General features: G+C 61.1%; 52 protein-coding genes, 2 tRNA genes and 1 pseudogene (2 of these 55 only partly in view). 28 read left to right on the plus strand and 27 right to left on the minus strand.

The genetic code is table 11. The annotated features are described in order from the left end of the window. A protein-coding gene (locus RLEG4DRAFT_RS18105) for an Lrp/AsnC family transcriptional regulator (protein WP_003578798.1) crosses the window boundary here: on the minus strand, positions 1–420 show its 5' portion. Its footprint begins 42 nt before the window's first position; 420 of the gene's 462 nt are visible here — the first part of the coding sequence; it begins with the start codon at positions 418–420; the stop codon falls past the left edge of the window. A gap of 156 nt (positions 421–576) precedes the next feature. Here RLEG4DRAFT_RS18105 and ald point away from each other — a divergent pair, with 156 nt between their 5' ends. Next, entirely contained in the window at positions 577–1,695 is a 1,119-nt protein-coding gene (ald, locus tag RLEG4DRAFT_RS18110; protein ID WP_003578799.1) for an alanine dehydrogenase, read from the plus strand. A 10-nt stretch (positions 1,696–1,705) separates the two neighbouring features. Here the strand turns inward: ald and RLEG4DRAFT_RS18115 are convergent, their stop codons facing one another. Then, a complete protein-coding gene (locus RLEG4DRAFT_RS18115) occupies positions 1,706–2,221 on the minus strand; it encodes a DUF1203 domain-containing protein (protein WP_003578800.1) in 516 nt (171 codons plus the stop codon). Between the two features lie 98 nt (positions 2,222–2,319). On the opposite strand from RLEG4DRAFT_RS18115, the pseudogene RLEG4DRAFT_RS40910 reads away from it, so the two are divergent. Beyond that, a pseudogene (locus RLEG4DRAFT_RS40910) lies at positions 2,320–2,513 on the plus strand (hypothetical protein). A gap of 29 nt (positions 2,514–2,542) precedes the next feature. Here the strand turns inward: RLEG4DRAFT_RS40910 and RLEG4DRAFT_RS18125 are convergent. The 4 genes from RLEG4DRAFT_RS18125 to RLEG4DRAFT_RS18140 are packed head-to-tail and all read right to left on the minus strand — an operon-like array spanning position 2,543 to position 5,778. Continuing rightward, on the minus strand, positions 2,543–3,103 hold the full coding sequence (locus tag RLEG4DRAFT_RS18125) for a GNAT family N-acetyltransferase (protein WP_003578801.1): 561 nt from the start codon (positions 3,101–3,103) through the stop codon (positions 2,543–2,545). A gap of 5 nt (positions 3,104–3,108) precedes the next feature. Beyond that, entirely contained in the window at positions 3,109–3,978 is an 870-nt protein-coding gene (sseA, locus tag RLEG4DRAFT_RS18130; protein ID WP_003578802.1) for a 3-mercaptopyruvate sulfurtransferase, read from the minus strand. Positions 3,979–3,996: 18 nt separating this feature from the next. Beyond that, a complete protein-coding gene (locus tag RLEG4DRAFT_RS18135) occupies positions 3,997–4,734 on the minus strand; it encodes an alanyl-tRNA editing protein (protein ID WP_003578804.1) in 738 nt (245 codons plus the stop codon). A 6-nt stretch (positions 4,735–4,740) separates the two neighbouring features. Continuing rightward, the gene (locus RLEG4DRAFT_RS18140; RefSeq protein WP_003578806.1) at positions 4,741–5,778 is read right to left on the minus strand and encodes a cysteine synthase A; all 1,038 of its coding nucleotides are present in this window, start codon (positions 5,776–5,778) and stop codon (positions 4,741–4,743) included. Between the two features lie 225 nt (positions 5,779–6,003). Here RLEG4DRAFT_RS18140 and RLEG4DRAFT_RS18145 point away from each other — a divergent pair, with 225 nt between their 5' ends. Together RLEG4DRAFT_RS18145 and RLEG4DRAFT_RS18150 are read left to right on the plus strand one after the other, a co-directional pair. Next, a complete protein-coding gene (locus RLEG4DRAFT_RS18145; protein ID WP_171898220.1) occupies positions 6,004–6,663 on the plus strand; it encodes a ChrR family anti-sigma-E factor in 660 nt (219 codons plus the stop codon). Between the two features lie 100 nt (positions 6,664–6,763). Further along, positions 6,764–7,597: an SDR family NAD(P)-dependent oxidoreductase gene (locus tag RLEG4DRAFT_RS18150; protein ID WP_003578809.1), complete on the plus strand. Its 834-nt coding sequence runs from the start codon at positions 6,764–6,766 to the stop codon at positions 7,595–7,597. On the opposite strand, the gene RLEG4DRAFT_RS18155 is transcribed toward RLEG4DRAFT_RS18150, so the two are convergent. From RLEG4DRAFT_RS18155 to RLEG4DRAFT_RS18165, 3 genes are all read right to left on the minus strand, one after another. Continuing rightward, positions 7,598–8,857 carry an SAM-dependent methyltransferase gene (locus tag RLEG4DRAFT_RS18155; protein WP_003578810.1) on the minus strand — a complete coding sequence of 420 codons (1,260 nt, stop codon included), beginning with the start codon at positions 8,855–8,857 and terminating at the stop codon, positions 7,598–7,600. A gap of 206 nt (positions 8,858–9,063) precedes the next feature. Beyond that, the gene (locus RLEG4DRAFT_RS18160; protein ID WP_003578811.1) at positions 9,064–10,512 is read right to left on the minus strand and encodes a cryptochrome/photolyase family protein; all 1,449 of its coding nucleotides are present in this window, start codon (positions 10,510–10,512) and stop codon (positions 9,064–9,066) included. Positions 10,513–10,668: 156 nt separating this feature from the next. Beyond that, entirely contained in the window at positions 10,669–10,995 is a 327-nt protein-coding gene (locus RLEG4DRAFT_RS18165; RefSeq protein WP_003578812.1) for a hypothetical protein, read from the minus strand. Between the two features lie 200 nt (positions 10,996–11,195). Here RLEG4DRAFT_RS18165 and RLEG4DRAFT_RS18170 point away from each other — a divergent pair, with 200 nt between their 5' ends. Continuing rightward, on the plus strand, positions 11,196–11,513 hold the full coding sequence (locus RLEG4DRAFT_RS18170) for a hypothetical protein (protein ID WP_003578813.1): 318 nt from the start codon (positions 11,196–11,198) through the stop codon (positions 11,511–11,513). Positions 11,514–11,732: 219 nt separating this feature from the next. Continuing rightward, a complete protein-coding gene (locus RLEG4DRAFT_RS18175) occupies positions 11,733–12,410 on the plus strand; it encodes an HAD family hydrolase (RefSeq protein WP_003578814.1) in 678 nt (225 codons plus the stop codon). Positions 12,411–12,434: 24 nt separating this feature from the next. On the opposite strand, the gene RLEG4DRAFT_RS18180 is transcribed toward RLEG4DRAFT_RS18175, so the two are convergent. The 6 genes from RLEG4DRAFT_RS18180 to RLEG4DRAFT_RS18205 form a co-directional block, all read right to left on the minus strand. After that, positions 12,435–15,092, minus strand: a complete 2,658-nt coding sequence (locus tag RLEG4DRAFT_RS18180) for a nitrate reductase (protein WP_037094665.1) — start codon at positions 15,090–15,092, stop codon at positions 12,435–12,437. Then, positions 15,092–15,427 (minus strand): nitrite reductase small subunit NirD, encoded by a 336-nt coding sequence (gene nirD / locus RLEG4DRAFT_RS18185; protein WP_085061911.1) that lies wholly within the window; start codon positions 15,425–15,427, stop codon positions 15,092–15,094. Before nirD ends, RLEG4DRAFT_RS18180 begins: the two co-directional genes overlap by 1 nt. Positions 15,428–15,431: 4 nt before the next feature. Further along, the gene (gene nirB / locus RLEG4DRAFT_RS18190; protein ID WP_003578818.1) at positions 15,432–17,882 is read right to left on the minus strand and encodes a nitrite reductase large subunit NirB; all 2,451 of its coding nucleotides are present in this window, start codon (positions 17,880–17,882) and stop codon (positions 15,432–15,434) included. 17 nt (positions 17,883–17,899) lie between these two features. After that, positions 17,900–19,141: an MFS transporter gene (locus RLEG4DRAFT_RS18195; protein ID WP_003578820.1), complete on the minus strand. Its 1,242-nt coding sequence runs from the start codon at positions 19,139–19,141 to the stop codon at positions 17,900–17,902. Positions 19,142–19,532: 391 nt separating this feature from the next. After that, on the minus strand, positions 19,533–20,816 hold the full coding sequence (locus RLEG4DRAFT_RS18200) for a CmpA/NrtA family ABC transporter substrate-binding protein (RefSeq protein ID WP_171898221.1): 1,284 nt from the start codon (positions 20,814–20,816) through the stop codon (positions 19,533–19,535). Between the two features lie 34 nt (positions 20,817–20,850). Beyond that, positions 20,851–21,438, minus strand: a complete 588-nt coding sequence (locus RLEG4DRAFT_RS18205; protein WP_037093838.1) for an ANTAR domain-containing response regulator — start codon at positions 21,436–21,438, stop codon at positions 20,851–20,853. Positions 21,439–21,693: 255 nt separating this feature from the next. Between RLEG4DRAFT_RS18205 and RLEG4DRAFT_RS18210 the strand changes: the two genes are divergently transcribed. The 3 genes from RLEG4DRAFT_RS18210 to RLEG4DRAFT_RS18220 all read left to right on the plus strand — a co-directional run bounded on the left by RLEG4DRAFT_RS18210 (position 21,694) and on the right by RLEG4DRAFT_RS18220 (position 25,486). Next, complete coding sequence (locus RLEG4DRAFT_RS18210; protein WP_003578826.1) at positions 21,694–23,520, plus strand: TRAP transporter large permease subunit; 1,827 nt, start codon at positions 21,694–21,696, stop codon at positions 23,518–23,520. 16 nt (positions 23,521–23,536) lie between these two features. Then, a complete protein-coding gene (locus RLEG4DRAFT_RS18215; protein WP_003578828.1) occupies positions 23,537–24,535 on the plus strand; it encodes a TRAP transporter substrate-binding protein in 999 nt (332 codons plus the stop codon). A 291-nt stretch (positions 24,536–24,826) separates the two neighbouring features. Next, complete coding sequence (locus tag RLEG4DRAFT_RS18220; protein WP_003578830.1) at positions 24,827–25,486, plus strand: peroxiredoxin; 660 nt, start codon at positions 24,827–24,829, stop codon at positions 25,484–25,486. Positions 25,487–25,643: 157 nt separating this feature from the next. Here RLEG4DRAFT_RS18220 and RLEG4DRAFT_RS18225 read toward each other — a convergent pair whose 3' ends face one another. Further along, positions 25,644–26,366 (minus strand): glutathione binding-like protein, encoded by a 723-nt coding sequence (locus RLEG4DRAFT_RS18225; protein ID WP_003578832.1) that lies wholly within the window; start codon positions 26,364–26,366, stop codon positions 25,644–25,646. 220 nt (positions 26,367–26,586) lie between these two features. Between RLEG4DRAFT_RS18225 and RLEG4DRAFT_RS18230 the strand changes: the two genes are divergently transcribed. Both RLEG4DRAFT_RS18230 and RLEG4DRAFT_RS18235 read left to right on the plus strand, forming a co-directional pair. After that, complete coding sequence (locus RLEG4DRAFT_RS18230; protein WP_003578834.1) at positions 26,587–27,543, plus strand: lytic transglycosylase domain-containing protein; 957 nt, start codon at positions 26,587–26,589, stop codon at positions 27,541–27,543. 100 nt (positions 27,544–27,643) lie between these two features. After that, positions 27,644–28,597 carry an NAD-dependent epimerase/dehydratase family protein gene (locus RLEG4DRAFT_RS18235; protein ID WP_003578836.1) on the plus strand — a complete coding sequence of 318 codons (954 nt, stop codon included), beginning with the start codon at positions 27,644–27,646 and terminating at the stop codon, positions 28,595–28,597. Between the two features lie 20 nt (positions 28,598–28,617). Here the strand turns inward: RLEG4DRAFT_RS18235 and RLEG4DRAFT_RS18240 are convergent, their stop codons facing one another. Next, on the minus strand, positions 28,618–29,883 hold the full coding sequence (locus RLEG4DRAFT_RS18240; RefSeq protein ID WP_003578839.1) for a glycerate kinase type-2 family protein: 1,266 nt from the start codon (positions 29,881–29,883) through the stop codon (positions 28,618–28,620). A gap of 198 nt (positions 29,884–30,081) precedes the next feature. Here RLEG4DRAFT_RS18240 and RLEG4DRAFT_RS18245 point away from each other — a divergent pair, with 198 nt between their 5' ends. Further along, positions 30,082–30,381, plus strand: coding sequence for a DUF6074 family protein (locus RLEG4DRAFT_RS18245; protein WP_003578841.1), 300 nt, complete (start codon positions 30,082–30,084; stop codon positions 30,379–30,381). A 58-nt stretch (positions 30,382–30,439) separates the two neighbouring features. Here RLEG4DRAFT_RS18245 and RLEG4DRAFT_RS18250 read toward each other — a convergent pair whose 3' ends face one another. Continuing rightward, a complete protein-coding gene (locus tag RLEG4DRAFT_RS18250) occupies positions 30,440–31,531 on the minus strand; it encodes an extracellular catalytic domain type 1 short-chain-length polyhydroxyalkanoate depolymerase (RefSeq protein WP_003578842.1) in 1,092 nt (363 codons plus the stop codon). Between the two features lie 256 nt (positions 31,532–31,787). On the opposite strand from RLEG4DRAFT_RS18250, the gene RLEG4DRAFT_RS18255 reads away from it, so the two are divergent. The 3 genes from RLEG4DRAFT_RS18255 (at position 31,788) to RLEG4DRAFT_RS18265 (ending at position 33,375) form a co-directional block, all read left to right on the plus strand. Next, a complete protein-coding gene (locus RLEG4DRAFT_RS18255; RefSeq protein WP_003578844.1) occupies positions 31,788–32,102 on the plus strand; it encodes a PepSY domain-containing protein in 315 nt (104 codons plus the stop codon). Positions 32,103–32,141: 39 nt separating this feature from the next. Continuing rightward, a complete protein-coding gene (locus tag RLEG4DRAFT_RS18260) occupies positions 32,142–32,753 on the plus strand; it encodes a general stress protein (protein WP_003578846.1) in 612 nt (203 codons plus the stop codon). Between the two features lie 214 nt (positions 32,754–32,967). Beyond that, entirely contained in the window at positions 32,968–33,375 is a 408-nt protein-coding gene (locus RLEG4DRAFT_RS18265; protein WP_003578848.1) for a low affinity iron permease family protein, read from the plus strand. Between the two features lie 26 nt (positions 33,376–33,401). Here the strand turns inward: RLEG4DRAFT_RS18265 and RLEG4DRAFT_RS18270 are convergent, their stop codons facing one another. From RLEG4DRAFT_RS18270 to RLEG4DRAFT_RS64445, 5 genes are all read right to left on the minus strand, one after another. After that, on the minus strand, positions 33,402–33,761 hold the full coding sequence (locus tag RLEG4DRAFT_RS18270; protein WP_003578849.1) for a low affinity iron permease family protein: 360 nt from the start codon (positions 33,759–33,761) through the stop codon (positions 33,402–33,404). A 157-nt stretch (positions 33,762–33,918) separates the two neighbouring features. Further along, positions 33,919–36,033, minus strand: coding sequence for a catalase (locus RLEG4DRAFT_RS18275; protein ID WP_003578851.1), 2,115 nt, complete (start codon positions 36,031–36,033; stop codon positions 33,919–33,921). A 175-nt stretch (positions 36,034–36,208) separates the two neighbouring features. After that, the gene (locus tag RLEG4DRAFT_RS18280) at positions 36,209–37,108 is read right to left on the minus strand and encodes a hypothetical protein (protein ID WP_003578853.1); all 900 of its coding nucleotides are present in this window, start codon (positions 37,106–37,108) and stop codon (positions 36,209–36,211) included. Positions 37,109–37,322: 214 nt separating this feature from the next. Then, positions 37,323–37,592, minus strand: coding sequence for a hypothetical protein (locus RLEG4DRAFT_RS18285; RefSeq protein WP_003578855.1), 270 nt, complete (start codon positions 37,590–37,592; stop codon positions 37,323–37,325). Continuing rightward, complete coding sequence (locus RLEG4DRAFT_RS64445) at positions 37,589–38,116, minus strand: hypothetical protein (protein ID WP_432416832.1); 528 nt, start codon at positions 38,114–38,116, stop codon at positions 37,589–37,591. Before RLEG4DRAFT_RS64445 ends, RLEG4DRAFT_RS18285 begins: the two co-directional genes overlap by 4 nt. Between RLEG4DRAFT_RS64445 and RLEG4DRAFT_RS47090 the strand changes: the two genes are divergently transcribed. Further along, a complete protein-coding gene (locus RLEG4DRAFT_RS47090) occupies positions 38,064–38,243 on the plus strand; it encodes a hypothetical protein (protein WP_085061912.1) in 180 nt (59 codons plus the stop codon). The genes RLEG4DRAFT_RS64445 and RLEG4DRAFT_RS47090 overlap by 53 nt on opposite strands. A 425-nt stretch (positions 38,244–38,668) precedes the next feature. Next, on the plus strand, positions 38,669–38,983 hold the full coding sequence (locus RLEG4DRAFT_RS38945; RefSeq protein ID WP_003578857.1) for a hypothetical protein: 315 nt from the start codon (positions 38,669–38,671) through the stop codon (positions 38,981–38,983). A gap of 534 nt (positions 38,984–39,517) precedes the next feature. Here RLEG4DRAFT_RS38945 and RLEG4DRAFT_RS18295 read toward each other — a convergent pair. Then, a tRNA-Asn gene (locus RLEG4DRAFT_RS18295) sits at positions 39,518–39,592 on the minus strand. Between the two features lie 117 nt (positions 39,593–39,709). Here RLEG4DRAFT_RS18295 and RLEG4DRAFT_RS18300 point away from each other — a divergent pair. Both RLEG4DRAFT_RS18300 and RLEG4DRAFT_RS18305 read left to right on the plus strand, forming a co-directional pair. Beyond that, positions 39,710–40,027: a hypothetical protein gene (locus RLEG4DRAFT_RS18300; RefSeq protein WP_003578858.1), complete on the plus strand. Its 318-nt coding sequence runs from the start codon at positions 39,710–39,712 to the stop codon at positions 40,025–40,027. A gap of 101 nt (positions 40,028–40,128) precedes the next feature. Beyond that, positions 40,129–40,425 (plus strand): hypothetical protein, encoded by a 297-nt coding sequence (locus RLEG4DRAFT_RS18305; protein ID WP_003578860.1) that lies wholly within the window; start codon positions 40,129–40,131, stop codon positions 40,423–40,425. 16 nt (positions 40,426–40,441) lie between these two features. Here the strand turns inward: RLEG4DRAFT_RS18305 and RLEG4DRAFT_RS18310 are convergent, their stop codons facing one another. After that, complete coding sequence (locus RLEG4DRAFT_RS18310; protein WP_003578862.1) at positions 40,442–40,777, minus strand: KTSC domain-containing protein; 336 nt, start codon at positions 40,775–40,777, stop codon at positions 40,442–40,444. A 257-nt stretch (positions 40,778–41,034) separates the two neighbouring features. Between RLEG4DRAFT_RS18310 and RLEG4DRAFT_RS18315 the strand changes: the two genes are divergently transcribed. The 6 genes from RLEG4DRAFT_RS18315 to exoR all read left to right on the plus strand — a co-directional run bounded on the left by RLEG4DRAFT_RS18315 (position 41,035) and on the right by exoR (position 49,507). Then, positions 41,035–41,108: transfer RNA gene (locus tag RLEG4DRAFT_RS18315), tRNA-Cys, on the plus strand. A 481-nt stretch (positions 41,109–41,589) separates the two neighbouring features. Next, the gene (locus tag RLEG4DRAFT_RS18320; RefSeq protein WP_171898222.1) at positions 41,590–42,255 is read left to right on the plus strand and encodes a protein-L-isoaspartate O-methyltransferase family protein; all 666 of its coding nucleotides are present in this window, start codon (positions 41,590–41,592) and stop codon (positions 42,253–42,255) included. Between the two features lie 255 nt (positions 42,256–42,510). Next, positions 42,511–43,380 (plus strand): PopZ family protein, encoded by an 870-nt coding sequence (locus RLEG4DRAFT_RS18325; protein WP_003578869.1) that lies wholly within the window; start codon positions 42,511–42,513, stop codon positions 43,378–43,380. 116 nt (positions 43,381–43,496) lie between these two features. After that, on the plus strand, positions 43,497–46,340 hold the full coding sequence (locus RLEG4DRAFT_RS18330; protein WP_003578870.1) for a valine--tRNA ligase: 2,844 nt from the start codon (positions 43,497–43,499) through the stop codon (positions 46,338–46,340). 399 nt (positions 46,341–46,739) lie between these two features. After that, positions 46,740–47,984 carry an OmpP1/FadL family transporter gene (locus tag RLEG4DRAFT_RS18335; protein ID WP_003578872.1) on the plus strand — a complete coding sequence of 415 codons (1,245 nt, stop codon included), beginning with the start codon at positions 46,740–46,742 and terminating at the stop codon, positions 47,982–47,984. 719 nt (positions 47,985–48,703) lie between these two features. Next, positions 48,704–49,507: an exopolysaccharide production regulator ExoR gene (exoR, locus tag RLEG4DRAFT_RS18345; RefSeq protein ID WP_003578874.1), complete on the plus strand. Its 804-nt coding sequence runs from the start codon at positions 48,704–48,706 to the stop codon at positions 49,505–49,507. A gap of 3 nt (positions 49,508–49,510) precedes the next feature. Here the strand turns inward: exoR and xth are convergent, their stop codons facing one another. Both xth and erpA read right to left on the minus strand, forming a co-directional pair. Then, positions 49,511–50,302, minus strand: a complete 792-nt coding sequence (gene xth, locus RLEG4DRAFT_RS18350) for an exodeoxyribonuclease III (RefSeq protein WP_003578876.1) — start codon at positions 50,300–50,302, stop codon at positions 49,511–49,513. Positions 50,303–50,585: 283 nt separating this feature from the next. Further along, on the minus strand, positions 50,586–50,918 hold the full coding sequence (gene erpA / locus RLEG4DRAFT_RS18355; protein WP_003578878.1) for an iron-sulfur cluster insertion protein ErpA: 333 nt from the start codon (positions 50,916–50,918) through the stop codon (positions 50,586–50,588). A gap of 222 nt (positions 50,919–51,140) precedes the next feature. Between erpA and RLEG4DRAFT_RS18360 the strand changes: the two genes are divergently transcribed. From RLEG4DRAFT_RS18360 to RLEG4DRAFT_RS18370, 3 genes are all read left to right on the plus strand, one after another. Further along, on the plus strand, positions 51,141–52,358 hold the full coding sequence (locus tag RLEG4DRAFT_RS18360; RefSeq protein ID WP_003578879.1) for a deoxyguanosinetriphosphate triphosphohydrolase: 1,218 nt from the start codon (positions 51,141–51,143) through the stop codon (positions 52,356–52,358). Between the two features lie 65 nt (positions 52,359–52,423). Further along, positions 52,424–54,181: an arginine--tRNA ligase gene (gene argS / locus RLEG4DRAFT_RS18365; RefSeq protein ID WP_003578880.1), complete on the plus strand. Its 1,758-nt coding sequence runs from the start codon at positions 52,424–52,426 to the stop codon at positions 54,179–54,181. 61 nt (positions 54,182–54,242) lie between these two features. Beyond that, a protein-coding gene (locus RLEG4DRAFT_RS18370) for an SPOR domain-containing protein (RefSeq protein WP_003578881.1) crosses the window boundary here: on the plus strand, positions 54,243–55,758 show its 5' end (the start). The gene runs 1,769 nt beyond the window's last position; only the first 1,516 of its 3,285 coding nucleotides appear in the window; the start codon lies at positions 54,243–54,245; its stop codon lies beyond the right edge, outside the window.

The raw sequence follows: 55,758 nt of genomic DNA on the forward strand, positions 1-55,758 counted from the left end.
AAAGCTCGAATTAATCTTGACGACGTGGGGCAGGGCGGACAGCCAGTCGCGGTGGATGCGCTCATAGTCTTCGAGATCACGGGCGGCGACCCTGAGGATATAGTCGTATTCGCCCGACATCAGGTAGCAGACGAGCACGTTCGGGCAGAGCTTCACCGCCGCCTCGAATTCCGCCAGCGTTTTGGCGAACTGGCCGGAGAGCGAGATATGCACGATGGCGATCATCTTGTAGTCGAGCGCCTTGTGCGAAAGCCGCGCATGATAACCGTCGATGACGCCGCTTCTCTCCAGAATGTCGAGCCGGCGCGAACAGGCCGAAGGCGATAACCCGATCTTCTCGGCAAGCTCGGCATTGGTGATGCGGGCATTGGCCTGCAATGCCTTGAGAATAGCAAGATCGATGGTATCGAGATCGGCCATTCGAAGAACTTTCGAAGAAAGGGGGAACGAGCACAATAATCGCCGAAAAATCGCGTCTTCGCAAATCGTCTTTGCAAGGACATTTCGCGGCCTTGGTGGTTGGATTCAGTGTCTGAGGAGATCCGCAATTGCGGAGATGACATGAGAGGAACGCCAATGCGTGTCGGTTGCCCGAAGGAAATCAAGAATCATGAATATCGCGTCGGCCTGACGCCGGCTTCGGTGCGCGAATACGTCGCCCATGGCCACGAGGTCTGGGTGGAGACCAAGGCGGGCGCTGGCATCGGCGCCGATGACGCCGCCTATGCCGCGGCTGGCGCGAAGATCGCCGCCTCCGCCAAGGATATCTTCGAAAAATGCGACATGATCGTCAAGGTGAAGGAGCCGCAGCCTTCCGAATGGGCGCAGCTGCGCGACGGTCAGCTTCTCTATACCTATCTGCATCTGGCGCCCGATCCCGAACAGACCAAAGGTCTGATCGCCTCCGGCGTCACCGCGATCGCTTATGAAACGGTGACCGACGAGCGCGGTGGCCTGCCGCTGCTGGCGCCGATGTCGGAGGTCGCCGGCCGCCTGTCGATCCAGGCGGGCGCGACTGCCCTGCAGAAGGCCAATGGCGGCCTCGGCGTCCTGCTCGGTGGCGTGCCGGGCGTGCTGCCAGGCAAGGTCGCGGTCATCGGCGGCGGCGTCGTCGGCCTGCATGCGGCCAGAATGGCCGCCGGCCTCGGCGCCGATGTCAGCATCCTCGACAGGTCGCTGCCACGTCTTCGTCAGCTCGACGACATCTTCGCTGGCCGCGTCCACACGCGTTATTCCAGCATCCAGGCATTGGAAGAGGAGGTCTTTTCGGCCGATCTCATCATCGGCGCCGTGCTGATCCCCGGTGCTGCCGCGCCGAAGCTGGTCACCCGCGAGATGCTGTCCGGCATGAAGAAGGGCTCCGTCATCGTCGACGTCGCCATCGACCAGGGCGGCTGCTTCGAGACCTCCCATGCAACGACCCATTCCGATCCGACCTACGAAGTCGACGGCGTGGTGCATTATTGCGTCGCCAACATGCCGGGCGCCGTGCCGGTCACCTCGGCGCACGCGCTGAACAATGCGACGCTGGTCCATGGTCTGGCGCTTGCCGATCGCGGCCTGCGCGCCATCGCCGAAGACAAGCATCTGAGGAACGGCCTCAATGTGCATAAGGGCCGTATCACCAACAAGCCGGTCGCCGAGGCGCTCGGCTACGAGGCCTTCGCGCCGGAGAGCGTGCTGAACGTAGCGTAAGTTGCCTCACTCAAGGTGAGGTGAGGGCGCCGGTCTCCGCAAAGGCCGGCGCCTTTACCTTGTCGATCCGGCATTGGAAGCAGTTGTTGCGTGCCGAGCGCACATGGACATAAGCGATCTCCGGCCGTGCCAGCAGTGTCCCGGCATAGGTCGGAATATCGGCGATCTCGGCCACCGCACCGGTGCCATAGACGATGCGATTGCTCTCGCTGTAACCGCGGACGATGAAATCGGGGCTCATCGCCAGCATCGGCGGCTGGATCTCTTCGGCGGCATAACGCCGGCAGGGCTGTTTGTGCAGGAAAATCGGACCGGTTTCGGCGTAGGGCTGCAGCGCGGGGAACGGCCGGTAGGCGAAAACCAGGAACTCCTCACCTTCTTCGATATTCCTCAAGCAGTGGCGGCAAGGGTTGCCGTCACCGTCGGAAACCACCATCTCCGGCAGATTGTCATAGGCGTCGCGGCCGCCGTTCCAGAGGGCTTCAGCATCGGCAGTCGGCATGGCGATAAAACGAATGGCGGTCATGGCAAATCTCCTTGATGATCGCCATGAAGTTGCACCTGGACCATCGCCCAAGCCACCCGTTTCTTGCGTCTGGGAAATCCGCGGCTATTCTTCGTGAGATGCTGCTTGGCGAAAGGAGAAGCCCCTTGGCCGAAGTCGACCTCGCGCTGTTGGCGCAACAGAATGCAGAAATACTGGAAGAGCTGAGAGCCTTGCGCCGGGAGGTGGCGGAGTTGAAGGAGCAGTCGGGCCGCCGCTCGATTTCGAGCGCCGCAACGATCCGCGCCGCCCGAACAGTCTGACGCAGCGTTAGCCGTTCCATCCACGTCGGACGAGAATCCGTCAACCTTTCCGCGCCAGCTCCAACAGTTCCTTGTCGCTCAGCGGCCGGACGATGCCGGTGCCTGTGGACACCGGGGAGAAGCCGAACATCTGGTAGAGCTGCAGCGCGCGCGGATGGTCGAGATTGTTGGTGGTGGTGACCACCCGCTTCGGATTGAGCGTCCAGATGGCGTAGAGCGCCTGCAGCAGGAACCATTTGCCGATGCCAAGGCCGAGCGCATGTTCGATCAGGCCGAAATGGCTGAGCTCGATCATATCCTCGTCCTCGCAGAAATATTCGTAGAAGCCGGCGGGCGCGCCGTTGACATAGAGGACGCTGATATTGTTGCGCTTGTCGTTCAGCGTCTGGCTAAGCTGCTCGTCGCTCATCCGCAGCCGATCCACCCATTGCCAGCGCGCGCCGACCTGCCGGTAGAGGTAGCGATAGAAGGGCAGCGGGATCGCAGGCGCGCGCATGATCGCCGTCTGGATATTGACCGGCACCGGCATGCTCGCCTTCGGCGCCGCCGTCATTTCGAGCCGCGTGATGTGAGCTTTCAAAGAAGCGGGTGTCTTCCCCATGGCGATCAGGCTTTAACCGGTGTCGGCGGACCAGTGACGATGGGCGTATCGTCACGGCTGCCCCATTCGCTCCACGAACCGTCATAGAGTTTGTTGTCGTGATGGCCGAGCGATTCCAGCGCCAGCGTGATGATCGCGGCTGTTATGCCTGAGCCGCACGAGGTGACGACGGGCTTGGAAAGATCGATGCCGGCGTCTTCGATCGTCTGGCGCAGTTCGGGCAGCGACTTGAACCGGCCCTGGTTGGCGAAGGTGCCGGAGGGCAGGCTGCGGGCGCCGGGCATATGGCCGGAGCGCATGCCGGCGCGCGGCTCGGGCTCGGCGGCGGCGAAGCGGCCAGCGCTGCGGGCGTCGGCGATCTGCATCGCGCCGCTGGAGACGATGTCGCGCATCGTATCGAGCGTCACCACGCGGCTCTCGTCGAAGTCAGGCCTAAAGGTCGCCGGCGCAGGGTTGGGGGTCGTGGTTTCAAGTGGACGGCCTTCAGCCTTCCAGCCGTCGAGACCGCCGTCGAGCACGAAGACGTTCTTTGCGCCCATCACCCGGAACAGCCACCAGACGCGCGGCGAGGCGAACACACCGATGCCGTCATAGACGACGATCCGATCGTTCTCGCTGATGCCGAGCCGGCCGACTTCGGCGGCGAAATAATCGGGCGAGGGGATCGTGTGCGGCAGCGATGTCGAATGGTCGGCGATCTTGTCCTGGTCGAAACGGATGGCGCCGGGAATATGGCCGGCCGCATATTCGGCATCGGCATCGCGCTTTTGCGCAGGCAAATAGAAGGAGGCGTCCAGCACCCGCAGATCGGGCTTGCCGAGCTCGGCCTGCAGCCAGTCGGCCGAGACGACGAAACGGCTCTTGGTCTCACTCATGATGATCTCCCTTGATGGTCAGGCTTCGTCGCCGGGCGTGCCGAAACGGATGCGGAAGCGCCGGTTCTCCTTGCCCTTCTTTTCGATTTTGGCGATGTGAATCTGGCCGACTTCCTGTGTTTCGGAGACATGTGTGCCGCCGCAGGGCTGGCTGTCAATCGACGAGTTCTCGCCGATGCAGACGAGGCTGACGCGCCCGAGCCCGATCGGCGGGCGCACATTCTTCGATTTGACGATATCGGGGTTGGCTTCAAGTTCCTCGTCGGTGATCCACTGCAGATAGACCGGATGGTTCTGACCGACCAGCTCCATCAGCCTGGCGGTGACCGCGTCCTTGTCGATCGTCTCGGTCATGTCGAAGTCGACGCGGCTTTCCTCCTCGCCGACAGCAGCGCCGGTGATCGGATAGGAGCAAACGACGGAGAGCAGATGGCAGGCCGTGTGCATGCGCATCAGCCTGTAACGGCGCTGCCAGTCGACATGCAGCACCAACGTCTCGCCGACCACAGGCCGCGGCTCGTTTTCGAGCGGCACATGGATGACGATATCCTTGCTCGGACCATGCTTCGTCTGGCCGAGCGTGATCTTAGTGCCATCGGCGCGTTCAAGCTCGCCGGTATCGCCAGGCTGGCCGCCTGACGTCGCATAGAAGCAGGTTTGGTTGAGTTCAATGCCCCCGTCGTCATGAACGGCGGTGACGACCGCCTCGCATGTCGAGAGATAGAAATCGTCACGATAAAGCGCATTGACGGGCATGGGGTCTCACGCGGGTTCGTAGGGAACGTCGATCTCGGGCGACCTAGCCATCCAGCCCGGAACGGGCAGCCCCTTCGACGTCAGGAAATCCGGGTTGAAGAGTTTTGACTGGTAGCGGTTGCCGTAGTCGCAGAGGATCGTCACCACCGTGTGGCCGGGGCCGAGATCCCGGGCGAGTTTGACTGCGCCGGCAATGTTGATCGCCGTCGAGCCGCCGAGGCAAAGCCCCTCGTTCTCGACGAGATCGAAGAGATAGGGTAGCGATTCGGCATCGGAGACCCGATAGGAGAAATCGGGTGTGAAGCCTTCGAGATTGGCGGTGATGCGGCCCTGGCCGATGCCCTCGGTGATCGACGATCCCTCGGATTTCAGCGCGCCATTCTGGTAGAATTCGTAAAGTGCCGCGCCATCGGGATCGGCAATGCCGATCTTGATGTCCTTATTGAAAGCCTTGAGGCCAGCGGCGACGCCGGCCAGTGTACCGCCGGAACCGACGGAGCAGATGAAACCGTCGACCTTGCCGTCGGTATCGTTCCAGATTTCTTTTGCCGTCGTCTCGATATGCGCCTGCCGGTTAGCGACGTTGTCGAACTGGTTTGCCCAAATCGCCCCGTTCGGCTCAGTCTTCGCCAACTGCTCGGCGAGCCGCCCGGAGACCTTCACATAATTGTTCGGGTTCTTGTAGGGAACGGCGGGCACTTCGACCAACTCGGCGCCGAGCAGTTTCAGCGCGTCCTTCTTTTCCTGGCTCTGCGTTTCCGGGATGACGATGACGGTGCGGTAGCCGAGCGCTTTCGCGACCAGCGTCAGCCCGATGCCGGTATTGCCGGCCGTGCCTTCGACGATAACGCCGCCGGGCCGAAGCAGCCCTTTCCGTTCCGCGTCGCGGATGATGTAGAGCGCGGCACGATCCTTCACCGACTGGCCGGGGTTGAGGAACTCCGCCTTGCCGAGGATGGTGCAGCCGGTCGCCGCTGAGGCGCCCTTGAGTTTGATCAAGGGCGTATTGCCGATGGCTTCGAGGACGGAAGGGTGGAAGGTCATGGAATCTGCCTCTATTCGAACTCTTACTTTAGGAACGGTCTTTTCCCTTCACAAGGCTGAGTTGGCAAGAAATGCTATTCCACGCCGCTGTCGGGCACGATAAAATTTGGCCTTAGTCCCCCGAAATGACGCATCGCCCGCAATCCCGCCATGCGTGGGTGATCCGAAGATTGACTTTCCCCGTACGGATGACGACAAAGCGACAACGGAGCGCGGCAACAGGGCGTGACCGAAACCGGCATGATTCACGAGCAGATCGACACGATCGATGCATTGATGGCGCATTATGTCGCCGGCTCCTTGCCCGAGCCGGCGCGGGTGCTCGTACGATCCCATCTTGAAATGAAGCCCGACAATCGCAGCCTGGTGGCCAGCCTCGAATTGCTGGCCGGGGAGGCGCTTGAAAGCGCGCCTGAAACCGCCATTGAGAACCGCGACCGGCGGCTTCAGGCAATCTTTTCCTCTGCCGCGCCGGTCTCGGCGTCACGGGCGGCCGCGCGGCCGGAAAACACGCTGTTTCCCCAGGCGTTGCGCGATTTCGTCGGCTTCGAGGTTGAGGACGTGCCCTGGCGCAAACGGTTGCCGGGCTTCAAGGACTATTGCCTCGATATCGACGGCTGCGAGGTCAACCTGATGTGGATCCGCCCTGGCCGCGCGCTGCCGGCGCACACCCACAAAGGCATGGAACTGATCCTCATTCTCGACGGCGCCTTCAACGATGAGCGCGGCCGTTTCGGCCCCGGCGACATCTCCATTGCCGACGAGACGATCGACCACCGGCCGGTCGCCGAAGAGGACCGGCCCTGCATCGCCTTTGCCGTTTCGGACGGGCCGGTGAAGCTGACCGGATCCCTTCGCCAGATGATCGGCGACCTGATCGGCTGAAAGCAGCCACAATGGTGTGATAGAGCCATAAATCCGGGAGAGGTAGAGGAACTTCCGGACCTGTTTTCGTGTTGGTCAGGCAGACCCGGAGGAACATGTCATGCGTGATTTCATCGCCCGTCCCGAACATGGGATCGTCTGGATCACCGGGGCGAGTTCCGGTATCGGCCGGGCGCTTGCGCTGAAGCTTGCCGGCGAGGGATACAAGGTCGCCGTCACCGCCAGAAGCCATGAAAAGCTGGTCGAGCTGCAGTCCGAGGCAAGCGGCCTTTCCGGCAGCATTGTCGTTCTCGACGGCGACGTCACCGATGCCGAGGACATGGAACATGTCATGGCCTCCATCGAATATGAACATGGCACGCTTGCCATGGCGATCCTCAATGCCGGCGTTTACCTGCCTGTTCATGCCGAGGATCTGAACCGCTCCGATTTCGACAGAAGCTTTGCCGTCAATCTTTCCGGCGTCGTCAACTGTCTGCTGCCGGCGGTCAATCATATGAAGGCGAAAGGGCAGGGGCAGATTGCCATCGTCTCCTGCGTCACCGGCTATGGCGGCCTGCCGACGGGTGCTGCCTATGGCGCCACCAAGGCGGCGCTGATCAATATGGCCGAAAGCCTGAAATTCGATCTCGACAAGATAGGCATCCGCATCCAGCTGGTCAGCCCGGGTTTTCTCGATACGCCGGCGACTGGGAAAAACGCCTTTCCGATGTCAGCCTTGGTGTCGGTCGAGGAGGCCGCCCGGCAGATTGCCGCCGGGCTGAAATCGCAGGCTTTCGAGATCGCGTTCCCGAAGCGCGTCGCCACCATGCTGAAGCTGGCGCGCCTGCTGCCCTATGGCGCTTATTTTCCGCTGGTGAACCGCGTCACCGGCTGGCGGGAGCGGCCGCCATCGGCGGGTCACCATCCGGTGACGCCGCATCTGGCGGAATGATCACCGGCGCGAGAACACCACCTGGCGTACATCGATATTGCGGGCGCGGAAACCGGCCTCGCAATAGAACAGATAGAACTCCCAGAGCCGCTTAAAACGCTCGTCGAAACCCATCGGGCGGATGCGTTCCCAGACCGACCAGAAGCGCTCGCGCCATTCGGCAAGCGTTCGGGCATAGTCGAGCCCGAACCCGAAATCCTTGACCAGTGACAGATCGACCTTGCCGGCGAGTTCGGCCAAGTGATTGCGCGTCGGCAGCATGCCGCCGGGAAAGACATATTTCTGAATGAAGTCGGGATTGCCGCGATACTGGTCAAAGGATTCCGGACTGATGGTGATGATCTGCAGGCCGGCCTTGCCGCCCGGCTTCAGACATTGCCTGAGTTTGGCGAAATAGGACGGCCAGTATTTCTCACCGACGGCTTCGAACATTTCGATCGAGACGATCCGGTCATAGAGCCCGGTCTCGTCGCGGTAATCCTGGAAGCGGAATTCGACGCGGTCGTCGAGGCCGGCGTTGCGGATGCGCTCCTGCGCAAAGGCGAGCTGCTCGCGGCTGATCGTCAGTCCCGTCACCTTGCAGTTCAGCTCGCCTGCTGCGAATTCGGCAAAACCGCCCCAGCCGCATCCGATCTCCAGAACGTGATCGCCTGGCCCGATGCCGGTCGCCTCGGCGAGAGCGCGGTATTTGGCGTTCTGGGCCGATTGCAGATCATTGGCCCCGGTGGAATAGAGGGCCGAGGAATAGGTCATGCTCGGATCCAGCCATTGCCTGTAGAAATCGTTGCCGAGATCGTAATGGGCGGAAATGTTGCGCTTCGAGCCCGTCTTGGTATTGGCGTTCATCCAATGGCGGACGCGCTCGACGAGGCGGCCAAGGCCGCCCTTGCCATGCGCATAGCTGAAGGCTGCCTCGCCGTTGACGAGAAAGAGCTCGAGGAAGGCGGCGATGTCAGGGCTGTCCCAGTCGCCGTCCATATAGGTTTCGGCAACCCCGATCGTGCCGCTTGTCAGCGCCCGATAGGCGAGGTTCCAGTTGTGAAGGCTCAGTGCTGCCTTTGGCCCGGCCATCTTGCCTTCGACCAACAGTCTGCGGCCGTCGGGCAGGGTCACGGCGAGCGACCCGTGTTGCATGTGCAGAAGGCCGCGCAGAGCGAGCTTTGCCTTGAAGGGAAGCCCCTTCACCATGCGGGACATGTTTTCGGCCGTCAGCGTCACCGCATCACGAGCCAGCAGATTCCAGTCCTGCGCCTTGCCCATCTCTCCTCCTCCAGCATTTTCTTGCCGGTTTGGGACGACGAAGCCCTGTAATATACGTGCGGCCGCCCCCCGGCGATTACATCGAAGGCTACTGTATAATTGCTCAAATCGGAACTGATTTAAGATAAGATTATAACTGCGGTTCACTCTATTTCAGCGCCTTTACGCGTCCAAAAGGACGGGCGTAGCGGGACGGACGCGCGCATTCATGCAACATCCTTTGTGGCCTTGTAAGCAGCGAGCGCCCGGTTGCGCGCGCTCGCGTGGTCGACGATCGGTCTCGGATAGGTTTGACCAAGCGTGATGCCTGCCTCGTCGAGCATGCTCTTCGGTGCCTCGAACGGCCGATGGATGTATTTTGCCGCGAGTTCTCGAAGCTCCGGCACATGCGCTCTGACATAATCGCCGTCCGGATCGAAGGTCTGGCCTTGCAGCACCGGATTGAAGATCCGGAAGAACGGCGAGGCGTCGGCTCCCGAGCCCGCCACCCACTGCCAGCTGGCCGCATTGTTGGCGGGATCGGCATCAACAAGCGTGTCGCGGAACCAGGCCTCGCCGCGGCGCCAGTCGACCATCAGATCCTTGATGAGGAAAGAGGCGACGATCATGCGCACCCGGTTGTGCATCCAGCCATGGCGCCAGAGCTGGCGCATGCCGGCATCGACGATGGGGTAGCCGGTCAGCCCCCGGCACCACGCCTCGAAATCCTCATCGGCATTGCGCCATTCAAAGCCGTCGAAACGATCGTTCCAGTTGCTGGAGGCAAGGCGAGGGAAATGGAAAAGCAGGTGATAGGAGAATTCGCGCCAGGCGATCTCCTTGCGGAAATGCACGATATCGGCCGCCGGCACCCGTTTCGACAGACCGCGTGTCGCATCCCAGATGCGGGCAGGGGAGATCTCGCCGAGCGCCAGGTGCGGCGACAGCATCGATGTTGCCTGCTTCGCCGGATAGTCGCGGTTTTCCCTATAGCCGTCGAGCGTGTCCTCGACGAAGGCACGGAGCTTATCCCGGCCGCCTTGCTCGCCTGGCGTCCAGAGATCACCAAAATCCCTCGCCCAGTCCGGCTTCGTCGGCAGCAGTTTCCAGCTCTCCAGCCTTTCCGATTTCGGAAGCTGCGCTGCCAGCTGCAGTTTCACCGGCGCCTCCAGCGGTAGCGCTAGTTCGCCCGCGCCCTCCAGCGCCCGCCAGAATGGCGTATAGACGCGATAGGGTGTGCCGCTGCCGGTCATCAGCCGGGAAGGTTCGTGCAGCAGTTGGCCGCCGAAGCTTCTCACCTCGATCGCCTGCTTTTTCAATTCGTGCTTGATGCGTATGTCGATAGTTGTGCAGGAGGGATCATAGCGCCGGTTCCAGAAGACCGCTGCGGCACCGCTCTCGCTGATGAAAGCGCGAAGCACCTCGAGCGCCTCGCCGCTTGCCAGCACCAGCTGTCCCTGACGCTTGCGCAGCGCCCTGTCGAGCGCTTCCAGCGAATGATGCAGCCACCAGGCCTGCGCGGCACCGAGCGGACCGGCACCTGCGGCGGGCTCGCTGATATAGAGGGGGATGACCGGCCGCCCCGAGAGATGAGCGGCGTTGAGAGCCTGGTTGTCGTCAAGGCGCAAATCCTTGCGAAACCAGAGAATGACCGGATTTGCCGCCCTCTTTGCCAATAAGACCGTCCCTTCAGTTCTTTCAAGCTGCTACGGATGTACGCAACGTCCGGATCAAAAGTTTCATCGGCTGCCGTGACATGAAAAAGGCCGGGATGAACCGGCCTTTTCCAGTGGCGCGCTTTGCGCGACATGTTTTGAAGTCAACACTGCCTGTCAGTTGTCGTATTCACGGCAGGCTTCGCTGATCGAGGCGCCGCTCTGGCCGCCACGCGTATCGACGCCGGACATTTGCTGCGGCATGCCGGGGCAATCCAAGGTTTGCGGCTGGCCGATGCTCTGTGTCGTCGTCGGGTCGACTGGCGAAACCGCCATCGGGTGGATGCCGTTGTCACTATTGGTGTAATCGGATGAATAGTTACCCGAATTCGGATCGGTCGAACCGCCATTGGTCGGCCCGACAGGATCGGGGTTCGACTGGGCAAAGGCCGACGATGCCATGCTGAGCGCCAGCAGCGAAGCGGCAATAAGGGATTTTGTCATGAGAATCCTCCTTTGATTTTCATCTTGGATGACCCCGGTGTAACCACCTGCGGGAATCATTGTTCCGAAATTCGCGAAAAACTTGCACGCGGGCATTGCATGGTTACGCATAAACCTTAACGGCCGAAGCCGCTGGATCGCCGCCGCTGCCTGCCTTAGTGGCATGATGAAAGGCTAAAATTCAGCAGCATGAGGCCGCTATGTTCGTTTCCCCTCGCGAGGCCGCCGATCTCGGTCTGCAGATTGCGCTTGCACTCGTTTTGACGGCAAGCGGCATGGCAATCGCGTCCTCTGCCGTGGGCAGCGAAAAGACCGGTATATCGGCGATTGACGTCAGCCGCCCCTCGTTGTGGACCGCTGTCCCAATGCGCGTCGATCCGACAACACAGGCCTATCTGCGTGCCGACGCCCCGGCCGCACTGGTGCTTGCCGACGGCGCCGATGAACTGTGCCATGACCAGATCGGTCTTCGCCTCTCCTGCGATCTGATGGCCACTTCCGGCACAGCGGCGTTCTAGGACGGCAGCTTTGGAGGCGTAACCTCATCTCCCGAAGCTTGCAAAAGGCAGTGATTTGCCGTTTCATCGGGCGATAATGCCTGTCGTCCGGAAGTGTGCAGCGGTTCCGGGATAACGACATGCATGCTAACAACGAGCTGAAGCGCGTCGCACGAACCAAATTTGATGTCACACGCTTTACCGACAACCATCCGATGCTCTTCCTTAAAGGATCCGCCTTTGTCCCTGCCGATGCCCCGCGGCTTCGAGAAGCCTTATGCCGCCTTCCTGTTCGATATGGACGGCACCATCCTCAATTCGATCCGTGCCGCCGAGCGTGTATGGGGCGATTGGGCAAGGCGTCAGGGGCTGGATGTCGCCGACTTTTTGCCGAAGATGCATGGATCGCGCGGCATCGACACGATCGCCCGCCTGAACCTGCCCGGCGTCGATCCCGAACATGAAGCCAAGCTGGTGACCGAGGCGGAAATTGCCGATGTCGGCGATGTCGTTGCCATTTCAGGCGCTGCGGCATTTCTGAGTGCGCTGCCGCCGGATCGCTGGGCGATCGTCACCTCATCGCCGCTGCGTCTTGCCCATCGGCGGCTGGAGGCGGCAGGTCTGCCGCTGCCGAGATTCATGGTGACGGCCGAGGACGTCAAGGTCGGTAAACCCGATCCGCAATGTTATATCTTGGGCGCCGAACGCCTCGGCGTCAGCACGCACGACTGCCTGGTGTTCGAGGATGTCGCCGCCGGCATCACCGCCGGCGAGGCGGCGGGCGCCGATGTCATGGTCGTGACGGCAACCCATCACCAGAAGATGGAGACGACGCATCCGACCCTTTCGTCCTATGACGAGATCTCGGTCCGCATCTCAGCCGACCATAAGATGTTTATCGTCCCCAAAGCGGCCTGACACCGGCCAGTCCGCCTTGCGCATTCACTCCGCGGCTGCGGCAAGACAGCGATCGATGATCCTGCCGATTTCGCCGCGACAGGAGCCGCAATTGGTTCCGGCGCTCGTTTCCTTGCCGACCGCCTCGACGCTGTGGCATCCGCCGCGCACGGCGGCCGCGATCTGATTGACCCCGACGCTGAAGCACGAGCAGACGGTGGCGCCCGGATCCGGTCTGCCGGCCCCCGGACGACCTGCAACCAGCGCAAAGCGTTTCCTCAAATCGCCGTGGGCGGCAGAGAGCTGGGAGATCGCCCAGTTGCGTGCGACGGCGACCGGCTCGCGGGCGAGGAACAGCGCGGCGAGCAGCACCTCGCCGTCGAAGAAGGCGAGCCTGAGGTCGCCGGATTGCCGGTCGGCATAACCGAGCGGCTCGATCTCATCAGGAATGGCGAAGGTCGCGCGGCACCAGGCCGTCCAGTCTTCGACGGCCTCGGTGAAGGCAAGCTCCAGCCGCCAGCCGCCGTCAGCTTTCGCCAGCGCCCAATAGGCTGCGTCAGGCGCCGCGGGTTTTGCCGCCGAGACGGCGAAACCGTAATGCGTCGCCCGGAAGGGCCGGACGGCGACGGCAACGTTCTTCGATGCCGGCTGACCGGAAACGGGGTCGGTTATCGGTGCGACCACGGCGTCGATCCGCGCTTTTGCCGCAAACTGGTCGTTCCAGTGCATCGGCGCAAAGATGCCGCCGCGCGCCTGGCGATCGGTCACCAGCGCCCGGACGATGGCTTTGCCATGCGGACTGTCGATCTCGACGAGGCCGGCGCTTGATATGCCGGTCTCGATCGCATCGCGCGGATGGATCTCCGCAAAGGGCTCGGCAATATGGGCAGACAGCCGCGCGCTCTTTCCGGTTCGCGTCATCGTGTGCCACTGGTCGCGAATGCGCCCGGTATTCAGCGTGAAGGGGAAATCGGCATTGGTGCGATCGGTAGCCGGCGCTTCCACCGCGACGAAGCGCGCCTTGCCATCGGGATGGTAGAAACCGCCATCGGCAAAGAAGCGGGTGACGCCAGGGGCGGTCCCTGCAGCCTGCGGCCACTGAAAGGGCGACAGCGCGTCATAGAGGTCGTCGGTCATGCCGGCGCGGGCGCCGATGTCGAAATCGCGGCTGCCGCTATTTTCGAAGGCGGAGAGGGCAGCATGTTCGGCGAAGATTTCCGCCGGCGCATCGAAATCGAAGCCGGCGGCAAAACCCATGCGGCGTCCGACCTCGGCAAGCTGCCACCAGTCGGCCCTGGCATCGCCGGGGAGCTCGAGAAACGGCCGCTGCCTGGAAATGCGCCGTTCGGAATTGGTGACGGTGCCGTCCTTTTCGCCCCAGCCGAGCGAGGGCAGAAGCACCTGTGCGTGCCGGGCCGTATCCGTCTCTCTCAGAATATCGGAGACGACGACGAACGGACAGGCGGCGATGGCGCTTTCGACGCTGTCGGCGTCCGGCATCGACACGACGGGATTGGTGGCCATGATCCAGAGCGCCTTGATGCGCCCGTCGGCCACAGCGCGGAACATATCGACGGCCTTCAGGCCGGGTTTTGCGGCGATGACCGGCGATTTCCAGAAGCGCTGCACACGGTCGCGGTCATCGGCATTTTCGATCGCCATATGGGCGGCAAGCATATTGGCGAGACCGCCGACTTCGCGTCCACCCATGGCGTTTGGCTGGCCGGTCAGCGAAAACGGTCCCATGCCTGGGCGGCCGATGCGGCCGGTCGCCAAGTGGCAGTTGAGGATGGCATTGACCTTGTCGGTGCCGGAGGAGGATTGGTTGACGCCCTGGCTGTAGCAGGTCACGACTTTCGGCGTCGTTTCGAACAGCCGGAAGAATTCGCGGATCTGCATGGCCGGCAGGCCGGTCCGTTCCAGCAAATCGTTGATATCGAGTGCTGCGGCTGAAGCAAAGGCGCCGGCGAAACCTTCGGTGTGGGAGGCGATATAATTCTGGTCGATTGACGAGCTTGTGGCGAGATGGGCAAGCAGTCCCATAAACAGCGCGACGTCGCCGTCGGGGCGGATGGCCAGATGCAGGTCGGCAATGTCGCATGTCATCGTCCGGCGCGGATCGATGACGACGATCCGCATGCTGGGCCGCGCTGCCTTTGCAGCGGCCAGCCGCTGGTAGATGACGGGGTGACACCAGGCGAGGTTGGAGCCGGTGAGCACCACCAGATCCGCGAGTTCGATATCCTCATAGGTCCCCGGCACCGTATCGGCGCCGAAGGCGCGGCGATGCCCGGCGACCGACGAGGACATGCAGAGCCGTGAATTGGTGTCGATATTGGCCGAGCCGATGAAGCCCTTCATCAGCTTGTTGGCGAGATAATAATCCTCGGTCAGCAACTGGCCGGAGACATAGAAGGCAACGGAATCAGGCCCGTGTTCGGCAATCGTTTCGGAAAAACGTCGGGCGACCAGATCGAGCGCCTCATCCCAGCCGCTGCGTTGACCGGCGATTTCGGGATAAAGCAGCCGGCCGTCGAGATCGATGGTTTCGGCAAGCGCCGACCCCTTCGAGCAGAGCCGGCCGAAATTCGACGGATGCTCGGGATCTCCCTTGACGCTGACGGCGCCTGCGTCGTCGACCGTGGCGATCACGCCGCAGCCGACGCCGCAATAGGGGCAGGTGGTCTTGACCTCAGCCGCCATCATTCAGCCGCCATCAGGAGGCTTTCCAGGGCGATGAAGAGGGCGCCGTCCTCGTTGCGGACGGGTATGGTCCGCACCTCGCCCTGGTCGGCACCGAGCGCCTTGCCGGTTTCGAGAGAGATCACCCAATTGTGCAGCGGGCAGGTGACCGCCTTGGCATGGACGATGCCCTGCGAGAGCGGGCCGCCCTTGTGTGGGCAGTGATCTTCGATGGCGAAAACTTCGTTTTCGGCGGTGCGGAAGACGGCGATCTTGCCCTGCGGCGTCTTCACGCAGCGTGCACCGCGCAAGGGGATTTCGGAGATGTCACCGATTGAGATCCAGTTCATGTCCATTTCCTTACTCAGCTGCCTGCGGATAGCCGATCGTCGCCATCGGCTTGAACTCATGCTTGTCCTTGCCGGAGACACGCTCCGACCAGGGATCGACCTGGGCAAATTTCTGGCTGAAGACGAAGCGCTCGTAATAGGCTTTGCGCTTTTCGGCATCACCCATGATCTGGCGGCGGATTTCGTCAAGGCCGACGCGCTTGGCCCATTTGTAGATGCGCTCGAGGTAGCGGGCCTGCTCGCGATACATTTGCGTCAGTGCCACGATGTGCTCCAGCGCCTCGTCCTCGGTCTTCACGAGGCCGAGCACCTCGGTGCCCTTGATGTCGAGACCGGCGGCACCGGCGAAATGGATCTCGAAACCGGAATCCACGCAGATCACGCCGATATCCTTGCAGGTGGCTTCGGCGCAGTTGCGCGGGCAGCCGGAGACGGCCATCTTCAGCTTGGCCGGCGTCCAGGAGCCCCACATGAATCTTTCGATGCGTATGCCGAGGCCGGTGGAATCCTGCGTGCCGAAACGGCACCAGTCCGAGCCGACGCAGGTCTTCACCGTGCGCAGACCCTTGGCATAGGCCTGGCCGGAGACGAAGCCGGCCTTGCCGAGATCGGCCCAGACGGCAGGCAGGTCTTCCTTCTCGATGCCGAGCAGGTCGATGCGCTGGCCGCCGGTCACCTTGACCATCGGGATCTCGAACTTGTCGACGACATCGGCAATGGCGCGCAACTCGTTCGAGTTGGTGACGCCGCCCCACATGCGCGGAACGACGGAATAGGTGCCGTCCTTCTGGATGTTGGCGTGGACGCGCTCATTGATGAAACGCGACTGGTAGTCGTCGGCATATTCATCCGGCCAATCGCAGACGAGGTAATAATTGAGCGCCGGCCGACACTTGGCGCAGCCGCAGGAGGTCTTCCATTCCAATTCCTGCATGACGGCAGGGATGCTCTTCAGACCCTTGGCCTTGATCAGCCGGCGAACATCGTCATGGCCGAGTTCGGTGCAGGTACACATCGGCTGTACGGCAGCCGGATTGTAGCTGTCGCCGAGCGTCAGCGCCATCAGTTGCTCGACGAGGCCGGTGCAGGAGCCGCACGAGGCGGATGCCTTGGTATGGGCGCGCACGTCGTCGAGCGACGTCAGCCCCTTGCCTGATATCGTCGAAGTGATCTTTCCCTTGCATACGCCGTTGCAGCCACAAATCTCCGCGTCATCCGGCAAGGCTGCAACGGCCGCCATAGGGTCCAGCGGCGACCCTCCCTGATAGGCCTGTCCGAAGATCAGCGTCTCGCGCATCTCCGAAATATCGGTCGCTTTTTTCTTCAGGTCATTGAACCAGGCGCCGTCGGCGGTCTCGCCGTAAAGCACGGTGCCGATGATCTTGTTGTCCTTCAGCACCAGGCGCTTGTAGACGCCGGCGCTGGCATCGCGCAGCACGATCTCCTCGCGATCGTCGCCATCGGCGAAATCGCCGAGTGAATAAAGCTCGATGCCGGTGACCTTCAGCTTGGTCGGCGTATCGGCGTGAACGAAAGCCGGCGAGCGATCGCCGGAAAGATGGGCTGCGGCAATGCGGGCCATCTCGTAAAGCGGCGCGACGAGACCGTAGACCATGCCGCCGACCTCGGCGCATTCGCCGAGCGCAAAGATATCACCGTCCGAGGTCTGCATGCCGGCATCGACGACAATGCCGCGATTGACCGCAAGGCCGGCATCCTTGGCCAGGCCGACACTCGGACGAATGCCGACGGCCATGACGACGAGCGTTGCCGGGATGATGCGGCCGTCGTCAAGCTCAATACCCTCGACCTTGCCGTTGCCGATAATTGCCTTGGTATTGGCCTTGCAGATGACCTTGATGCCGCGTTCCTCGACCGCCTTTTGCAAGAGGTAGCCGGCGGCGGGATCGAGCTGGCGCTCCATCAGCGTCGGCATGACATGCAGCACGGTGACGTCCATCCCGCGCTGGGCAAGGCCGGCCGCCGCTTCGAGGCCAAGCAGGCCGCCGCCGATGACGACGGCCTTTTCGCGCGACTGGGCGGCAAGCAGCATCGCCTGCACGTCGTCGAGATCGCGATAGGTGATGACACCAGGCAGATCCTTGCCCGGAACCGGAATGATGAAGGGAACCGAACCGGTGGCGATCACCAGCTTGTCGTAGCTTTCGGTGACGCCATGATCGGAGGTGACCGTCTTGGCTTCACGATCGATGTTGACGATCTTGTGGCCCTTGTAGAGCATGATGCCGTGCTTGATGTACCAGCCGTCACCGTGAATGATGATCTGCTCGTAGTCCTTTTCCCCGGAGAGAACCGGCGACAGCATGATGCGGTCGTAATTGACGCGCGGCTCGGCATTGAAGATCGTGACTTCATAGCGTCCGGGGGCGTGCTCGAACAGGTGCTCCAGCATGCGCCCGGGCGCCATGCCATTGCCGATGATAACGAGTTTTTCGGTCATATTTACAGGTCCTTGGATCAGGTTGCAGCCACAGGCGCCGAGTGCCCCTGGCGCGACAATTGCTTTACGGACAGGTGCATCCAGATCATCGAGATCGCGACGATCGCGAAGAGCAGCAGGAAGCAGCTGGACCAAAGGCCGGTCATGTCCTTGAGGAGGCCGAAAGCGATCGGCAGGATGAAACCGCCGAGACCGCCCATCATGCCGACGATGCCGCCGACGGCGCCGACGCTTTCGGGATAGTAGGCTGGAATGTGCTTGTAGACGGCAGCCTTGCCGAGGCTCATGAAGAAGCCGAGCACGAAGATGACGGCGATGAAGATCACCGGTGTGATGGTCGCAGACGGCAACGACAGGATGAGGGTGGCCACGGCCGACACGGCAAACATCGCATACATGACGCTGCGTGCACCCTTCTTGTCCGACAGCACGCCGCCGAAGGCCCGGAAGATGCTGCCCGGGATGGAGTAGGCGGCCGCGACCATGCCGGCAGTTTCCAGGTTGAAGCCGTAGACGCCGACCAGATAACGCGGCAGCCACAAGGACAGGGCGACGAAGCCGCCGAAGGCGAAGAAATAGTAGAGCGAGAAGCGCCAGACCTGAACGTTCTGCAGCGGCGCGAATTCCTGAGCGAGGCTCTTGGAGGCGGTGCCACGCTCACGGCGAAGGCGGAAGGCCGGATCATCAGTGGTGGTGAACCAGAAGACGATCGCCATCAGCGCCAGACAGACGGCCCAGATCTCGGCAACCGCCTGCCAGCCCCAGGCGAGCAGCACGAAGGGAGCGGCGAATTTGGTCACGGCCGCGCCGACATTGCCGGCGCCGAAGATGCCGAGCGCCGTTCCCTGCTTTTCCGCCGGGAAGAAAGGCGAGACATAGGCGACGCCGACCGCGAAGGAGCCGCCGGCAAGCCCGACGCCGAGGCCGGCGATCAGCATCTGCGTATAGGTGTGGGCGTAGGAGAGCAGGAAAGTCGCCACTGCGGCGGCAAGCATCGTCAGCGTGTAAACGAGACGGCCGCCGTAACGCCCCGTCCAGATACCGAGGACGATGCGCACGAGCGAGCCAGTGAGGACCGGGGTGCCGATCAGCAGTCCGAACTCTGCCTCGTTGAGGTCGAGCTCCTGCTTGATGCGGATGCCGATGATCGCAAAGATCGTCCAGACGGCGAAACAGAGGGTAAAGGCGACCGTGGAGATCCACAGTGCTTTGGCGGGTTCGCCGGCGGACATGGGCTGCGTTTTCTCGATGACAGACATGGCTTCTCCGTGGCGCGTCAAGGTCGCGCCGATCCATCGCTGGGGGTGAAAAACAAAAAGCCGCTGGTCAGGACGCGCATGCACGAGGTGCGCGAAATATCCTGATCAGCGGCTTTGCTGGTGGCGCCCGCCGTTGGACGCCGAATTCGTGGTCTTCTGGAGCGCCTATTGCGCCTTCATACTGCGCGGATCGCCATTGATCTGTGCATCAATAGCCCTGCAAACTGCGTGCCAGTTTTGTGTCGTCGCATTAAGTATTTGAACAGAAATGGAGTTTTCAAGATAACGCTGTCTGCACGTTTTTGCGGCTGCCAAGAAACCTGCAAATCTTTTGTGCGTTGCGGTGATCGCGGGCGTGGAACTTGCTGGCGTTTTGTGCAGGCCGGCATGATCAGGTCTCATCGCTATGGGAAGCGAAGGGCAGGGCGCTTTTGACGGCAAAGCTCGCGACATAGTCCGGCAGTGCCGTCGGATCGAAGACGTGGCCGTCCATGAAGCGGTCGCCGTCGGTATTGCCCTCGATGCGGATATCCGCATCGTCTGGTGCGTTGTCGTCACCCAGAGCAGCGCGATAGAGATCCGGGCGGTAAGCAGATGCTGCGGCCCTTGCCATGTTAAGGCTGATCTCGGCCTGTCCCCAGCGGATCATCTGGCTGTAGATCCAAAGCGCATGGCTTGGCCGGGGATAATTGGCGAAGCCGGAATGGAACATGAAATAGTCGGCGATGATGCGGCGGTTGCCCTTTGCGTCGAGGCTGAATTCGCCAGCGAGCACACGGCGAATGATTTCGACGGGGGCAGCGATATAGCGCGGGTCGGCAAGAGCTGCCCCCAGCGCATCGTGATTTTCCGGCCGGTCGCACCACTGGGCTGCCGCGTCGAGCGCCACGATCAGCCGGGAAACGGTTTCCGGATGGCTTTCCGCCCAGTCCGGCCGCATGCCGATCACCTTTTCAGGTGCCGACGGCCAGATATCGTGTTTGGCGGCGACGATGCGGCCGAGACCGCGCTCCGAAGCGACCATGTTCCACGGCGCGCCGACGCAGAAGCCGTCGATCGCACCGGCTGCCAGCGCATCCGAAGTCATTGGCGGCGGCACGACCACGAGCTTGACATCCTTGTCGGGATCGATGCCGCCGGCTGCCAGCCAGTAGCGGAATTCGTAATTGTGCGAGGAGAAAGGATAGGTGACCCCGAAGGTCGGCAGCGGCTCGCCGCGGGCCTTCATTGCCGCCAAGGTTTTTGCGAGGGCGCGGGCATTGTCGAGCGCGCTTGCCGTTTCCGGCAATCCCACGTCATTCCGCATCCTATCGAAGAGCCGCGTCGACAGCGTGATCGCGTTGCCGCCGCGCCCCAGCGAAAATGGCGTGATCGTCGGCGAGGGATTGGAGCCAAGACCGAGCATGGAGGCGACGGGCATCGGCGACAGCATGTGGGCGATGTCGAACTGGCGGAATGCCAGGCGGTCGCGCACATTCGCCCAGGAGACGTCCCTGACGAGATCGAGTGTCAGGCCTTCCCTCCGCGCGAAGCCGAATTCCGCCGCCGCAATCAGCACCGATGCATCGACGAGCGGAATGAAGCCGGCCCGCAGCACTTTCGGCCCTTCATTGTTGACGCGTGCGGGCGAGGGCAGCCCGCCGCTGGAACTGGCGGTGTTCGTCATCATATCCACTCCGGTTTCCTCCGGACAATCGCCAGGGCGGCCATTACATCAAAAGTCCCGCTGCGGTGACAACGCTCTGGGCGATTTCCGACATCTTCTTCTTTTCGTTCATCGCCGTCTGGCGCAGCAGGGCGAAGGCCTCTTCCTCGGACAGGCCGCGCATCTTCATCAATATGCCCTTGGCGCGCTCGATGAGCTTGCGTTCCTCCAGCGCGGAGCGGGCATCGGCAAGCTCCCGCCGCAGCCGGCTGAAGGCATTGAAGCGGCTGACGGCCGTGTCGAGGATCGGTTTGACGCGTTCCTTCTTCAATCCGTCGACGATATAGGCCGAGACGCCGGCATCGACGGCAGCCTCGATCGAAGCCGTGTCGGAGCGGTCGACGAACATGGCGATCGGCCGGCTGACCGTGCGCGTCAGCTGGAACAAATGCTCCATCATGTCGCGGTTGGGGTTCTCGATATCGATGATGATGACGTCGGGCATCAAGGTTTCGATGGTCCGCGCGATGCCGTTGACCTCATGCACCACGGTGACGCGCGCATGCCCTGCCTCGCGCAGCCCCTCTTCAATGATGGAGGCGCGAATGGCATTTTCGTCGATCACCAGAATCGTCAGATCGAGATGCTTCATGGTTATATTCATGACGCACCGCAGCAATTTTAGCAAGGTTTGCGCCTCAAAAATGTGCAGAAACTGACAGGCCTAAAAAATAATCATTTGCCGCAGTTTCAGGCTTCTCCCAACGAGGCGACTGGCGTCGGCAGCGCATTTTCGAGCCCGTTGGTGCTTGAGGAAGCGCTCGGTTTCGGCGAAAAGGCGTGACGCTTTCGACCTCCATCTTTTTGAGGTCGGCAGCGCCAGATCCTCGGGCAGAAGGCAGATTTATTGGCCACCAGCGAATTTCATCCGATCGAGCGGGCCAGGGATAACGGAGTCGCGGCGCGAGCGCTGCGGGCGATCGAGGCGGTGCTCGGCGTTGCCGCAGCGCTCGTGCTCGCCGTGCTGCTCTTCATGGTGCTCGTGACCGTTTGCCTGCGCTATTTCTTCGGCACCGGCTTCATCGGCGCCGAGGATCTCGGCATCTGGCTGCATGTGGCGCTGATCGCCCTCGGTGCGCCGCTCAGCCTCAACAGCGCGCTTGCGATGCGCCTCGACGTTTTCGTCAGGATGCTGCCGGAAAACCTGCAGAAGGTGACGCGAATCGGCGCCGATGTCTTTACCGTGCTTTCGGCGTTGATCCTCGCCTTCGGCGGCAGCGAGATCATGACGATGCTCGGCGGCATCTCGCCGACGCTCGGTCTGGCGGAATGGATCCGCTTCGGCTTTCTCGGAGCCGGCGGCGCGCTGATCCTCATCGTGCTGTTTCTGCAGCGCATCGCCGAAGGCAAGGTTCTTGCGATTGCTCTTTCGCTGACCCTCGGCGTCGCGCTCTATGCCGGCATCCCATATATCTCGCTTGATCTCGACTGGCCGCCGAGCATTTTCCTTGGGCTGATCGCGGCGTTGGGCCTCGTGCTCGCCGCACCGCTGCCGCATGCCTTTCTTGCTGCTGCCTATGTTGCCATCGCCTTCGGTAGCAGTCTGCCGGAGCCGGCGATCGTTTCCTCCACCGTCACCGGCATCTCCAAGTTCCTGCTGCTTGCCATTCCCTTCTTCCTGCTCGCCGGCGGTCTGCTGACGGTGTCCGGCGTCGCCAATCAGCTCGTGCGCTTCGCCGCAGCTGTGGTCGGTCATCGCCGGGCCGGCTTGGCGCAGACGACGCTTTTGACCAGCGTCCTCTTTTCTGGGGCCTCCGGCTCCTCGGTCGCCAATGCCGCCTTCGGCGCCTCGACCTTCCAGCCCGAACTGGTCAAACACGGCTATCCCCCGGCGCAGGCGGCAGCAATCATCGCCGCGACATCGGTTCTCGACAATATCATCCCGCCGTCGATCGCCTTTCTCATCCTTGCCTCGGCGACCAATCTTTCCGTCGGCGCGCTGCTGGTCGGCGGTTTCTTTGCCGGCGGGCTGATGGCCCTATGCCTGGCAGTCGCCATCCATCTGACCGTGTGCGAGCAGGCGCCCCTGCCGCGCGCAACCGCGAGACAGCGCTGGCAATCGGCGGTCCAGGCAATCCCGGCCTTCGGGCTCGGCGTCATCGTCGTCGTCGGCATCCGCATCGGCATCGTCACCACGACAGAGGCGGCAGCGCTCGCCGCTTTTTACACGCTGCTGCTCGGCATCGGCGCCCGTCTCGGCATCCTTTCGCTCTATACCGCCTTCCGCCAGGCAGCGGTCGAGGCGGCGGCGATCGGCCTGCTGATCGGCGCGGCCGGCCCCTTCGCCTTCCTCCTCGCCGTCGATGACGTGTCCGGGCTGATCTCGCATCTGACGACGGCGCTCGGCGGCAGCGCGCTTGCCGTCATTCTTTTGTCCAACGTTATTCTGCTCGCCGTCGGTCTCGTTCTCGACATCGGCGCCGCGATCCTGCTCTTCGGTCCGATCCTGCTGCCGGCAGCGGTTGCCGCCGGTATCGATCCCATCCAGTTCGGCGTGATTATCGTCGTCAACCTGATGATCCACGGACTGACGCCGCCGCTCGGCATGCTGATCTTCGTCGTCAGCGGCGTCACCCGCATCCCCGCCTCAGAGCTCTTCCGGGCTGTCGTTCCCTATCTGCTCGCCCTTCTGGTCTCGCTCGCAATCCTCTGCGCCTGGGCCATCATTTTCTAACGAACAGGACAATCCCATGGACAATTTCAACCGACGCAATTTCCTGCAGACCGCAGCGCTCGCTGGTGCGGCACTGGCAGCCCCCGTCTTCGTGCGTGAGGCCGCCGCCCGTACGACGACGATCACGATCGCCTCGCTGCTTGGTGACGACAAGCCGGAAACGAAGATCTGGACGAAAATCGGCGAACTTGTGGAAGCCAAGCTTCCTGGCCAGTTCAAGTTCAACATCGTCAGGAACGGCGCGCTGGGCGGCGAGAAGGAGGTGGCCGAGGGCGTGCGGCTCGGCTCGATCCAGGCCAGCCTCTCGACGGTCTCGTCGCTTTCCGGCTGGGCGCCCGAACTGCAGATCCTCGATCTGCCCTTCCTCTTCCGAGATGCCGACCATGTGCGCCGGACCGTCGGCGGTGACGTCGGCTCCGATCTCAAGCAGAAACTGCAGGCGCAGAATTTCGTCGTCGGCGATTTCATCAATTACGGCGCCCGTCATCTCCTGACCAAGGAACCGGTGACGCGGCCGGAGCAGCTCAGGGGCAAGCGCATCCGTGTCATCCAGAGCCCGCTGCACACCAAGCTGTGGAGCGCATTCGGCACGACGCCGATTGGCATTCCGATCACCGAGACCTACAATGCGCTCGCAACCGGCGTTGCCGACGCGATGGACCTGACCAAATCGGCCTATGCCGGCTTCAAACTATATGAGGTCGTGCCCGATATGACCGAGACCGGCCACATCTGGGCATCTGGCGTCATCTATTATGCCTCGACCTTCTGGGCCGGCCTGAATGACGAGCAGAAGGCAGCGTTCCAGCAGGCTTCCAGCGACGGGGCTGCCTACTTCAACCAGCTGATCGTCGACGACGAAGTGAAGTCCGTCGAGACGGCGCTTGGCCATGGCGGAAAGCTCTTGAAGCCGGAAGCCTTCGAGGAATGGCAGAAGGGCGCGCGGGGCGTCTGGGCTGATTTCGCGCCGGTTGTCGGCGGCATCGACAGGATCAAAACCGTTCAGGCGGCGTGACGCGGGGGAGGGTGGCGGCCCTGCTGTTTTTGAAAGGGTTGATGGAAACATCGCCCTTTCATCGCGTGGGTGCGTCGGCAAAAAAATAATGCCGCTGCAGGCCTGAAATCGAAAGAGCATGCCTTCGGTTATCGTGCTATATCGGCTACTGAAAATCCTGGGATGGGACGTTTTTTCCTTCGGCCGGCGCGATCCTGACGACCGCAATCCAGCGACCGCTTCCGGCGGACGGACCCCATGGCCGCGATTTGAGACGAACAAGATTTAACACAAGGCTTTGGAGGGCCGACCATGAGCTTACGCATCAACGATATTGCCCCCGATTTTACCGCCGACACCACGCAGGGACCGATCAGCTTCCATGACTGGATCGGCAACGGCTGGGCGGTGCTGTTCTCGCATCCGAAGAATTTCACGCCTGTCTGCACGACCGAGCTCGGCGCCATGGCCAGCCTGGCGGGGGACTTTTCCAAGCGTGGCGCCAAGATCATCGGCATCTCCGTCGATCCTGTGGAAAGCCATGCCAAGTGGAAGAACGACATCAAGACCGCCACCGGCTTCGACGTCGAATATCCGCTGATCGGCGACAAGGACCTCAAGGTCGCCAAGCTCTACGACATGCTGCCGGCCGGTGCCGGCGAGAGCTCGGAAGGCCGCACGCCCGCCGACAACGCCACGGTGCGTTCGGTTTTCATCATCGGTCCCGATAAGAAGATCAAGCTGATCCTCACCTATCCGATGACGACGGGCCGGAATTTCAACGAGATCCTGCGCGCCATCGATTCCATCCAGCTGACCGCCAAGCATCAGGTGGCGACACCGGCAAACTGGAGCCAGGGAGAGGACGTCATCATCACCGCCGCGGTTTCCAACGAAGACGCGATCACGCGTTTCGGCTCCTTCGATACGGTTCTGCCCTATCTCCGCAAGACTAAGCAGCCGACGGCCTGATCGCTGGTTTCAAGCCCGTTTCCGAAGCCGCCGCGGCCCATTGGCCCGGCGGCTTTTTTCGTGCAGTCTTTTCTTGAAGAATGTCGCTCCGCTGCGCCGTGCTTTTGCGCAATTCCGGACGCAAACAGCCGCGCACTTTTGCAAGAATTGCTTAGGCTCAATCCCGAACGGGAAGGGCGCGCTGGTTGTAGAGGATCTTGCGGATGCGCGCCTGTTCCTCTTCGGAGAGCTTGCTGTTGTCGGTGCTCAGATCGGCTCCGACCGCAAGGCCGCGCTGAACGCCGGGCCTTTCGCCGACCTCCTCGAACCATCGCTTGAAATGCTTGAACTCGTTGATGTCCTGACCCTGTGCCTGCCAGTTGACAGTCCAGGGATAGCTGACGATGTCGGCGATGGTGAATTCGTCACCGGCAAGATAGCGCCGGTCGCGAAGCCGCATGTTGAGAACACCGTAAAGGCGGTTGGCTTCGTCGGTGAAGCGCCGCACCGCATAGGTCTGGTCGCCTTCGCGATCGCCAAGGCGACGGAAGTGACCGGCTTCGCCGAGTTTCGGCCCCTGGTTGGCCATCTGCCAGATCACCCATTGCGTGACCTCGTATTTGCCGCGCAGATCCTGCGGCCAGAATCTTCCGATCTTCTCGGCGAGGTAGAAGAGGATCGCGCCGGATTCGAACACGCTCAAGGGACCGCCGCCATCGGCAGGCTCGTGATCGACGATGGCAGGCATGCGGTGATTGGGGTTGAGCTGTAGATAATCGGGTTTGAACTGGTCGCCCCGCCCGATATTGACCGGCACCAGCCGATAGGGCGTGCCGGTCTCCTCCAGGAAGATCGAAACCTTCTTGCCGTTCGGTGTTGGCCAGTAATGGAGATCAATCATCTGCGTATCCTCGTTTGCTCGATTTTCTAGTAAACAGGATGACGCTACGACCATGGCAGGTCGAATATGTTTGTTCCAAAATCGTTGGCGAAATTAGAATCCTATGACCCGTCCGTGCCAGCAACTCAGCTGCAGATATGGAAATTGGGAAGCGTCGTGCCTCGATCGATGATATCTAGAATTCAGCGTCGTGATGGAAGTTCAAACCTCATGAGATCCGATGACACGCCGAAAACGTCAGTCCGACATTGGGAAGAGATCGGCCAAGGCCATGCTTTCGCTCTGTCTTCTGTTATCCCAAGCGGACACTATGATGGCCCAGCCGGAAGGAAGCGCTGGGGCGCCGGCCTGTCTCTACTCAGGTCCTTCGGCGTCAGCTTCGGGTGAGACGCTGTGCATCCGGAAAGATAGTTTCAACCGCGACCTTTGCGTCGCGATCGAGCATTTCGCCAGCGCCAATCAATTGCCGCCGAATTATTTCGCCCGTCTCATCTGGCGCGAAAGCACCTTTCGCCCCGATGCGGTCAGCTTTAAGGGAGCGCAGGGGATTGCGCAGTTCATGCCCGGAACGGCGAAGCTGCGCGGCCTCGAAGACAGCTATCAGGTGCTGGAAGCGCTCAGGAAATCGGCGCAGTATCTGGACGAATTGCGCAATCGTTTCGGCAATCTCGGCCTTGCTGCCGCCGCCTATAATGCCGGTGAAAACGGCCTTGCGTCTTACCTAACGTCAGGAAGATTGCCTTACGAGACGCGCGGCTATGTGATGGCGATCACCGCCCATACCGTCGAGGAGTGGAAGGATAATCCGCCGGAAGAGGCGGCTGCCCCGCTCGACAAGGACAAGCCCTTTCTCGATGGCTGTGTGGCGCTTGCCGAAAGGCGGACATTGAAGGAAGCCCCTTGGCGTCCGGAGGGTGACTGGGCGCCCTGGGGCGTCCAGCTGGCCGCCAACGCGAATGTCGCCGTGGCCCGGCGCATGTTTCTCGATGCAGTGGAGAATCTGCCAGCACCTCTGAATGCGGAGCAGCCGCTGATCCTGCGCCAGCGTGATCGCAGCTTCGGCTTTCGCCCGCGTTATGCCGCCCGTATCGGCCGGCAGACACGCATGGAAGCCGACAATCTCTGCAGCCAGATCCGCAAGCACGGCGGCACCTGCCTTGTCTTCAGGAACAGGTAGGGGCGCGCTCCGGCCGGCCCTGATCACGAAAAGTCTGCTTGCCGGATCGCGGGACGGCGCAGCATAGTCGACGCGGAGCATCTCAAAGGGAGGAACGACAATGCGGGTTTTGGTCATCGGGGCAACGGGCCATGTCGGCACCTATCTCGTTCCCCGTCTGGTGGAGGCAGGTCACGACGTCGTTACGATCAGTCGCGGCACGGCAAAGCCTTATACGGCAAACCAGGCATGGGGTTCCGTCGATCAGCGGCATATGGATCGGGCTGAGATGGAGCGGACGGGTGATTTCGGCCCGGCCGTGCGGGCATTGAAAGCCGACATCGTCATCGATATGATTTGCTTCACGCTGGAGAGTGCCGAGCACCTGGTGACCTCCCTATCCGGGCATGTCGGTCATTTCCTGCACACCGGCACGATCTGGACGCATGGCTACTCCACGGCGGTGCCGACACGTGAAGAAGCGCCGAAGTCTCCCTTCGGTGACTATGGTATCCAGAAGGCCGCGATCGAAACCTATCTGATGCAGCAGGCACGACTTCGCGGATTTCCGGCAGCCATCATCCATCCCGGCCATATTGTCGGCCCCGGATGGGCGCCGCTGAATCCGGCCGGCAATTTCAACCTGCAGGTCTTTTCGACCCTTGCCCGCGGAGACGCCCTGGCTCTGCCCAATTTCGGCATGGAGACGGTCCATCACGTCCATGCCGATGACGTGGCGGCGATGTTCATGGATGCGATTGCCAACTGGAATGCGTCGATCGGCGAAAGTTTCCACGCGGTTTCGGAGCAGGCGCTGACGCTTCGTGGATATGCCGAAGCGATGTCGCACTGGTTCGGGCAGGAGCCGAAGCTCACCTTCGCCCCATTCGACGCCTGGGCCGAAAGCCAGACGGCCGAAGACGCCCAGGCGACATGGGAGCATATCGCCCGCAGCCCGAATTGCTCAATCGACAAAGCCCGACGCCTGCTCGATTACACACCGAGATACACCTCGCTGCAGGCGGTGCAGGAGGCTGTGGGTTGGCTGGTCGGGCAGGGGCGGATCGAGATCTGATCCGCCATCCCCGCTGGCGGCTAACGGATCAGGATTGCCCTGAAATCATTGACGTTGGTACCGGTCGGGCCGGTTTCGAAGAGATCGCCGCTGGCCGCAAAGCCCGAGTAGCTGTCATTGCCGTCGAGCAGCCGGCGCGGATCGAGCCCGGCGGCGCGCAGGCGCTTGACCGTGCCGCCATCGGCAAATGCGCCGGCATTATCCTCCGAGCCGTCGATGCCGTCCGTGTCGGCGGCAAGGAGATGAATGCCCTCCTGTCCGTCGATCGCAAGCGCCATGGCGAGCGCGAATTCGCCGTTGCGGCCGCCCTTGCCGCCCTTGGCTCGGAGCGTCACCGTCGTCTCGCCGCCGGAGAGGATGACCACCGGCTTCGAAAATGGCCTGTTCCGGCCGAGCACTTCGCGGGCGATTGCCGCATGCACCTGCGCCACGTCGCGCGATTCTCCCTCGATCGCATCCGAAAGAATGGCGGGCTCGATCCCCTGCGATTTCGCCAGGACGGCCGCCGCCTCCAGCGACACGCCGGCCGACGCGATGACGTGATGCTCGTGGCGGAAAAAGACCGGATCGTCCGGCCGCGGCGCATCGGCCTTCGGCGAATTCAGATGGTCGAGGGCTGCCTGCGGTAGCTGCAATCCATATTGCTTGACGATGTCAAGCGCATCGTGCCGCGTGGAACGGTCAGGCACTGTCGGCCCGGAGGCGACATGGGCGGGATTGTCGCCGGGAATGTCGGAGACGATCAGGCTGACGACCCTGGCCCTGGTTGCTGCCGCAAGTCTGCCGCCTTTGATGGTCGAGAGATGTTTGCGCACGACGTTCATCGCCGAGATCGGCGCGCCCGAGGCCAGCAGCATTTCGTTGAGGGCAATCTCGTCTTCGAGGGTGAGGCCCGCCGGCGGCGCCGGCAGCAGCGCCGAGCCGCCGCCGCAGATCAGCGCGATCACCAGATCGTCTTCCGTCAGTCCGTTCACCGTCTCCATCAGCCGTCTTGCCGCGGCAAGTCCTGCAGCATCCGGAACCGGGTGAGCGGCCTCGATGATCTCGATGTCGCGTGTCTCGCAGCCATAGCCGTAACGTGTGACCACCAGACCCTCGAGCGGTCCGTCCCAGACGCTTTCGAGCGCGCGTGCTATCTGTGCCGCGCCCTTGCCGGCGCCGATCACCACGGTTCTTCCCTTCGGCCTGTCAGGCAGGTTCGCCTTGATGCCGGTCAGCGGGTCGGCGGCGCGGACCGCCGCGTCGAACAGGCTTTTCAGGAAATCGCGGGGAGCGGTTATGGTCATTGGTGGTCTCTGCTGCTTGGAGTGGCGATCGTGATGCCGACTGTCGACGCATCCCCGTGCCGGCGTCAAGGTCGAAGGTGAGGCGGAGTGACGGCTATGGCTGCAAATTCTCCTTCGTGGAAAGAACGGATGCGAAGGATAGAAAGCATTAACCATAGTCCCGTAGACAACGAACAGGATCAAAGGAACCAGTGTTCGATGGCTACTGAAATGACCTGCCGCCCCGCCGCTCTCAGTGAAGGCGTGGTGATTGCTTTTCCCTCCGGAACCGGAACCGCCAATATCGAGCGCTGCGCCCGTGAACTCGGCCGCCGACATGGCGCTGATGCGATAGAATTCTGGAGAGCAGAATGCCGCAGGATTGCCGATCAGCTCCTAGCCGCCGGGATGCCGGAGAGCGATGTCGGCGAGCGGGTGCTGCAGTTTCAGCAGGATGTCCAGATCGAACTCGTCCTCAACCATCAAAACGGGCCGCTGCCCAAGTCCCAAAACCGATAGCACAATGTGGCTGGGGCGGCCGGCGGCTGAAGCCACGTAGACCGCCCTCTTAGGCTATTTACCGCAGCAGCCCGGCGGATCGCAGGGCATCTTCGATGACCTTCTGAATGCCGCCGCGGTCGCTGCCGGTGGCGAATGGAGGCGCGGGGTTTTCCGGTTGCGCGGCAGAGGGTTCTACCTTGCGCCGCTTTTCAAACGAGGGAACCAGACCCCAGGACCTGGCGATTTCGACGGTCGAGGAAATTCCGACGTCAAGCATGAAGGGGCCGCTTGCCCCGTAACCGGTGCCGAGATCGAGCGGTGTGCCGTGATCCATTCCGGCAATCGTATAGAGCTCGATCACCTCGGCCCCATGAGCATCGGTCCACACCCTTCGCTGATGTCGTCCGATTTTTTCCACGCGCGACGGCGATGCGGCGACGCCGTGGATGTTTCTCCATTGCTCCACGATCGCATTCGCATTGGAGGGCACCACTGTTCTGTCCGCACTTCCCTGCCAGAGCGACAATGTCGGCCATGGGCCCTTATGTCCTGAAGCCCTTCTCAAGCGCAGCTCGAGTTCTATGGCGGTCGGGCCGCCATGACCGCGCATTCGGTCGAACGCCTCGGGAATGGTCGCGGCGCTGGCGTAAGGGAGGCCTGCAATGATCGCGCCGCCGGCGAAAACTTCCGGGTAACTGGCAAGCATGGCGGCAGTCATGGCGCCACCGGCCGAAAGCCCGGTCACGAAAACGCGCCGGCTGTCGATACTGTGTTCCGCAACGACCTTTGCGATCATCTGGCGAATGGAAAAGACCTCGCCGTGATCCCGGCGGATATCCTCGGGGTTAAACCAGTTGAAGCAGAGGTTTGGATTGTTTGCCCTCCGCTGTTCGGGAAACAGCAGCGCGAAGCCATAGTCTTCGGCCAACTGCGACCAGCCCGATCCGATATCATAGCCGGCGGCAGTCTGGGTGCAGCCGTGCAGAACGACGACCAGGGCCAAGTTTTTCCCGCGTTTCGCAGGCAGATAGGTATAGCCGCCCAAAGCGCCAGGGTTTGCGCCAAATGCGTCCAGCGCGACGAGATCGGAGTTGTCCTGAGTGGCGCGGGGGCGAAGCGTTGCTCGCAACGCAGCAAGGCGTGCGAGCGTGTCTGACATAGGTCTCATGAAAGTCTCCGCCAATCAGCTGCCGGGATGGCGGTGATGCTTAACTAAACGTATCAGCCGGGGAAAAGTTGCTGCGCTGCACAATATTTTCTGAGGTGGCCTGCGTTCCGGCTGCCCAGGCGATCCGATTAATGAGCGCGCCGGCTAAGTTATTCAGATAACTTATTTTCTTTTTGCAGGCGAGCGGAACATAGCCGCGGGGATGGGGTTATCAGCGGCAATCTTCCCAATGAAGATGTGAACGCGAGGAACCCCAATGAAAAAGATTCTACTGACAACGGCCGTATTCCTGACGGCAGCTTCTATTTCGCTCGCCCAGAGCCAGACGCCGAAGACAACCCAGGAAACGCCGGCCGTGGCGACGCCTGATACCACCAATCCGGGTGCGCCTGTCCCAGGCAAGAACAGCTTCACCGAAGACCAAGCCAAGTCGCGGCTTGAGGATGCGGGCTACAGCGCCGTCACCGGTCTCAAGCTTGACGATCAGGGTGTCTGGCGTGCGTCCGCGACGAAGGACGCCAAGCAGGTGCAGGTAGCGCTCGACTACCAGGGCAACATCGTCGCCAAGTGACTTGCCGACCCTTTCCCCAAACATCGAAGGATAAAAATCATGAAAACTGTAACAGGACTGTTCGACAACTACCAAGCTGCAAAGTCGGCCGTTAGTGAACTCGAGGCTGCCGGCATTCCATCGAAGGAAATCAGCATCGTTTCGAATACCGGCGATGGCCGCACCGTCGAGGAGCAGGGCAGCAATGCTGCTGAAGGCGCCGGCACCGGCGCCGGGATCGGCGCTCTCGCAGGCGGAGCCGGCGGTCTGCTCACCGGTCTCGGCATGATTGCCATTCCAGGTGTCGGCCCCGTCGTCGCCGCCGGATGGCTGGTCGCAACGCTGGCCGGAGCAACTGCCGGTGCAGTCGTCGGAGGGGCCGCAGGCGGCATGGTTGGCGCTCTCGTCAAATCGGGTGTGCCCGAAGAAGATGCCCATGTCTACGCCGAGGGTGTCCGCCGCGGCGGCTCGCTGGTAACGGCACGGGTCGAGGATGATAAGGCAATGGCAGCCAGGGCGATTCTCGATCGTTCCGAGAGCGTCAACATCGCCGATCGGCGTGCATCCTATGCCAAAGGCGGCTGGGAGCGCTTTGACGATACGCTCGATCCCTATACGCCGGCCGAGGTCGATGCCGAACGCGGGCGCTATTCGACCGGCCCGCGTATCTGATTTCTAGGAACATCTCAAAGCCGGCCGATCAGGCCGGCTTTTCCATGACGGCGCCTCGCTGTGAAAGCTGCCGTTCGGTGGCCGCGCGCGGGCACGACAAAGACCGCTCCGTCCAATGTGATTGACCTCGGTGGCGCGAGGAACTTCGGCCGGGAAATGGAGTTGATGTTGGCGATCGACAGCATTGATGCTGCGACCCAGTGAGGCTTTTCAGATGTCGAACAAACCCAGCTTCTTCTCTTCCTTTGCAACCCTCGTCGCCGATTTTTCGGGAAAGCCGTTCACTTTTGTCGCGGCTCTGGCGCTCGTGCTTGGCTGGGCGGTTTCCGGCCCCTTTTTCGGCTATTCTGAAACCTGGCAGTTGGTGATCAACACAACCACCACCATCATCACCTTCCTGATGGTCTTTGTGTTGCAGAACAGCCAGAACCGCGACGGGAAGGCTGTGCAGGCCAAGCTTGACGAACTCATCCTGACGAGTCAGGCCGCCAACAAGTTTGTCGGCATCGAAAAGCTGGAAGAGGGCGAACTCAGAGAAATGAGCAAGACGCTTGCCGCGCAAGCCGAATGCGTCGAGGAAAAAGCGGATCAGAAATCTGCCGCGGAGGCAGCGTCCCCCTGACGCATATCGCCTCGATGCGACGCCTTTCAGTTCATTGTCTCTGAGATCTGGTCATGGTGTTGCTGGCGCATTTCCTCAATGGCCTCGGCCTCTTTCTTCTCGGCCGCAATCCAGTGATTTCCGGCCTGGCTGGATCGGATCAGTTCGTCGAGCTTGGTTTGCAGCGCCATCATGTCCCGGTTTTGGGCGTGTTGCACCAGCAGCAAAATGAAAAATACGATGAGTGTCCCCACCATGTTGGTCAGCAGAAACCATTGCCGTGGGTAAGAAAAGTGCAGACCGATGGCCGCCCACAAGACCGCGAAGATGATGAGCGTCACAGGCACCGCGCGATGCCCTGCCCACAAGACGGCCAAGTCGGAAATCTGTCGAAAACGCCAGCGCATACGGCTCTCCACAGCGCACAACACAGAAGATGGAGCAGATCGCAGCCGTTTCCATCACTCTCGTTCAATAAAATGCTCGCTGCGAACAGCCTCAAACCCGCGTTTCCGCGGGTTTGTATGGCGACGGGCCAGGCCATTTTTCATGGCGACAGGACGATCAATTCAGTTTGACCGACGGTTCCCGGCCCCAGACCCGCAGTTTGCCGAGCGCTTTGAGGAAGGCTGCGACGTCCCCAGCCGCGCCAAGCGCAATCACGCCTTCATCCGCTGAAGCGGCAATTCCAGCCTTCTGCATGAGTGGCAGCGCTGTTTCCACATAGCCGATGAACTTGCAGTGCACGAAGGCATCCGACACGAAATCATGGGCCGCTGCCTCCTTCAGCAGATCGCTGCTTCCCTCGGACGAGGGCAGGAGCGCGACGGCGTCGTAGAGCACCGAAGGTCCGCCATCGATCATCTGATGCGCCTCGATCCAATTGCCGTCCGAAAGCGTCACGCCGCCGATCTTTGGCGCGATCACTTCGAATGTTGCCTTTTGTTCGGTAATCTCGGCAAGCAGCGCCTTGAAGATGCCGGCGTCGCTGCCATCGGTGACAAGAATACCGAGCTTGCGTCCTTCGAACCGCTTGGGACCACGCTCGATAATGCTGAGCGCTGGCGACGGCTCGAGATCCTGGCGTGTCGGCATGGCGGCATCGGCAGGCTTCGGCATCGATTTGAAGCCGAGTGCGTGGCCGACCTTACTGGCCAAAGTCTCATCGATGTTTAACAGATGCGAGACCATTCGCTCGCGAATGACAGGTGTCTCGACCTTGCTGAGTTCGAAGATCAGCGCTGCTGCTATATGGCGTTGCTCCGGCGGAGTCTGGCTGATGAAGAACTGCCTGGCCTGGCTGTAATGATCGGCAAAGCTCTCCGGCCGCAACCGGACCTTGCCACCCTGCTCTTCGGCCGGGAAGTGACGATAGCCCTGAACTGGGGATTCCCGTGGTCCCTGGTTCCAGGAGTTTGGCTGGTAATTCACGCGGCCGACTGGATTGCGCATCGCCATGTGGCCATCCTGCTGGAAATTGTGGAAGGGACATTTCGGAGCGTTGATCGGCAGATGCGTGAAATTCGGGCCGCCCAGACGTTTCAGTTGCGTGTCGAGATAGGAGAAGTTCCGTCCCTGCAGAAGCGGGTCGTTGCTGAAATCGATGCCGGGCGGAACATTCTGCGTCATGAAGGCGACCTGCTCGGTCTCGGCGAAAAAGTTTTCGGGCATTCGGTTGAGCACCAGCCTGCCGACCGGTTTGACCGGAAGGATCTCTTCCGGAATGATCTTGGTCGGATCGAGGATGTCGAAATCGAACGTGTCGGCGAAGTCCTGATCGAAAAGCTGGACACAAAGTTCCCATTCCGGGAAGTTGCCTGACTGGATCGACTGCCAGAGGTCGCGGCGATGGAAATCCGGATCCGCGCCGTTGATCTTGACCGCCTCGTTCCAGGCGACGGATTGCAGGCCGAGTTTCGGTTTCCAGTGGAATTTGACGAAGGTCGATTCATCGGCCGCGTTGACGAAGCGGAAGGTGTGAACGCCAAACCCCTCCATGAAACGGAAGGAGCGCGGGATGGCGCGGTCCGACATGACCCACATGATCATATGCATGCTTTCCGGGGTGAGGGAGATGAAGTCCCAGAAATTGTCATGCGCCGACTGCGCCTGCGGAAATTGCCTGTCGGGCTCCGGTTTTACGGAATGAATGACGTCGGGAAATTTGATCGCGTCCTGAATGAAGAAAACGGGAATATTATTGCCGACCAGATCCCAATTACCCTGCTGCGTGTAGATCTTCACCGCGAAGCCGCGCACGTCGCGCGCCAGATCGAAGGACCCCTTGCTGCCGGCGACTGTCGAAAACCGCACGAAGGCCGGTGTCTTTTCGCCGGGCCGCTGGAAAAGATCGGCCCGGGTATAGGCAGCCAGCGATTCATATGTTTCGAAATAGCCATGGGCGCCATAGCCGCGCGCATGCACCACCCGCTCGGGGATGCGCTCATGGTCGAAATGAAAGATCTTTTCGCGGAAATGGAAATCATCGATGAGGGCGGGGCCGCGGGCACCGAGACGAAGCGTATTCTGATCGTCGGAAACAGGGCCGCCCTGTGCTGTGGTCAGCACCGGCATGCCGTCTTCGGCAAACTGATGCAGCTCACCGCCTGCACCCCGGTGCAGTTTCTGATCATGAATCGTCGCGTCGTCCGAGGGCGAGGTCTTCGTCTTCTGGGCCATTTATTTTCTCCGAAAGGGTGTGATCTAACCGAAGCTCAAAAGTGGCGACATGTTCCGCTCGCGGCAAAATAAACACCAACGTCGCGACGGCCTGCGCGCGAAAATGACTGCACCTGGACTCACGAAAATGGGGCGCGGGGCCTTTCGACCGCGCGCCCCCATTTTTCGACGGTTGTTAAGGCCGGCGCGTAACGAGAAGATCCTCCTCCTCGTCGCGTTGCGATCCGCCAAACGCTGCTGCCGCAGAGGCGATGAAAGCCCCGATCAAAAGCGACAAGGAGCCGAGCAGGGCCGTGGTGGAGGCGGCCTTGCGTGCTTCGTCGGCAGCTTTCTGGGTGGCGACCTTGGCATCGTCGATGCGCTTCAGCACCGTGTCGACGCGAGTGCGCGCATCGGCTTCGGAAAGGCCGGTCCGAGCAGAGACGATGGTCGCAAGATAGGCCTTGTCATCATCGGGAATTTGGCCTTGGGCGGCACCGTTGAGAAGGATGCGGGATACCTCGGATGTTGCCGCGGCATCATTGGATGTCGCCGCCGCGCGTGCCTGATCGGGGCGCAGCAATGCGTCGGTAAAATAAGAGGTGGAGAGATCCACAGGCGAGGTTGCCGACGAAGCCGCTGCTGTACCGGCGGCAGTGGCAGCCGAGCCCACGGCTTGTGCCCCGGCGCCGGCGAGCGAGGTCAGCGACGATGCAAGAAACCCGGCAACGAAGACCGTCGCCAGAGCCCAGCTCAGGAACCCATGCGCCGTGTCACGGAAGAAAACCTCATCCGTGTGCACGGCCGCCCATTTCGTCCGCAGCCGGCCGGTAATATAGCCTCCTAGTGCTGAGGAAAGCCATTGCACGAGAACAAGCCAGATCGCCGCGGCCACGCCGAGTGTGCCGAGCGAACTGCTTTGCCCCGACCAGGGTGAGACCATCGTCAGCCCGAGGCCGGATCCGAGAAGCAGAAGGATCAGGGTTACGCCGATGGCAGCGGCGGCACCCCCGAAGATAGGCCCCCATGTCATAGCCGATTTGGAGGATTCGACCGGCGTGGCAATCTCTCCGGAACCTGTCATTGAAACCGACATGATCTGTTCCTATCGCATAAACAGAGCAAGAAGGATGATAATAGGCAGTGGAACACCGAGCAGCCAAAGTAGAATACCGCGACCCATGAGAGACCTCCTGTCAGGGTTGACGTTACGTTGTTGATGCCACTCAACTTTTTACTGCGCCGATTGTTCCCGGCCGGCTCCGGGTGGGCAGGAAGAATTTCCCAACGCCCTCCGGTTCGCGTGTAAGTCAATCTCGCGGCAGCTTACCAAGCAACAGCAGATTGCAGGGCCGGTTGCCGCATTCGCGGCATTTGAGGCGTCCGGCCAGTCTGGCGAGAGACAGGTCAAGGCCGCAGCGCCGCCCAATGCCCCGCCGCTCGAGAGGTGTTTGGTGACGGCAGGCGCCACAGCGGGCATGGATGACGAACCATTGCGGCAAGGTCGCCAGCGTCTGCTTTTCGACTTCGACGGCAAAGCCCTCAGGGGGCGCGAGTTCGATACTGCGGCGATGTTTCATGTCCGTTCGACAGTCGGCCGCGATCCCGCTGTTGTGCTCCGGCTTGTCATCCCTTCTGTGAGGGCAAGCTGAAGTCGCAAGTGACGGCAATCCAGCAGCAACGTCGTTATGGCGGCACGGACGTTGCCATCGTGATAGGCGACAACTGCGTCGACTTCTTCCTTCAGCGCTTCTTCTGCCAGTTTCTCGGGGATTTGCGGACGCACGGCCTCGATCTCTTTCAGAGTTATCAGATGCAAGGTTTCAGTTGGCGGCGGTTTTGCCGATGTTCTTATTATGTTCCGAGTGGTGCCCGAGTCAAGGGCGGGAAATATTCCGCGTTCGGCGCTGTCGCCCGCCAAAGGAGAGTACATATATGTTCCCACGCGGGTGCTCCGGAGAGAGATGAATCGCGGGAAAATTTCTCCTGCCATTTCCTGGGGGGAGGGAGCACCGATCGTTTTGGTCACAGCCTGAATTGGAGAAGTATCGATGAACGGATTACGGGCATTTCTAGCAGTCGGAGTCATCACGCTTGCCGCCATTGCCTCGGCCTGCTCGACCGCGCCGAATTCATACGGTTCGGCATCGGGATATCAGCCCGGAGATTCGATGAACCCGGCCTGTGCGGATGGGTTTCGCCCCGGCGACGGCCGTTCGTGCAGCTACTAAGCGTGGTCGGCTGCTGAGGCTTTCAACCGCGGCGCCATACCGAGAGCCATGGCTGATGCTATCTGGTTTCTGTGGCGTATGTTCGTGGAAGGGGCTGGTGCCGCGCCCTAGTGATCAAGACAGAACGGCCACGTGATCTCGTGGCAGCGACGTGACGTCAATCTGCCGCCCGACCCCATTCTAAAGTTAATGGCGGTCGCGTCCTGCGGCAGTCTGTATACCATCAAACCGGCAACGCAAAGATGGCCGATCAGAACGGCAATTGTCCGCGACACAAGAACATGCGGCCGGGAAACCGCCGCCGCTGTCTGTCGGGTATCTCGCCAGTCCCAGCAGCGCGCCGGCCGCTCTTCCTTCAAGCACGCAGCCGTTCATCGGAGGTTAATGCTTATTAACCCAGAATCGCAGCCTGAAAGGATGCGCCGATGAAGATGCTTTTTTCCTCACTTGCAGCCATGGTCTTGTCTGCATCTTTCGCCCTGCCGCTAAGCGCCACGCCGATCGTCGTGCCGAAAGCGGTAGCAATGCACGCCGCCGACGTCGAGCAGGTCAAGGACCGTCGCCACGGTAATGGGCATGCGTATGGCCACTGGAAGAAGAGCCGCTACGCTTACCGCGACTGCCGGTACTACGGCTCGTGCTACCGTCCGCGGTATTACGGCAGTCGCGACTATTACGGCTATCGCGACGATTACCCCTATCGTCGTCGGTCAGGTGTGACCGTGTATTTCGATTTTTAGTCGGCAGTGCCCCGGCCCCTTGAAGCCGTCGGCCTGACCTCACCACGCCACCCGTCGAGCTACCAACTCGGCGGGCGTTTTGTTTCCGGCGCCTGAACAAAGAAAAAGGTCGGGGCGAATGCTCGCGCCGACCCTTCTTTGATTGCATCCGCACGGTGCCAGTACATCCGTGGTCACCAGCAAAAGCTATCCGGTAGATTGAATTTATGCGCCCCGTGAATTTTCGCAAGGATTAGGGAGTGCTGATTTAGGGCTAGGCGAGGGGCGCCAGCCTCTTTGTTCCAATGAACGCGTGAGCGTAAATCCCGGCTGTCAGGCACGTCGCTGTCCTGAACCCGCCTGGGGGCCGTATCGAGCGCATTGACAACCGATGCCCGCCGCCATTGCACGGAACCGAGCATACGGCTCGTGCCCACGCAGCGCTGGCGGATCCATGGAACGTTATCCAGAGGGTGCCAAAAAATGAGGAGGCAATGGGGGTAAGCAACTGCCTGCTTCGGACTTCTCAACGAAACAGGCAATTAACTTGAAAAATGGCTCCCCGGGCCGGATTCGAACCGGCGACCTGTCGATTAACAGTCGAATGCTCTACCGCTGAGCTACCAGGGATCACTGCTTGGCGCGGTGTGAGTGGGCTAATACAAATGCTTTCCCGATTTGCCAAGCGGTTTTTTCAAAAAAATGAAATGAACTTGTATTTGGGATGCCCGCGCCCATCTCTGGGGAATGACGAATGGGAATGATAACGGCGAGGCGAGGGGCGGCGAAAAGTCCGGGAAGCGGGCAAAGCGCTTCGGCATCGATCATGCGAGCGGCAGGCTTATGCTCGGCTCCTTCAGCATCGGCTTGCCGCGCTCGCCCATCGCGCGGATGGGGATCGGTGTCGCCCTCATTCTTTGTGGGTTTCTGGGCTTCCTGCCGATCCTGGGCTTCTGGATGCTGCCGCTCGGCTTCCTCGTGCTTTCGCACGATCTGCCTGTCGCACGCCGGCTTCGGCGGCGGCTGGCGGTCTGGTGGCACAGGCGGCGGAAACCGGCCGAATGACGACCGCCCCGGAGGGGCATGGAACGGCAGAGCGCTTTTCGCATTCGTGGTTTATGGAAGTAAAACGTCGAAAAAGCGTCACAATGGGCCAAGGTCAGAAAATGAAGGCTTTTGTTGTTATCGCCCTGTCTGCGGCGACGATTTTCTCCGGCGTTCCCGCCGAGGCCCAAGTCGACAGCCGGGGATTTGACGCGCGCGGCATTTGCCGTCGTCCCGAAGGCTGCGTGGTCGACCACGGCCAGGGCGGCAGCTACAACGGGCCTCGCAACTATCGCAATTTCAACGGCCGGAACGAGCGTGATGGCAGCAACGACCGCGGCCGGGACGATCGCCGCTTTCGCAATCAGAACAGAAGCGACAATTTCGAGGCTGCACCCAGCCGCATCGCCGCCCTGTGATTGAGCCGGGTTCAGTCTAATTCGATCTGAGTTCGCTTTCCTCGAAAGTGCCGCCGTGGTCCGGATCAAGGCTGGTGGCCAACAACAGGCTGCAGGCGGCAAGGATGAGGACGAGCTTCATCGCGTAGGACACGGAAACCGCATATCTGCGGCCCGGTGATACGCGGGAGGGCGCTATATAATAGTTGTAATAGAAGTGCGGATCGCTCGTTTCCAGCAGGTTCTGGTAGACGTGCGGCGGAATGTCCGCATGTTTGACCGTCGGAGAACCCGGGAATTTTACATGAAGATCCCGGCTCTCAGCATCGTATGCGGCACGCACGTGCTTCGATTTGAGGGCAGCCCAATCCATTGCAGCTCCTATCACCCTCCCGGTGGCAATATGAGGCCCGCGGAGCGATCGTCAAGCTAACGATTTGTTTCAAATGCGATCAGTGGCGGGAAGCGGCATCGCTACGGTCATGGAAATTCCAGCCTGTGCCGTGCCGGCCGGGCACGGGAAAATGGTCTTTTCGGCAACCGCGGAATGGCGTTTTTCCGAAATGCCCTCTTGCGATTTCCTTACGATCATTCTAAACGCTCGCCACGGCTCAGATAACGAGCGCGTGAGGCCTCGTGGCGGAGTGGTGACGCAGAGGACTGCAAATCCTTGTACCCCGGTTCAATTCCGGGCGAGGCCTCCAACATCTTCCCACATGACATAATTTTGCTGAAATGCACCCAAGCGGCGGCGGCGCATTGGCGCTGAGGCGCAGTGCAACCAGCGCCGCGTACATGCCCTGACGTCCGCCAACATGATATTGCCGCAGACTCTATGCGGAGACTATCTTGAGCGCGCTTTCGGCGCCTTTATCACTTCAAGGTCGTTTCGCCGTCCAGCAGCCCGCAGCAGAAGATCCCGATGAGTGCTGCAACGATGAAGAAGTCGAACAGCGTCAAATGGTCGAAAATCGCAGACATGGCCTGCTCCTCCTATTTCCTCCGCTGAAGATCATAGCATGAAGGGGCAGGGGATTCCACGTTGCGTCGCAGCGCCTCATTGCCTGTGTGGCGCGGAAGAAGCGCCTGTCGGATTCTTTTCGCCGGCGGCTGCCAAGCCTTGAAAGCATCGGTGGCGGGGATTAAGAGACGAGGGACAGGAACCGCTTTCAAGAGCGAGAGGACATGATGGATTTCGAAGCAGCGCGCGCAAAGATGGTCGACACCCAGGTTCGCACGACGGACGTTACCTCGCATTCCGTGCTGACGGCGCTTCTGACGGTGCCGCGTGAGGCATTCGTGCCCGAGAAGGCGAAGCTGTTGGCCTACATCGACAACGATGTCGAGATATCGGCCGCCGCACCGGGAAAGCCGGCCCGCTTCCTGATGGAGGCATCGCCGCTCGCCAAGCTGCTGCAGCTGGCTGCGATCACCAAGGATGATTTCGTCCTCGAAGTCGGCTGCGGCACCGGTTACACATCGGCGCTGCTGTCGATCATTGCCGGCTCCGTCATCGCGCTCGAATGCGACGAGGCGCTGGCCGCCGAAGCGAAGACGCAGCTCGCCGGCTATGCTAAGGTCGAGGTCGTCACCGGACCGCTCGAAAAGGGTTACGCAGCCGGCGCTCCCTATGATCTGATTTTCGTCAATGGCGCAGTCGAGGAGGTTCCGGCAGCTCTTCTCGGTCAATTGCGTGATGGCGGCCGTCTGATCACGGTCGAAGGTTACGGCAATGCCGCCCGCGCCAAGATGTTCGTCGCCGAGCGCGGCGCCGTTTCGGAAAACGTCTTCTTCAACGCTTCGGTCAAGCCGCTGCCTGGCTTTGCCAAGGTCCGCGAATTCGTTTTCTAAGACCGATTTTTGATCGATGTATCCAGCAACGGGCGCCATAGCGCCCGTTTTTTTATCGGGGCCGCGTGAGAGCCTTCACAAATGTGATTTATCGTGCCGCTGCCATGTCGCAAACATCAGGTAACAAAACTGTGCATGGTCGCATTCAATTGATTCGCGATGATTTTTTTCATGGCTGGGGTATTCTAAGGTCGTGGTGATTCGGATGAACGCTCCACATCGTCCGGTCGTTGTTTTTGGATAACGGGGATAGAAATGGCTCAGCCAAGCGTAGCGCGTGAACCGTCCATGGAAGAAATTCTGGCCTCCATCCGCCAGATCATCGAAAGCAATGAGCCCGGCGCCGGCAAGGCGATTTCCGCATCTCTGCCGCCGGTCTACGGCGCCGACGAGGATGACAACGGCTCCGAAATCCATCTGACGGTGGATGACACCTATGCCGGCGTGGAGTTCCCCGAACCGGCCCTGCGCTCCTCCGATCCGCGTTTCATCGCCGCCAATTCGGCCGGCACCGCCCCCGAAGCCGAAGTGCCGGCTCGCGCCCTGTCGCTTGCCGATGTCGCCGCCCGCGTGCGCGCCGCCTCCGAGCGCAGCGCCGTGCAGGCCGGTCAGGCATTGCGCGAAATTCCAAGCGGCTTCCGCCAGGCCGAACCGCAGCCGGCCCCGATGCCGGAAGCGCCGCGCGCCGCGGCACCGCAGCCACAGCCGCAGCCGGCTCAGCCTGTTTTCGAGGCTGCCGTTCAGCAGGTCGCAATTCAGCAGCCGGTCGAGGCGCCGGTGTTTGCAGAAACCCCGGCGGTTGCAGTCGCCGAGCCGGCGCCTGCCGTCGAAACGGCATTGCCGCCTTTGGAACCGACCCAGTCCTCGGCCGAGCGTTTTCTGCCGAGCCTTGCGGACGAGGTTCAGCCGACGCTGCTTTCCGAGAATGCCGGCCTGCAGATCAGCCGCTCCTTCGAGGAGCTCGCCGCCGCCATCGACGGTGCGGAGCGCCGCTCGCTGGACGAGATCGCAGAGGATATGCTGCGCCCGATGCTGCGCGAGTGGCTTGATGATAATCTGCCGACGCTGGTCGAGCGGCTGGTGCGCGAGGAAATCGAGCGCGTGGCGCGCGGCCCGCGCCGCTGATCGGATTGCTTTTTCCTGAAAAGCCGCTCTGGTCTCCGGGGCGGCTTTTTTATTGACTTGCCCGTGCCCATCCTATTTACAAACGCCACCCCTCGAACCTCGAAATTGGTCAGAAAATGCTCGACAAGACCTATGATTCTGCTGCCGTCGAACCCAAAATCGCCGCGAAATGGGATGAGGAAGACGCTTTCCGCGCCGGCGCGAACGCCAAGCCCGGGGCCGAGACCTTCACCATCGTCATCCCGCCGCCGAATGTCACCGGTTCGCTGCACATGGGCCACGCGCTCAACAACACGCTGCAGGACATCATGGTGCGCTTCGAGCGCATGCGCGGCAAGGACGTGCTCTGGCAGCCCGGCATGGACCATGCCGGCATCGCCACACAGATGGTCGTCGAGCGCAAGCTGATGGAACAGCAGCTGCCCGGCCGCCGCGAAATGGGCCGCGAGGCTTTCATCGACAAGATCTGGGAATGGAAGGCTGAATCGGGCGGGCTGATCTTCAACCAGCTGAAGCGCCTGGGCGCGTCCTGCGACTGGTCGCGTGAACGCTTCACCATGGACGAAGGCCTGTCGAAGGCCGTTCTCGAGGTTTTCGTCACGCTCTACAAGGAAGGCCTGATCTACAAGGACAAGCGCCTCGTCAATTGGGACCCCAAACTCCTGACTGCCATTTCCGATATGGAAGTCGAGCAGCACGAGGTGAAGGGCCATCTCTGGCATCTGCGCTATCCGCTCGAGCCGGGTGTCACCTATCAATATCCGATTGCCTTCGATGAAGAGGGCAAGCCGACCGAATTCGAGACGCGCGACTATATCGTCGTCGCGACGACGCGGCCGGAGACGATGCTCGGCGATACCGGCATTGCCGTGAATCCCGAAGACGAGCGTTATAAATCCATCGTCGGCAAGCATGTCATCCTGCCGATCGTCGGCCGCAAGGTTCCGATCGTCGCCGACTCCTATGCCGACCCGACGGCCGGCACGGGCGCGGTCAAGATCACGCCTGCGCATGACTTCAACGACTTCGAAGTCGGCAAGCGCGCGAAGCTGCGCGCCATCAACGTCATGAACGTCGATGCCACCATTACCATCAAGGATAACGAGGATTTCCTCGAAGGCCTCGACAATCCGGCTGCACTGCATGGTGCCTGGGACCGTCTGGAGGGCCAGGACCGTTTCTATGCCCGCAAGGTTATCGTCGAGATTTTCGAAGAGGCCGGGCTGCTCGACAAGATCGAGCCGCACAAGCATATGGTGCCGCACGGAGACCGCGGCGGCGTGCCGATCGAGCCGCGGCTGACCGAACAATGGTTTGTCGACAACAAGACTTTAGGACAGCCCGCGCTGGAATCCGTTCGCGACGGAAAAACCAGGTTCATTCCAAGGAACTGGGAAAACACCTATTTCAACTGGCTGGAGAACATCGAGCCGTGGTGCATCTCCCGCCAGCTCTGGTGGGGGCATCAGATTCCCGCCTGGTATGGCCCGGATGGCCAGGTCTTCGTCGAGCAGACCGAGGAAGAGGCGCTGCAGGCGGCGATCCAGCATTATCTCTCGCATGAGGGGCCGATGAAGGCCTATGTCGAGGACCTGCTCGAAAACTTCAAGCCGGGCGAGATTTTGACGCGGGACGAGGACGTGCTCGACACATGGTTCTCCTCCGCGCTCTGGCCGTTCTCGACGCTTGGCTGGCCTGACCAGACGCCGGAGCTCGCGCGTTATTACCCGACGAGTGTTCTGGTCACCGGTTTCGATATCATCCCGTTCTGGGTCGTTCGAATGATGCAGATGGGCCTGCATTTCATGAAGAACGAGAATGGCGATCCCGTCGAACCCTTCCACACGATCTACATTCACGCGCTGGTGCGCGACAAGAATGGGCAGAAGATGTCGAAGTCCAAGGGCAACGTCATCGATCCCCTGGAACTGATCGACGAATACGGCGCCGATGCGCTGCGCTTCACCCTGGCGATCATGGCGGCCCAGGGGCGCGACGTGAAGCTCGATCCGGCCCGCATCGCCGGCTATCGCAATTTCGGCACCAAGCTCTGGAACGCCACGCGTTTCGCCGAGATGAACGGTGTGAAGAGTGATCCGCATTTCGTGCCTGAGGCTGCCGAACTCACCATCAACCGCTGGATCCTGACCGAGCTTGCCCGTACGGAACGTGACGTTACGGAAGCGCTCGAAGCCTTCCGTTTCAACGATGCCGCCGGCGCACTCTACCGTTTCGTCTGGAACGAGGTCTGCGACTGGTATCTCGAGCTCCTGAAGCCGGTTTTCAACGGCGAGGACGAGGGCGCCAAGGCCGAGGCTCAGGCCTGCAGCGCCTATATTCTCGAAGAGATCTACAAGCTGCTGCATCCCTTCATGCCCTTCATGACCGAAGAGCTCTGGGCGCATACGGCAGGCGAGGGCAAGGAGCGCGACACATTGGTCTGCCATGCCGAATGGCCTTCGCCCTCCTATGCCGATAACGGGGCCGCCGACGAGATCAACTGGCTGATCGACCTCGTCTCCGGCATCCGCTCGGTGCGCGCCGAAATGAACGTGCCGCCGTCGGCCACAGCTCCGCTCGTCGTCGTCAAGGCCAACAACCTGACGCGCGAAAGGCTGTTCCGCCACGACGCCGCCATCAAGCGGCTTGCGCGTGTCGAGGCGATATCGCTGGCCGATGATGCGCCGAAGGGCGCTGCTCAGATCGTCGTCGACGAGGCTACCATCTGCCTGCCGCTCGGCAATCTGATTGACCTTTCCGCTGAAAAGGCCCGGCTGGAAAAGGCGATCGGCAAAATGGAAGGGGAGATCTCGCGCATCGACGGCAAGCTCTCCAACGAGAAGTTCGTCGCCAATGCCAATCCCGACGTGGTCGACGCCGAGCGCGAGCGCCTCGAGGAATTGAAGGGGCAGATCGCCAGCCTGAAGATCGCCCTCTCCAGGGTGAGCGAAGCCGGGTAAGGTTCAGCTCTCGTTTTGGTAAGCTATTTCAAAGACGCGCTCCACCAATGGGCGCGTCTTTCTCTTTTTGAGCGCGCATGATTCGGCCCTGAAAGCGGCTGATTTCAGGCGCTAAGCCTGTGGATTGTGGCCTGCCAGGCCTCCCTCGGGCGAAAACCGTCACTGTTGTCGGATTGATACAGCTTCCACAATGTGTGGAATGAAAACCCAAAACCCCATCTGAAAACCGGTCGCTCTGGAATAAAATTTTATTAACCAGATTTTTTGACGTGTCCGTCAATTTCTTTACGTAAGTTAGCCACTGGAATGCCTGGGAGTGCCGCCGTCTGGCGCGTTGCCATGTCGAGCGAACACTTACTAGAGTGGCGTCACATCAATTGCTGGAGTGGGGGAGACACAATGGCATCGCGTAGGTTTTCCAAGGGCGTAACGTCGCTCGTTCTTCTTTCGTCGCTTGCATCGCCGTCCTTCGCCGGCGGCCTGGAGCGCGGCGGCTACAACATCGATCAGCTGTTCGATACGTCGCCTTTCTCATTTCAGTCGGGGGTGACCTACGTCACGCCGCAGCGCAAGCTGAAGGACGTCCGTGATACGGAGACGTCTATATTTTCAAGCGGCAATCTGAACGGCCGTCCAGACACAGCTGACGAGACCTCGAATTACACTATCCCTTATATTGGCTTCAAAGCTGGTTTCGGCGATGCGATCGACTGCCTTGTCGACTATTCCGAGCCCTTCGGCGCGCATACCGACCCCGGTGTGAACTGGGCCGGCGCCAATAATAATATCGAGACGGAGATCAAGACCCGCAACTATGGCGGAACCTGCTCCTATCGTTTTGATATGGGTCCTGGACAGCTTCGCTTCATCGGCGGCGCCTTCTATCAGGAAGTCGAGGGCTTCAAGGAACGTCTGGTTTCCACACTTCCGCTTCTGCTCGGCACCGGCACCGGCGTCGGTCGCCTGGATATCGACGATAGCGGCTGGGGCTGGCGCGCCGGTGTCGCTTATGAGATTCCGGAATATGCGATGCGCGCGAGCCTCGTCTACAACAGCCGCGTCAAGTACGATAATCTGACCGGCACTGTTGATCTCCGTCAGGTTCCGGTCGTGCCGCTATATGGAGGCCTTGTCACACCTGTTTCCGGTTCCGCCGAAGCGCCGGATTCACTGGAGCTGAAGCTGCAAAGCGGTATCGCTCCGGATTGGCTTGCATTCGGATCGGTTAAATGGACGAATTGGAGCGTCTTGCAGTCGGTAGCATTCTGCCCCACCAACGGGTTGCCTTGCCCAGCGGGTGGTCTAACCTCACTCGATCTCTTCTATCGTGACGGCTGGACCATCTCCGGCGGCGTGGGCCACAAGTTCAACGATCAGTGGGCCGGCGCAGTGAGCCTCACGTGGGACCGCGGCACCAGTCAAGGTTATGGTGCACAGACCGACAGCTGGACGCTCGGTCTCGGCGCCGCCTACACGCCGACCGAACATATTGAATGGCGCGTCGCCGGTGCCGTGGGCGTGTTGACGAGCGGTTCGTCCGGCACATTCGAGTATAATGGCCGGACCTATGGCAACGACGTCTCCTATTCCTTTGGCAACGATCTGGTCGCAGCACTGTCGACGAGCCTAAAGGTCAAGTTCTAATTGCCGATTTGAAGAATTGACGAGCCCGGCACTGCCGGGCTCTTCTTTATTCGCGCCCGTTAATCATGCCATTTGCCGGTCCCGTTTTGTGACGATTCAGCAACACTTTTTTACGACAGTTTGCATATGATGTCCGTCGGGCGAATTTGTCCATTTCCCGCCACAAAGAGAGCGCACCGCTATTTGCAGGCGAGGTGATGGCAGACTTACGGTGCGTGTAATCAGTAGCATGGGTCGATTTTTTTCCGGTAATAACAGGTCGCGCGATACGATTGGCAACAATCGTTCGATTTCGGTCGTTTCGCTTTCCGCACAGGGCTGTTCCCTGCGTCGATGCGGTCCCGCGGTGACGCCGTCGAGCCGTTCATTGGTGTTGTTTTCGGCCCGCTCGGATGAGCATCTCGGCTTTGCCGGAGATGTCGATACCGCTTTCGTCACATTTGCTGTTTACGAATATGGTGCAGGCGGGAAGGCGGATGCCGCACCTGCCGAAAGAGTGCCACAGGGATTGCAGTCGAGCCATGCCGGGAGCCGGGTGGTTCTGAATGATGCGCTGAGAATTCGGCCTTCGAGAGAAGGCCAGTGGGCTGGATGCGACGCGGGCAAAGGAGCCATGGAGCTCGCCGCGGGATCGCTCGCCTCGACGAAATACATCCGCGGAATGCACGGCGCGAGCGCCGCTGCTTCCTGCCTGTGATGAGCGAAAGAAATCGGTTGAAATGGTGACGTCCGAATTCAAACTGTTCAAATTCATGCTGATGGGCATGTCTATGGCCGTAGGGCTGGCGCTGTCCGGCCCGGTCCGCGCATTCGACATCAAGGCCCCCGTCAGCAAGGAATCCGGACCCTTCGATCTCTTCAAGTTCGGCTTCAAAGCCTATAAGAACGGACAGAAGGAAGAGGCGGTCGAAGCCTATAAATACGCTGCCGAAAAAGGCCATACGGGCTCGCGCTGGGCGCTTGCCAACATGTATGCCGATGGCGACGGCGTGACGCAGGATGATTTCGAAGCCTTCAAGATCTACAGCGAGATCGCCCAGCAGGGTGTCGAGCCCGGCTCGGAAGATACCGGCTTCTTCGTCAACGCGCTGCTCTCGCTCGCCAACTATTACAAACACGGCATATCAGGCAGTCCGGTTCGGATCGACCTCAGCCAGGCGCGCCAGCTTTATTTTCAGGTCGCCTCCACCTTTGGCGTCCCTGAGGCGCAGTTCCAGCTGGCGCAGATGATGCTGGCCGGTGAGGGCGGTAATGCCAGCCCGCAGCAGGCGAAGAAATGGCTGAACCAGGCCCGCAAGAGCGGTCATCCCGGCGCCATGGCGGTCTTCGGCAATATACTTTTCGACGAAGGCCAGACGGCTCGCGGCCTGGCGTTGATGACCGCCGCGCTCGACCGCTGCAAGCCCAAGGATTGCAACTGGATGGAAGCACTGCAGGAACAGGCCTTCTCGGTTGCCAACGAGGCCGACCGCCGCACGGCGGTATCCCTCTCGCACAGCATCGCGACCGGCTCCGACGATTAGAGCCTAGGCCGCGAAATCGAAATAGGCGATGACCGGCACGTGGTCGGACGGCTTTTCCCAGGCCCGCACATGTTTTTCGATCGCAGCGGATGTCATCCGGTCGGCGGCCTCAGGCGATAGCAGCAGGTGATCGATGCGGATGCCGTTGTTCTTCGGCCAGGCGCCGGCCTGATAGTCCCAGAAGGAATAGAACTGCGTCGCATCCGTCGTCGCGCGCACCGCATCCGTCAGCCCGAGATTTTCGAGCCGGCGGAACGCCTCCCGCGTCTGCGGCAGAAACAGCGCATCACTTTCCCAGACCTTGGGATCGAAGCAGTCGTGCGGTTCCGGGATGACATTGTAGTCGCCGGCAAGCACCAGCATCTCTTCATAGGCCAGCCGCTCGGCGGCAAACGCCCGCAGGCGCTCCATCCAGGCGAGCTTGTAGGGATATTTCTCCGTGTCGACAGGATTGCCGTTCGGCAGGTAGATGCAGCCGACGCGCAGAATGCGAGTGTCGGGCAGCGTGAATACGGCTTCGAGGAAACGCGACTGTTCGTCTAGCGGATCGCCGGGCAGGCCGCGGTTCACTTCGGACGGCGAAGTCTTGGAGAGGATTGCCACGCCATTGAAGCCCTTTTGGCCGTGTGTTTCGACGTGATAGCCGAGCGCCTCGATCTCCAGCCTTGGAAAACCTTCGTCGACCGTCTTGATCTCCTGCAGGCAGACGATATCCGGATCGGAATCCTTGAGCCATTGCGTGAGATTGTCGATGCGCGCTTTGACGCCGTTGATGTTCCAGGTCGCGATCTTCATGGCTCTGTCCCGTTCATGACGACATGCATAAAAACAAAGAGCTAAAGCGTGCTGCATGAATCAGCGTCGATGCGGTGCGCTTTAGAGCAATTCCAGCAAAAGTGTGCAGCGGTTTTGCGTCCGGAAGTGCGTTAAAACAAAGAGATAGAGCATTTTCGCGATTCGAAGAAAAACGAAAATGTTCTAGTGGGCTTCTTGTATCGCGGTATTTCGCCAGGGGACAAGACGATAAACCGGCCGGAAGCAGTTCTTCGGCCGGTTCGATGGGGACAATGCCTTAGGTTCAGATCGAGAAGCTGGTGCCGCAGCCGCAGCTTGCCACTGCGTTCGGGTTCTTAATCTGGAAGGATTGACCAAGCAGATTGTCGACGAAATCGATCTCCGAACCCGCCATGTAGACGAGCGAAAGGCTGTCGATCAGCACCTTGGCATTGTTCTTTTCGACGATGATGTCGTCGTCGCCAGCGCTGTCGGCAAGATCGAACTTGTAGGAAAAGCCCGAACAGCCGCCGCCTTCGACGGAGACGCGCAACGCGCTCTTGCCGGCCTCGGCGCCGACGATCGCAGCGATACGCTTTGCTGCGGCATCTGAAAGGGTTACACTCGTATCCGTCATGTTTCCTCCTGCCGGGGTCAAGATCCGGAGAGAATGGGTTTTTGCACTTGAATGTTCAAATGCCTGATATCAAACAAACTTATCATGATCCTCGAAAAAAGGCCATGATGCGCCGAGGTGGTTGAGAAAGCGCCTCTTTGCCGTTTCTTCGGGCTATAGGTATGAAGAGCGCAAAGCGGCGTCAATGGGCAGATGCGGCAACATGCAGGATGACGGTGACGAATGACGATCGACAGGCGTGCTTTAGGTTTCGGCAGCAGCGAAAGGGCGGTCTATGCGGCAGACCCCTGGACGAGCCGCGGGCGGCTCTATCAGGAGGATGAGAGCCCGACGCGCTCCGATTTCCAGCGCGATCGCGACCGCATCGTCCACACCACCGCCTTTCGCCGGCTCAAGCACAAGACCCAGGTCTTCATCGCCCAGGACGGCGATCACTACCGCACCCGGCTGACGCACACGATCGAGGTGGCGCAGATCGCCCGCGCACTCGCCCGCGCCCTGAAGCTCGACGAGGATCTGGCCGAGGGCGTGGCGTTGGTGCATGATTTCGGCCACACGCCGTTCGGTCATACCGGCGAGGACGCGCTGCACGAGGTGCTGCTGCCCTATGGCGGCTTCGACCACAATGCCCAATCGCTGCGCATCGTGACCAAGCTGGAGCGGCGTTATGCCGAATTCGACGGCATCAACTTGACATGGGAAAGCCTCGAAGGTCTGGTCAAGCACAATGGTCCGCTGCTGACGCCGGATGGTGTGGGCACGCGCGGCCCCGTGCCGCAGCCGATCCTCGATTATTGCGAACTGCACGATCTCGAGCTTGCAACCTATGCCAGCCTCGAGGCGCAGGTGGCGGCGATCGCCGACGACATCGCCTATAACACCCACGATATCGACGACGGGCTGCGCTCCGGCTACCTGACGTTCGACATGCTGGAGGAAATCCCGTTCCTTGCCGGGCTGATGGCCGAGGTGAGGGCGCGATACCCGCATCTGGAGCCGAGCCGCTTCACCCATGAGATCATGCGGCGGCAGATCACTCGTATGGTCGAAGACGTGATCGACGTCGCGCAGGAGCGCCTTTTGCTGCTGCGCCCCGAGAGCGCCGCCGACATCCGCGCTGCCGACGGGGTCATCGCCACCTTCTCCGAGGCGATGGCCGAGACCGACAGACAGATCAAGGCGATGCTGTTCAAACGCATCTACCGCAATCCCGATATCATGCGCATCCGCGCCGGGGCTGCCCAGATCGTCACCGATCTCTTTTCCGCCTACATGGCCAATCCCAAGGAGATGCAGAGCCACTACTGGGTCGATCATATCGCCGGCCTCGCCGATGCGCCGAAGGCCCGTCATGTCGGCGATTACCTCGCCGGCATGACCGACACCTATGCGATCAGCGCCCACAGGCGATTGTTTGACCACACTCCGGATTTGCGATAGGCAGCGGTCGCCCCGCCAAGGGCTCGATTTGAGCCTTTGGCACAGCCTATGCATGGAAGAGTGCTATGAACCTTTTTACCGACTTCGAAGCCAGGATCAAAACCGCCCTTGAACAGATCGATCTGGTCAGGGAAAAGCGATCCGAGCTCGATTTCGGCCGCATTGCCGTCGAGCCGCCGCGTGACGCGAGCCATGGCGACGTCGCAACCAATGCCGCGATGGTGCTGGCAAAGCCGCTCGGAACCAATCCCCGCGCGCTGGCCGACATCATCATCGCCAAGCTCAGGGAGGATGCCGACGTCGCCGATGTTTCGGTCGCCGGTCCCGGTTTCATCAATATCCGTCTCTCTGTTGGCTACTGGCAGCGTCTGCTCGCCGCGATGATCGGCGCCGGCACCGATTACGGCCGCTCGACGCTGGGTGAGGGCCGGAAGGTCAACGTCGAATATGTCTCGGCCAATCCGACCGGGCCGATGCATGTCGGCCACTGCCGCGGCGCCGTCGTCGGCGACGCGCTCGCCAACCTGCTCGCCTTTGCCGGCTACGGCGTCGAGAAGGAATATTATATCAACGATGCCGGCTCGCAGATCGACGTGCTCGCCCGTTCCGTCTTCCTGCGCTATCGCGAAGCGCTCGGCGAAAGGATCGGCGAAATTCCCTCGGGTCTCTATCCGGGCGACTATCTCGTGCCGGTCGGCCAGTCGCTTGCTGCCGACTATGGCGTGCGGCTGCACAACATGCCGGAAGACCAATGGATGCCGATCGTCAAGGACCGCACCATCGATGCGATGATGGTGATGATCCGCGAAGACCTGGCGGCGCTCAACGTCCATCACGATATCTTCTTCTCCGAGCGCACCCTGCATGCCAATGGCGCGGCCTCGATCCGCACGGCGATCAACGACCTGACCTTCAAGGGCTATGTCTATAAGGGCACCTTGCCGCCGCCGAAGGGCCAGTTGCCTGAGGACTGGGAAGACCGCGAACAGACCTTGTTCCGCTCGACCGAAGTCGGTGATGATATGGACCGGCCGCTGATCAAGTCGGACGGCTCCTACACCTACTTCGCCGCCGACGTCGCCTATTTCAAGAACAAGTTCGATCGCGGTTTCGACGAGATGATCTATGTGCTCGGCGCCGACCATGGCGGCTACGTCAAGCGCCTGGAGGCGGTTGCACGCGGCGTTTCGGATGGTAAGGCGAAGCTGACGGTGCTGCTCTGCCAGCTCGTCAAGCTCTATCGCAACGGCGAGCCGGTGAAGATGTCGAAACGCTCGGGCGATTTCGTCACGCTTCGGGAGGTCGTCGAGGAAGTCGGCCGTGATTCGGTCCGTTTCATGATGCTTTACCGTAAGAATTCCGAGCCGCTCGACTTCGATTTCGCCAAAGTGACGGAACAGTCGAAAGATAATCCGGTTTTTTACGTGCAGTATGCGCATGCCCGCTGCATGTCGGTCTTTCGGCAGGCGAGGGAAGCTTTCGGCGACCTCGATGTTTCGCCCGGGGAACTCGCGCAAACCGTTGCAGGCATTGGCGATCCGGCCGAATTGCAGCTCGTCGCCAAGCTCGCCGAATTCCCGCGAATCGTCGAGGCGGCGGCCCAGTCGCAGGAGCCGCATCGCGTCGCTTTTTACCTCTACGACCTCGCAAGTTCGTTCCATGCGCACTGGAACAAAGGTAAAGATCAGCCGGAATTACGATTTGTTAATGATAAAAACCGAGAATCAAGTATTGCCAGACTTGGGCTGGTGTACGCCGTCGCGTCGGTTTTGAAGTCGGGACTTGCCATTACAGGCACTGCCGCACCGGACGAAATGCGATAACGTCACCATTTACCCACAATGCGCTGGCATCTCAGAGTTGGCGTTTGCGAGTGGGATAGGCATGGCTGATAAACAACTTGCGTATGATACGCGCGGAAAAGACGATCTGTTTGCCGACGATGATCCGTTGGCCGAACTTGCCCGTATCGTCGGTTTCGAGCCGCGCGTTGCAGCAAATACGGTAACCGAAACACGGCACGAGCCCGCCCTCGATCTCGAGGACGAGCTTGGGCGCGAGTTCGACCGTTACGATTCGCCCCGCCCGCTCGCCGAGCTCGACCGCCCCGCCGAGCCGATCTCCGATGACGACACGCCTGAAGATTACATCGAGCCGGTTCTCGATGCGTCTCCGACCGTCGAGAGGGCCGAAGTGCCCGAACCGGTTTCCGTCGCCTCCGTCGAGGTCGAGGAAGAAGCTGCGCCGGCCGCAGGCAACTGGGATGCGCCCGCCGACGACGAGGCGGCTTGGCCGCAGCAGCTTTCCGTCGAGCCCGCTTCCGCGGCGCCGGTGCAATCGGCCTTCGGCGGTGCCCGTGATCTGATCGAGGAGCTTGAGCTGTCGATCGGTTCTGCTCCAGTCTCCTCGCTGCCACAGCCCGCCAAGGCGCCGCAATGGTCGGCCGCCAGCATCAGGTTGCCGCTTGCCAATTTCCACGCCGCCAAACGCGAGGAAGCCGTTGTTCCGCCGGAGCCTGTGCCCGAACCGGTCGCAGCAGCGCCGGCGGCTGAAGCGCCATTTGCCGATCTTGTCGCGGCCGAGCCGCAGCCGGTGGTCGAGCAGTCCGCCCCCGTCGAGCAAGTGGCCCCGGTCGTCACCGTCGAGCCATCGGAGGAATTCGAATCCGCATCTCCGTCGCTTGGCTTCCCCGCCGAGCTCGATCGCCATGACGAGGTGATCGCCTCGGAAGAGATTGCCGAGGCCGAAGACTTCGTCGAAATCGAAGACGAACTCGAAGATTTCAGGTCCGACGCCGGTTTCGACCTCATCGCGGCCGCCGTTGAAGGCGAGATCCAGGCCGATGCGGCGCTGACCGAGGTCGTGCCTGAAGTTCCGCACACTGCCGGCACGTTCGATCTGGACGATCTGCTTGCCGACGTCTCGCGTTATCCGGTGCCGCAACGGCCCAATCCGGCGCCGGTTTCACCGCAGGCCGCATCGATCGAGGCCGCTGCCGTTGCTGCCGCCCCAATTGCCGTCGCCCCTGTGGCCGCCGCATTTGCCCAGCCGCAAGTGATCGCGCCGGCACCGCTCGGCTCCGTTCTGCCTGCTTCGGCCGAGCCGGCGCCGGTCTATGCCGCCGAAGCCACAAGCCCGGTTGCGCCGCAGCCCGCCGAGGTCATCGCACCCCAGCCGGCCGCCATGGCATATTCGCGAGCGCCGCAGCCTGTGCCGGAAGCCGACGACCCCTTCGCCGGCCATGATTTCGAGCTGGATCTTGCCGGCATCGAGCTGGAACTCGCCGATCTCGATTTCTCCGAGTCCGCGCTGGCGCCGGCTGAGCCCGCGCCGCAGCCGGAGCCGCCGGTCCGTGCCCCTCAGCCGGTCGCTGCAGTCTCTCCTCCGCCCGCCGCCGGTT

It is taken from the genome of Rhizobium leguminosarum bv. trifolii WSM2297, assembly GCF_000271845.1.

Bases quoted from the DNA above. Each gene is read 5' to 3' on its own strand.
- RLEG4DRAFT_RS18335 (WP_003578872.1), top strand. From the start codon at position 46,740: ATGGCATCGCGTAGGTTTTCCAAGGGCGTAACGTCGCTCGTTCTTCTT.
- ald (WP_003578799.1), top strand. From the start codon at position 577: ATGCGTGTCGGTTGCCCGAAGGAAATCAAGAATCATGAATATCGCGTC.
- RLEG4DRAFT_RS18235 (WP_003578836.1), top strand. From the start codon at position 27,644: ATGCGGGTTTTGGTCATCGGGGCAACGGGCCATGTCGGCACCTATCTC.
- RLEG4DRAFT_RS18360 (WP_003578879.1), top strand. From the start codon at position 51,141: ATGACGATCGACAGGCGTGCTTTAGGTTTCGGCAGCAGCGAAAGGGCG.
- RLEG4DRAFT_RS18195 (WP_003578820.1), bottom strand. From the start codon at position 19,141: ATGTCTGTCATCGAGAAAACGCAGCCCATGTCCGCCGGCGAACCCGCC.
- exoR (WP_003578874.1), top strand. From the start codon at position 48,704: ATGGTGACGTCCGAATTCAAACTGTTCAAATTCATGCTGATGGGCATG.
- RLEG4DRAFT_RS18325 (WP_003578869.1), top strand. From the start codon at position 42,511: ATGGCTCAGCCAAGCGTAGCGCGTGAACCGTCCATGGAAGAAATTCTG.
- RLEG4DRAFT_RS18250 (WP_003578842.1), bottom strand. From the start codon at position 31,531: ATGAGACCTATGTCAGACACGCTCGCACGCCTTGCTGCGTTGCGAGCA.
- RLEG4DRAFT_RS18140 (WP_003578806.1), bottom strand. From the start codon at position 5,778: ATGACCTTCCACCCTTCCGTCCTCGAAGCCATCGGCAATACGCCCTTG.
- RLEG4DRAFT_RS18230 (WP_003578834.1), top strand. From the start codon at position 26,587: ATGACACGCCGAAAACGTCAGTCCGACATTGGGAAGAGATCGGCCAAG.
- nirD (WP_085061911.1), bottom strand. From the start codon at position 15,427: ATGGACATGAACTGGATCTCAATCGGTGACATCTCCGAAATCCCCTTG.
- RLEG4DRAFT_RS18320 (WP_171898222.1), top strand. From the start codon at position 41,590: ATGATGGATTTCGAAGCAGCGCGCGCAAAGATGGTCGACACCCAGGTT.
- RLEG4DRAFT_RS18260 (WP_003578846.1), top strand. From the start codon at position 32,142: ATGAAAACTGTAACAGGACTGTTCGACAACTACCAAGCTGCAAAGTCG.
- RLEG4DRAFT_RS18270 (WP_003578849.1), bottom strand. From the start codon at position 33,761: ATGCGCTGGCGTTTTCGACAGATTTCCGACTTGGCCGTCTTGTGGGCA.
- RLEG4DRAFT_RS18215 (WP_003578828.1), top strand. From the start codon at position 23,537: ATGGACAATTTCAACCGACGCAATTTCCTGCAGACCGCAGCGCTCGCT.
- RLEG4DRAFT_RS18275 (WP_003578851.1), bottom strand. From the start codon at position 36,033: ATGGCCCAGAAGACGAAGACCTCGCCCTCGGACGACGCGACGATTCAT.
- RLEG4DRAFT_RS18255 (WP_003578844.1), top strand. From the start codon at position 31,788: ATGAAAAAGATTCTACTGACAACGGCCGTATTCCTGACGGCAGCTTCT.
- RLEG4DRAFT_RS18180 (WP_037094665.1), bottom strand. From the start codon at position 15,092: ATGGCGGCTGAGGTCAAGACCACCTGCCCCTATTGCGGCGTCGGCTGC.
- RLEG4DRAFT_RS18125 (WP_003578801.1), bottom strand. From the start codon at position 3,103: ATGGGGAAGACACCCGCTTCTTTGAAAGCTCACATCACGCGGCTCGAA.
- RLEG4DRAFT_RS18220 (WP_003578830.1), top strand. From the start codon at position 24,827: ATGAGCTTACGCATCAACGATATTGCCCCCGATTTTACCGCCGACACC.
- RLEG4DRAFT_RS18205 (WP_037093838.1), bottom strand. From the start codon at position 21,438: ATGAAGCATCTCGATCTGACGATTCTGGTGATCGACGAAAATGCCATT.
- RLEG4DRAFT_RS18300 (WP_003578858.1), top strand. From the start codon at position 39,710: ATGACGAATGGGAATGATAACGGCGAGGCGAGGGGCGGCGAAAAGTCC.
- RLEG4DRAFT_RS64445 (WP_432416832.1), bottom strand. From the start codon at position 38,116: ATGGCGGCAAGCGTGATGACTCCGACTGCTAGAAATGCCCGTAATCCG.
- xth (WP_003578876.1), bottom strand. From the start codon at position 50,302: ATGAAGATCGCGACCTGGAACATCAACGGCGTCAAAGCGCGCATCGAC.
- argS (WP_003578880.1), top strand. From the start codon at position 52,424: ATGAACCTTTTTACCGACTTCGAAGCCAGGATCAAAACCGCCCTTGAA.
- RLEG4DRAFT_RS18225 (WP_003578832.1), bottom strand. From the start codon at position 26,366: ATGATTGATCTCCATTACTGGCCAACACCGAACGGCAAGAAGGTTTCG.
- RLEG4DRAFT_RS18240 (WP_003578839.1), bottom strand. From the start codon at position 29,883: ATGACCATAACCGCTCCCCGCGATTTCCTGAAAAGCCTGTTCGACGCG.
- RLEG4DRAFT_RS18285 (WP_003578855.1), bottom strand. From the start codon at position 37,592: ATGAAACATCGCCGCAGTATCGAACTCGCGCCCCCTGAGGGCTTTGCC.
- RLEG4DRAFT_RS18280 (WP_003578853.1), bottom strand. From the start codon at position 37,108: ATGTCGGTTTCAATGACAGGTTCCGGAGAGATTGCCACGCCGGTCGAA.
- RLEG4DRAFT_RS18150 (WP_003578809.1), top strand. From the start codon at position 6,764: ATGCGTGATTTCATCGCCCGTCCCGAACATGGGATCGTCTGGATCACC.
- RLEG4DRAFT_RS18165 (WP_003578812.1), bottom strand. From the start codon at position 10,995: ATGACAAAATCCCTTATTGCCGCTTCGCTGCTGGCGCTCAGCATGGCA.
- RLEG4DRAFT_RS18245 (WP_003578841.1), top strand. From the start codon at position 30,082: ATGGCTACTGAAATGACCTGCCGCCCCGCCGCTCTCAGTGAAGGCGTG.
- erpA (WP_003578878.1), bottom strand. From the start codon at position 50,918: ATGACGGATACGAGTGTAACCCTTTCAGATGCCGCAGCAAAGCGTATC.
- RLEG4DRAFT_RS38945 (WP_003578857.1), top strand. From the start codon at position 38,669: ATGAAGATGCTTTTTTCCTCACTTGCAGCCATGGTCTTGTCTGCATCT.
- RLEG4DRAFT_RS47090 (WP_085061912.1), top strand. From the start codon at position 38,064: ATGAACGGATTACGGGCATTTCTAGCAGTCGGAGTCATCACGCTTGCC.
- RLEG4DRAFT_RS18115 (WP_003578800.1), bottom strand. From the start codon at position 2,221: ATGACCGCCATTCGTTTTATCGCCATGCCGACTGCCGATGCTGAAGCC.
- RLEG4DRAFT_RS18305 (WP_003578860.1), top strand. From the start codon at position 40,129: ATGAAGGCTTTTGTTGTTATCGCCCTGTCTGCGGCGACGATTTTCTCC.
- RLEG4DRAFT_RS18170 (WP_003578813.1), top strand. From the start codon at position 11,196: ATGTTCGTTTCCCCTCGCGAGGCCGCCGATCTCGGTCTGCAGATTGCG.
- RLEG4DRAFT_RS18135 (WP_003578804.1), bottom strand. From the start codon at position 4,734: ATGCCCGTCAATGCGCTTTATCGTGACGATTTCTATCTCTCGACATGC.
- RLEG4DRAFT_RS18155 (WP_003578810.1), bottom strand. From the start codon at position 8,857: ATGGGCAAGGCGCAGGACTGGAATCTGCTGGCTCGTGATGCGGTGACG.
- RLEG4DRAFT_RS18310 (WP_003578862.1), bottom strand. From the start codon at position 40,777: ATGGATTGGGCTGCCCTCAAATCGAAGCACGTGCGTGCCGCATACGAT.
- nirB (WP_003578818.1), bottom strand. From the start codon at position 17,882: ATGACCGAAAAACTCGTTATCATCGGCAATGGCATGGCGCCCGGGCGC.
- RLEG4DRAFT_RS18330 (WP_003578870.1), top strand. From the start codon at position 43,497: ATGCTCGACAAGACCTATGATTCTGCTGCCGTCGAACCCAAAATCGCC.
- RLEG4DRAFT_RS18265 (WP_003578848.1), top strand. From the start codon at position 32,968: ATGTCGAACAAACCCAGCTTCTTCTCTTCCTTTGCAACCCTCGTCGCC.
- sseA (WP_003578802.1), bottom strand. From the start codon at position 3,978: ATGAGTGAGACCAAGAGCCGTTTCGTCGTCTCGGCCGACTGGCTGCAG.